Here is a 57,671-nt window from a genome sequence, read left to right as displayed (position 1 = left end):
ATAGGCTCCACTCTTTTCAAACACTCGCCTATCCGCCATGGGCGCACTTGCAGCCCTTGCTTGAGCACGCTTCACCGTGTTCGTGGTGCTTGGCGCACGCGTCGCAACAGTAGTGCTTGCCGTGACGGGCAATCGGATGCTCTCCCAGCTTGCAGTTGCATTTTGGGCAGTCGCAGGTACTTTCGCTATCGATCATGAGTCTGACTCCAGTGGTGTGGTCGTCCGGTCTCGCGAGTACGATCCGTCTTCCTAATGTAGGAGTCGTCTCCCCCAGCGGAGTTCAAGCGCCTCGCGTGCTGCTGCGATACATGAACACCAGCGCCAGGGCGAGCAACACCATCGCCAGGATCCGGCTGCCGGACAACTCGATCGCCGGGTTGCCCAGCCATCCGAAGTTATCGATCAACATGCCCATGCCCAGTTGCCCGACGATCACGGCAACCGTTGCCACGGCTGTACCAACCCTGGGCACCGCGCCCACCATGACCATCATGTAGATCACGCCGAACAGCGCGCCGCAGAGTTGCCATTTCGGCACATTCAGCAGACTCACGGCATGGGCAGGTTCGAAAAACAGGATCAACAATCCTGTAACCACCGCGCCCACCACGAAGGTCAGCAGGCTGCTGCGCAATACGCCGACCGTCTCGCCCAGGCGCCCATTGATGGCTGCCTGCACGCTCAACACCGCACCGGCGGCCACCACCACTCCCAACAGCACAATCAGATTCATCTTCAACCCCGAGCGATCAGAACGAGTGCAGCGACAATCAACAGCAAGGCCAGCCAGCGCTCGCCATTGACCTTCTTGCGGGTGGTGCCGAACCAGCCGAAATGGTCGATCAGCACGCTTTTGCCGACCTGCCCGGAGAGGATCGCGATCATGGTCATGGCGATGCCGATATGCGGCGTGGCCAGGGTGAGAACCACCACATACATCGGCCCGAGAAAGCCACCGATCAATTGCCAGCGTGGCAGTTCGCTGAGCGCCGGGCCTCGTTGTGGACCACTGAACAGCAAAAGCAGGAACAGAACCGCCGAGCCGACGCCAAAGATGCTCAAGGTCGCCCACAGATGCCCCACCTGCCCGCCCAACGGCCCGAGCAACCCGGCTTCAACGGACAGGCCCATGCCGGCGAGGATGACCAGGGGGAGCAGTAACAGGCGCAAGCCGGGTTGGAGTGCCGGCGTGGCGACTTCGCCGGTTTGTTCGATGGATTGCATTTACAAGGTACCTTCACAAATAAGCGGCAGATCCCCTGTAGGAGCGAGCTTGCTCGCGATGGCACAGTGTCAGTCGACATTATTGTCAACTGATACACCGCCATCGCGAGCAAGCTCGCTCCTACAGGTCATCATTGAGTAGTGAATTATCCAGTGGCCAAGCTGTGCAATAAACGGGATCATCCTGACAACACTTTTGCGTATTACGCACAGCAAGGTCCACTATGCACGGCCTCAATGAACTCGGCTTCAAGGCACTCCGGCTATTTGTCGCGGTGCTGGACCATGGCAGTTTTTCCGAAGTCGCCCGTCGAGAGGGCTTGGCTCCGTCGTCGATTTCCCGGCAGATCCAGTTGATGGAACAGGCCCTGAACCAGCAATTGCTCTACCGTCACACCCGCGCGGTCACCCCTACCGAAGCCGGGCGCCTGCTCGGGCACCACGCGCGGCTGGTGCTGGTGCAATTGGAGGAAGCCGAGCAAGCGTTGCACGAACAGCGCAGCGAGCCCACTGGGCTGGTCCGTATCAACGCTCCGGTGGTGTTCGGACAACGGCACCTGACACCCTGGCTCGGGCAGTTGTGCGAGCGGTATCCGAAGCTGCAACTGGACATCCAGCAGACCGACAGCTACGTCGACCCGTTGCAGGAAGGCGCCGATCTGTTGTTTCGCATTGGCCCGTTGCACGACTCGAGCATGCAGGCACGCATCATCGCGCCCCACCGCTTCCAGGTTGCCGCCAGCCCCGCCTACCTCGCACGCCACGGCACGCCGCAGCGCCCTGCCGACCTGGCGGCGCACCAATGCCTGGCCTACAAGGGCGTGGCCGGCCAACAGCGCTGGTTTTTCCGCCAGGGCCACGAGGATTGGACGCCGTATCCGGTGAGAGGGCCAATCACCGGCAACCACGCTGACACGCTCACCCAGGCCGCCATACAAGGCCTGGGGCTGGTGATGTTTCCGTCATGGCTGATTGGCGAAGCGGTGCGAGACGGCACGTTGGTGCCGGTCCTTGTGGACTATCAGGTATCCAACAGCCTCCAACCGCAGCAGATCGCGGTGCTTTGGCCGGGAAGCCGACGGCTGTCGGTGAAGGTGCGCACGGTCATCGACTTTTTTGTCGAGTGTTTTGGCGAAGTGCCGTATTGGGACAGGGTTTAGCTGAAACCCACTGCTCCCACAGTGTGAGTGTCTCTACTCAGTGATTGCAGCCATCAAATCCTGAACTGCCCCACCAGACTACCCAACCGCTGCCCCAGGTCCGCCAGGCTACGGGAGGTTTGGGCGCCGAGCTGGGTTTCGCCGGCCACGTTGTCCACGGCTTCGGCGATCTGATGCACGCTGCGGTTGATCTCTTCGGCCACCGCTGTCTGCTCTTCGGCGGCGCTGGCGATCTGCGCGTTCATCGAGTTAATGGTGGCGATCAATTGCGCCATGGTGTCCAGCGACGCCCCCGCCTCGTTGGCTTGCGCGGAGGTGCCGTCGCCAGCCTCGCTGGAGCGACGCATCGCTTCCACCGCTGACTGGGTGCCGGCCTGCAAGCGGTCGATCATGCCCTGGATTTCCTGGGTGCTGATCTGCGTACGACTGGCCAGCGCCCGCACTTCATCGGCCACCACTGCAAAACCACGCCCTGCCTCACCGGCCCGGGCCGCTTCGATGGCGGCGTTGAGCGCCAGCAAATTGGTCTGCTCGGCAATCGAACGAATCACCCCCAGCACGCTGACAATCGACGCCACGTCTTTCTGCAAGCTGTCGAGGGACACGCCGCTGCTGCGGATATCGTCGACCAGTGCGTGGATTTTTTCGATGCTGCCGGCCACCACCCGCTTGGCGGTCTGGCCCTCTTCGTCGGTCTGCTGGGCAGCCACGGCGGCGTTCTGCGCACTCTTGGCCACTTCCTGGGCCGCGGCAGACATTTCATTGATGGCGGTGGCGACCTGATCGGTCTCGTGACGCTGACGCTCCATCGCCTGATCCGAGCGATGGGCCTGGTCCGATACCTGGTGCACCAGCCCGGTCAATTGCGAGGTCATTTCGGTGATCTGGCGCACCAGGCCGTGGATCTTGTCGACAAACCGGTTGAACGAACCGGCCAGTTCACCCAGCTCATCCTGGCTGGAGATAGTGAGGCGGCGGGTCAGGTCGCCCTCGCCCGCCGCGATGTCATCGAGATTGGCTTTCATCAGGTGCAGCGGACGCAGGATGGTGTTGGCCAGCACCATGCCGGCAGCGGCGATCACCAGCAGCACGACGGCGGCGATACCGGCGATGCTCAGCAATACGCCTTCCATGCGCTCCTTGACCTTGGCTTCGACAACAGCCACCTGCGCCTCGATGCCATCGAGGTTGACCGAGGTGCCGACCGCCATGTCCCACTTGGCCAGGTATTCGGTGTAGCCGAGTTTCGGCACCAGCACTTGGGTGTTGCTGGGCAAAGGCGAGCTGTATTGCAGGTAGTGGGTGCCGTCCTTGGCGACTTGAACCAGGTCGCGGTTGACGTAGACGCCGTTCGGGTCGCGGTTGTCCTTGAAGCTCTTGCCCACGCCGTCGGGGCTGTTGGCCTTGAACAGACGCACGGTGTTGGAGTCGTAGCCGAAGAAGTAGCCTTCCTTGTCGTAGCTGATGTTCGATAGCAACTTGATCACTTGCGCGCGCGCCGCGTCATCGCCAGGTGCGGCGGCGTCGTAAAGCGGCTTGATCGCGGTCATCGCCACGGCCACGTAGCTTTTGAGCGTGTCCTTGGCGTTAGTGAGCAGGCGCTCGCGGGTCTCTTCGACTTCCTTGCGCGCCTGTTCCTGCAGCACGAAAAACGTGGTCAGACTGATCACCAGCGCGAAGATCAGCACCGGGAGAACGGCGAGGGACAGGACTTTGGCCTTCAGGCTCATGCGCATGACGGTTCACTCTTTTGATTTTATTAACGTGGTCAAAGGCTATAACGGCACGTCAAGGCAAAAGTTGAGACAGGTCACTACAGTGAAACGTATGAAGGCCCTGTGGGAGCGGGCTTGCTCGCGATGGCGGAGTGTCAGTCGACACTTTCATCGACTGATGCATTGCAATCGCGAGCAAGCTCGCTCCTACAGAGGGGGGCATGGCAAAATCTAAAGCACCATCGCCGCCACCCAGCCGAACGCCAGCAGCGGCAGGTTGTAGTGCAGGAAGGTGGGCACCACGGTGTCCCAGATGTGGTGGTGCTGGCCATCGATGTTCAGGCCGGACGTCGGGCCCAGTGTCGAGTCCGAGGCCGGTGAACCGGCATCGCCCAGGGCACCTGCGGTGCCGACGATGCAGACGATGGCGATCGGGCTGAAGCCCAATTGCACGCACAGCGGCACGAAAATCGCCGCGAGGATCGGCACCGTGGAAAACGACGAGCCGATGCCCATGGTCACCAGCAGGCCCACCAGCAACATCAGCAGCGCGCCGATGCCCTGACTGTGACCGATCCACGCCGCCGACGCCTCGACCAGCGTCTGCACCTCGCCGGTGGCCTTCATCACTTCGGCAAACCCCGAGGCGGCGATCATGATGAAGCCGATCATCGCCATCATCTTCATCCCTTCGGTGAAGAGGTCGTCGGTGTCGCGCCACTTGACGATGCCCGATACCGAGAAGATCAAAAAGCCCACCAGTGCGCCGATGATCATCGAATCCAGCAGCAACTGAATGATGAACGCCGCTGCAATGGCCACGCCGGCCACCATCAGGCTCAGCGGGTTGTACTGCACCGCCACCTGCTCGACTTGTTCGATCTTCGCCAGGTCGTAGATACGTTTCTTGCGATAGCTGATGAACGCCACGGCCAGCCCCACCAACATACCCAGCGCCGGAATGCCCATGGCATGGGTCACGTTGATGCCGCTGATGTCGACGCCGCTGCGCGCCACGTTGGCCAGCAGGATCTCATTGAGGAAGATGTTGCCGAAACCCACCGGCAGGAACATGTAGGGCGTGATCAGGCCGAACGTCATGACGCAGGCGATCAGACGACGGTCAAGCTGCAGCTTGGTTAGCACATATAACAGGGGTGGCACCAGCAACGGAATAAAGGCGATATGTATCGGCAGAATATTCTGTGAAGCGATGGCCACGACCCACAGCAAACCGATCAACAACCACTTGACCTGTCGGCCACCCGTAGCGTGCTGCCGGTCGACCATGGCCAGCGCCTTGTCCGCCAGTGCATGGGCCAGGCCGGACTTGGCAATCGCCACCGCGAACGCGCCGAGCAACGCGTAGGACAATGCCACCGTGGCTCCGCCGCCCAGTCCGTTGTTGAACGCCTTGAGCGTGGCGTCGATGCCCAGGCCACCGCTCAGGCCACCCACCAACGCACCGACAATCAGCGCGATCACAACGTGCACGCGGGACAGGCTGAGTATCAGCATGACGCCGACCGCGGCAATTACAGCATTAATCATCATTACCTCAGGGCAAGCGAAAACGGTCCGGCCGGCAGTCTGCACAGGCCGCCAGCGGATTCGGGAATGGGTTTTATTAGAGGGCGGGCACTGTGCCGCAGCACCGCCACCTTGTCAAAGTGAACGCGACCACCTGAGCGGCAGCCCCCCGGGAAATTTGTTTCGCGGTATTGACGTTCGACATAAAGAAAGCGCATTCGCCGCCGTTAACCTGCGAAGACGCAGATTTTTATCGAACAAGGACATCTCCATGCTGCTCCGACACCTTTCCATTCAGTGGAAGATCACCCTCCTCGCCGGCCTGTGCCTGGCGAGCATCGTGACTTTGCTGGTCGGCCTTTCGCTGTATCGCATGGAGCACAGTTCAGCGCTGGTGAAAGCGTCGAGCATGGAAATGCTGACCGAATCGGCCCAGGCGCGCATCGAATCCCAGGGTGAAATCCAGGCGCTGCGCATTCGCCGGCAATTCATGGATGCTTATCAATATGGCCACGGTTTCTCGCGTCAGGTGCTGTTCCTGCGCGATCAAGCGGAAAAACGCTTTCTCGATGCCTTCGACCTGCGAGAGGACCTGACCCGTCAGGTCAAGTCGGCGCTGCAAGCCAACCCGGAGCTGCTGGGCCTCTCGCTGGTGTTTGAACCCAATGCCCTGGACGGCAAGGACGAGCTGTTCGCCGAGCAGGCAGAGCTGGGCAGTAACGACAAAGGCCGTTTCGCGCTGTACTGGTCGCAACCGACGCCCGGCAAGCTGACCTCGATGGCTCTACCGGAAAGCGACATCGCCGACACCCGCACCGGCCCCAGCGGCGAACCCGCCAACACCTGGTTCACCTGCCCTCGCACGTCGCTCAAGCCCTGTGTGATCGAACCCTACTTCTATGTGATCGACGGCCAGAGCGTGCTGATGACCAGCATTGTGTTCCCGCTGATGGTCAACGGAAAAGTCATCGCTTCGCTGTCCGTGGACCTCAACCTTAACAGCCTGCAGGCGGTCAGCCAGGACGTCAGTAAAAACCTGTACGACGGCCAGACCAGCGTCAGTATCATCAGCCCCGCCGGTTTGCTCGCCGGGTACAGCGCGGACGCCAGCAAACTCAGCCAGCGCCTGGACGCCGTGGACAAAAGCACCGGCGCCGAACTGACCCGCCTGCTGACGGGCAGCAGCAAAACCGCGAGCCTGCACCGCTCCGATCAGTTGAAAGTGCTGTCGCCGTTCCAGCCTATCCCGGATGGAAAGCCATGGGGCGTGCTGCTCGACGTGCCGGAAAAGGTCCTGGTCGGCCCTGCCGAGGCGCTGAAAAAGCAACTCGACGAAACCAACACCACCGGCAGCTTGATCGAACTGGGTCTGGGTATCCTGGCGGCGCTGATCGGCCTGCTCCTGGTGTGGCTGATGGCGCGCAGCGTGACCCGTCCGATCCTGGGCGTGGCACGCATGCTCGAAGACATCGCCAGCGGCGAAGGCGACCTCACCCGCCGGCTGGCCTACGACAAGCAGGACGAACTCGGCCAGTTGGCCGGCTGGTTCAACCGCTTCCTCGACAAACTGCAACCGGTGATCGCCGAGGTCAAACGCTCGGTGCAGGACGCGCGCAGCACTGCCGACCAATCCTCCGCCATCGCCACGCAAACCAGTGCCGGCATGGAGCAGCAGTACCGCCAGGTCGATCAGGTGGCCACGGCCTCCCACGAAATGAGCGCCACCGCCCAGGACGTCGCCCGCAGCGCGGCGCAAGCGGCACAGGCCGCCCGGGACGCGGATCAGGCAACCCGCCGTGGCTTGACGGTGATCGATCAGACCACCAGCAGCATTGATCATCTGGCCGCCGACATGAGCGCTGCCATGGTCCAGGTCGAAGGCCTGGCGGCCAATAGCGGCAAGATCGGTTCGGTGCTGGAAGTGATCCGCGCCATCGCCGAACAGACCAACCTGCTCGCCCTCAACGCCGCCATCGAAGCCGCCCGCGCCGGAGAGGCCGGACGTGGTTTTGCCGTGGTCGCCGACGAAGTGCGCAACCTCGCGCAGCGCACCCAGGAATCGGTGGAAGAGACGCGCCTGGTGATCGAGCAGTTGCAGAGCGGCACCCAGGAAGTGGTGGGCTCGATGAGCAACAGCCATCGCCAGGCCCAGGACAGCGTCGGGCAAGTCAGCCAGGCCGTCACAGCGTTGCGCCAGATTGGCGACGCGGTGACAGTGATCAGCGATATGAACCTGCAGATCGCCAGCGCCGCCGAAGAGCAAAGCGCGGTGGCGGAAGAGATCACCAGTAACGTGGCGACGATTCGCGACGTGACCGAATCGCTGTCGGGGCAAGCCAATGAATCGGCGCGGGTCAGCCAGGCGCTCAATAGCCTGGCGAATCAGCAGCAGGGGTTGATGGATCAGTTCAGGGTTTAGGACTGGACACTGATCACTGTAGGAGCGAGCTTGCTCGCGATGAGGGTGTGTCTGTCACATCGATGTCGCGTGACACAACCTCATCGCGAGCAAGCTCGCTCCTACAGTACGGACCCTTAGCCATCAAGTTCAGCGCTTGGGCAGTTCAATCACCACCTTCAACCCACCCCACTCGCTCGTCTCCAGCTGCAACACCCCGCCCCAGGTATCGACGATGTCGCGCACGATCCCCAGGCCCAGGCCATGCCCATCCGTCTGTTCGTCCAGCCGTGCGCCCCGGCTCAAGACCTGCTCACGCTGGTCCTCGGGGATCCCAGGGCCGTCGTCTTCCACGGCAAGCTCGAACCCCGCGAGCGTTTCGACCACGCTCAAGCGCACCTCGGCATCCGCCCATTTGCAGGCGTTGTCCAGCAGGTTGCCCAGCAGCTCCAGCAAATCCTCACGATCCCACGGCAAGTGCAAACCCGCAGGCGCGCTATAGCTCAGGGCGAGGTGTTCGCCGTGAATCATGTTCAGCGTGGCAAGCAAGCCAGGCAGTTCGGCATCGCAATCGAACAGCGCACCGGGCAGCGCATCGCCGGACAGCCGCGCCCGGTTAAGCTCACGATTGAGGCGTTGCTGCACCTGTTCCAGTTGCTCGGTGAGCACTTTGCGCAACTGCGGGTGCCCCTCGAGTTTTTCGCTGGAGGCCACGCTGAGCAGCACCGCCAGCGGGGTTTTCAAGGCGTGACCGAGGTTGCCCAGGGCATTGCGCGAGCGCTTGAGGCTGTCTTCGGTGTGGGCGAGCAAATGGTTGATTTGCGCCACCAGCGGCTCAAGTTCCACCGGCACCTGCTCATCCAGTTGCGAGCGCTGCCCCTGTTGCAACTGGGCAATCTGCTCACGTGCCCGCTCCAGGGGCCGCAAGGCCCGGCGCACGGTGACGCGTTGCAAGATCAGAATCAGCAACAGTGCCAAAAGGCCAAGGCCCAGCCCGACCCGTTGCATCAGTCTGAAACTGTCGCGCACCGGCGTGTAATCCTGGGCGACGCTGATGGAGATCGACTGGCCAAGACGGCGGTAGTCCGAGCGCAGCACCAACAGTTGCTGGCCTTCCGGCCCCAATTGCAGATTGCTGTGCAGGCCCGGGTTGTCCAGGCGCGGCAGTTCCTGATCCCACAACGAGCGGGAGCGCCAATGGCTGTCGGCAAAATCGATGCGAAAGTAATGCCCGGAAAACGGTCGCTGGTAAGCCGGCGACAACCGCCGTTCATCCAGTTGCAAGCCTTGCGGCCCACGCACCAGGGCGACCAGCAGGTCTTCGCTGTCGTTACGCAGCCCGGCTTCGAGGTAGCGCTGCAAACCGACTTCGAACAGCCACAGGCTGGTTTGCGCCAACACCAGGCCGACAATCACCAGCACGCTGACCAGGCCCAGGCTCAAGCGGCGCTGGATCGACCTCACTGCGCTTGACCGCCAAACAGATAGCCCTGGCCGCGTCGGGTTTCGATGACGCTGCGTCCCAACTTGCGCCGCAGGTGATTGACGTGCACTTCGAGCACGTTGGAATCGCGCTCCGTTTCGCCGTCGTAGAGATGTTCGGCGAGATGGCTCTTGGACAGGATCTGTTCGGGGTGCAGCATGAAGTAACGCAGCAGGCGGAACTCAGCGGCAGTCAGTTGAATGTCGGCACCGTCGCGGGTCACGCACTGGCGGCCTTCATCCAGATGCAGACCTGCGGACTGCAAGGTCGGCTGATTGACCTGGCCATGGGATCGGCGCAACAACGCCTGGATGCGCAGGTGCAGCTCTTCCGGATGAAAGGGTTTGCTCATGTAATCGTCGGCACCGGCCTTGAGACCTTCGATCCGCTCGGCCCAGGAACCGCGAGCAGTCAGGATCAACACAGGCGTGGCCAGCCCACCCGCGCGCCATTGCGCCAACACCTCGAGTCCCGGTACGCCGGGCAAACCGAGGTCGAGGATGATCAGGTCATAGGGTTCGCTGCTGCCCTGATACACCGCATCCCGACCATCGGCCAGCCAGTCAACGGCGTAACCCTGCCGGTTGAGGCCGGCCAGCAACTCGTCGGCGAGCGGCACATGGTCTTCCACCAAAAGCAAACGCATCGGTCAATCTTCCTCGTCTTTGAGCAACTCGCCCGTGCTGGCATTCACGTCCAGTTCACGCACGACGCCTTCGGTGGTCAACAGCTCGACTTCATAAATGTAGACGTCGTGTTTCTCTTCAAGCTCGGCCTCGAGCAGCTTCGACCCCGGATACCGGTCCATGGCCTGTTGCAACAAGTGCTCGAGCGGCAAAATCACGCCTTGTTGACGCAGGCGCAAGGCCTCGTCCTGATCGAGGTCACGGGCCAGCACCACTGAACAGAACGTCAGCAGCACCAGCGCCATGCGTGAAACCGAACACACCTTCATTACGTATCCTGATGATCCTTGAGCACCTGGCCGCTCACCGCGTCTAATTCCAGGTCCCATTCAATGCCCTGTGGATCGCGCAGCTCCACCTGATAGATGTACTTGCCGTACTCTTCTTCCAGCTCGGTTTCGGTGATGGTCGAGCCGGGGTGCTTGGCCAATGCCGTGGCGTTGAGCTTCTCGAAAGATACGATAGTACCAGCGTCGCGCAGTCGCAGGGCTTCGTCCGGGCCAAGGTCGCGGGCGTGGGCGGTGCTCGCGCCCAGGCCGATGAGTGTGGCGGTGAACAGGGCAGTCAGGATTTTCATGGGTGTCTCCGTATTCTTTTAATGGTGCGTACCCGGTTACCTTAACGAGGCGAACTTAATTGAAACTGAATGGCCATCATTGCCGGTCCCTGCATTCTCTCCTGTGGGAGCGGCGGTACTCCCCCAGAACCCCATCAAGCCTATAATCCTCCGCCAGCCCAACCCCGAGCCGCCCATGACCGCCATCCACATCAAGTTTCCCTCCCTCACCCTCAAGGCCGGCCCTCGCGCATTGGCGCGCATCCGTGAAAATGGCTTGAGCGCGGCTGACGTCGGCACCTTGCCGGGGGCGGCCGGAGGGCCGAAGGCGCTGGGAATCCAGGGCCTGGACCTGGCATTGTTCGGTGAATGGCTGCCCGCCGCGCCGCGCGAACGCTCGCTGATCGGTGCTTCCGTCGGCTCCTGGCGCTTCGCCAGCGCCTGCTTGCCGGACGCCGCCGAAGGCATCCGTCGCCTGGGCCGGTTGTACACCGAGCAGAATTTCAACAAGGGCGTGACCATGGCGCAGATCAGCCAGAGCTCGCGACAAATGCTCGATGACCTGCTGGACGGGCGCGACGCGACGATCCTGGACAACGCCCATTACCGCCTGAATATCATGGTCGTCAAAAGCCACGGCCTGCTCGCCGACGATCATCGCGGGCGCCTGGGCCTGGGGCTCTCCTCGGTCATCGCTGACAACCTGCGCGGGCGCGCACGGTTGTCGCGGCACTTCGAACGGCTGATCCTCCACGACCCGCGCCTGGCACCGCCGGTGAACGCGCTGACCGATTTCCCTTCGCGCTTCGTCGCGCTGAACACCGCCAACCTGCGCCAGGCCCTGCTGGCCTCCGGCTCCATCCCGATGGTCATGCAGGGCGTGCGCGATTTGCCTGGCGCAGGTGCCGGAACCTTCCGCGATGGCGGCCTGCTGGATTATCACCTGGACCTGCCCTACAGCGGCGACGACATCGTGCTCTACCCGCATTTCACCGACCGGATCATCCCCGGCTGGTTCGACAAAACCCTGCCCTGGCGTCGCGCCTGCCCGGCCCGCCTGCAAAACGCGCTGCTACTCGCGCCGTCCAGGGAATACCTGGCACGCCTGCCCTTCGGCAAACTGCCGGACCGCAACGACTTCAAGCGCTTCATGGGTGATGCGCCGAGCCGACAGAAATACTGGCGTGCGGCAATGGACGAAAGCCGGCGCATGGGCGACGAATTCCTTGAACTGGCCGCCAACGGTCGCTTGGGCGAACGCTTGCTGACCCTTTAGTCAGGACAAGCTGGTAAACTCGCCGCCTGCCCAAATCGCCCCGGCGATCGCCACCTGACAGAGCTGAAAACACTGTGGAAATCTTCAAGGAATTTACGTTCGAATCCGCCCACCGCCTGCCCCACGTACCGGAAGGCCACAAGTGCGGCCGCCTGCACGGCCACTCGTTCAAAGTGGCGATCCACCTGAGCGGCGACCTCGATCCCCACACCGGCTGGATTCGCGACTTCTCCGAGATCAAGGCGATCTTCAAGCCGCTGTACGAGCGCCTGGACCACAACTATTTGAACGACATCCCGGGGTTGGAAAATCCGACTAGTGAAGTGTTGGCCAAGTGGATCTGGGGTGAGTTGAAGCCGCTATTGCCGGAGTTGAGTGCGATTCGGATTCATGAGACGTGTACGAGTGGGTGTATCTATCGCGGGGAGTGAGGGATCGTGGAATAGCCATCCGGGGGATGGCTATTTTGTTGCTGTGGCTTAACAGTCAATCGGGACTGTAAAACACTTCCAACAACGCCGCCAATAAATCAACTCACTTATGGTACTTACCAAAATGTCGAGTGAAATTAGATTTTCGAGTAAAACCAATATCACATTGGGTGCATTTAAAGATCTTATCTTTACCCCGTGTATGGTTTGGGCGGTCTTTAAACGTGCGTAGATGCACTCTCAAAGCAGTATGAGCGGCAAATGTTTGCTTACAGTCAGGACACTCAAAAGGCTTTTCTCCAGTGTGAATTCGCATGTGTTCATTTAAATGTCCCCTATGACGGAACTGCTTGGAGCAATCACTAAAAGGACAGGCGTGACCTTTTCCAGCATGAATTTTCATATGCTGATTAAGAATATTTTTGCTCTTATAGACTTTCTTGCAAACTGTGCAGGTATTAGGAGCCGAAGGTTCTGTAATATTCACCCTCGAAGGGCCGGGGACTGGAGATGCCTCACGTTGAGGTGTTGCTTGTGGATCAGGAGATGCAGGACCATCATTCGTCGGGGTGCCGATGGGGGGCAAAGGTTCCACCTCTATTTCGTCAACGTCTATTGGTGACGACTGATCACCTGCCAAATCCAGGAAATCCATCTCCGACGTGGGATCAGCTGTGTTTAATTCAGATTCTCGCGTATCACCTGATTGCGCATTTTCCGGGCCAGGCAGATAAAGTAATTCATCCGGCAAATCCCAATCCTCATCGTCACTATCCAATCCTTCCCTATCTATCCTGACCATGGGTGAGTTGCGTACAAAACGATATAGATTCAGCCCGTCCACTGTTCCTGCCGGGTCCGGGTTGATCCAGCGACTCAACCATGGCGCGTAGTAGCGGAACCCGTAGTAATACAACCCTGTCGCATCGCGCTCCTTGCCTGAATATCGAATGGTCTTGTAAGCGCCCGCCTGATCGCTGTGGTCTTCCCACGCCGTGCCGCCAAAGGGGTAATAGGCTTCGCGGCTTTGTACGTTGCCCTGTTCATCCACTTCCAAAGTGCCAGACCCCAGGTGATCGGTCAGGTGATAACGCAGGGGATGGTCCGGCGCCTCGCCCCCAAGAAACCAGGTTACCCGGTTACGCCCGGCCTCAAGGTCGAGCACTTGGTAGTGTTCGCCAGTCGGGCGGCGATGCAATTCCAGCCCTGGCAGGTAACGAACCTCGGCAATTACGGTGGTCGCATTGGTCAGTGTCGTGCGGACCTTGCGCAGGCGTTTGCCGCCACCACCGTAGATGTAGCGTTCGGTATCGTCGGCTTCGTTCGCCCGCACCACTGGCGACACGCTAGCGAGTTGGTTGCGCAGATCCCAGGTCATGACCTGGCCGCGCTGCAGGTATTGCAGGTTGCCGTTGGCGTCGAAATGGCTGGGGAAATCCACCGGCAGGTCGTCATCGATCAGGCTGCGATTGCTGTTCGGGGCTATCAACCAGCAGCGGGTAAAGGATTGGGCACCAACGTGCCGCAGCTCGGCCATGTTGCTGCCTGCGTCGTAGGCATATTCTTCGGTGTAGTTGAGCACAGCGCCGGGACCGGCAGTCTCCCAGCCCGTGGCGCTGATGAGCTGGCCCAAGGTGTCGTAGGCGTAAACCCGTTTTGGGTCGATGCGCTGGTTCTTGAAGTAACGAATCGGCAACGCGTGATCGTCGATTTGCACAACGTTGCCAACGGGATCGACCGTGTAACGCAAGTCCTGCAACGGCTCGGCGTTGGGCAACCCGGCAGACAGGCGCTCCAGCCGGCCATCGCTGAGGGCGTACTCGGCCAGGGTGACCACACCATTTCCGGCGGTCTCACTTTCAACCTTTCCCGCCGGGTTATAGCGGATGTCCCGCACCAGACATTGGCCGGGCGCCGGAGTGTTAGCGGGTTGCAGCCAGCCTTGGCCAAGTTGCCCAGCCACCGAGTAACCGAAAGCGCGGCGGTGGCCATGGGCATCGGTCAAGCTCAACAAATCCCCCAACGGTGAATACGCCCAGCGACTGGCCAACCCCGGCTCGCCCTCCAGCAAAGCATCTCGCGCAGGCACCTCCAGCGGCCAGTCGGGTGAATCGAGCGTTTGCAGAAAATGGCTGACCTCACACTGCGACCGCCCCACCAGATCGTATTCCGTCATGTGCCGGGTGCCGGCCGGGTCGTCGTGACGAACCACCCGCCCGCATTGATTGGCACCACTCGACTCAACGTCGCCGTATTCAAAGCGCTCCACCACCCGCCCTTGTTCGGTCACCGCCACCGTACGCATCAACGTGTCGTATTCAATATCCCCGCGACTGCCCCGGCCGTCCCAGCCGGCCAGCACCTGATCCGCTTCGCCATACAGCGATACCCGCCAGCCGGCATCGACGCTGTCACTGGCCAGGACCTTGCCAGACAAACTGGCGCACTGCCCCAACGCCGGCACACTCAACCGCGCATCCCATTGCTCCGCCAGCCGTCCTGCCCCATCGAACACCTGCCGCGTCGCCCGCGTCGCCGCAGCCTGTCCGACTTCCTCCCGCCAGTACGCCACGCCACGCACACCCAGCCCCCGCGGATCGATGACCGCCAGGCTGGGTGTGTGCTGATGCAACTCGACCGTGTTCATCGAGTCTCAATACCACCCTGTGCCGAATAGCGTCTACTGACACAAATGATAGGTATGCAGGGGAAGTGGAACCGTCGCTGCCAGAATTGGTGCTAGTTCGAGTTATTGATGTGAAAGCATGGTGGCGTCTGCCGTTGTGAGTGGCCACCGGAGAGCAGAAACCATCTTACGAGCAGGTGTAATGCTCTCGCGTTACGTCTGAAACGCAAAAAATCACTATACCAGTCAAGAGTGAAATTTTTTGACGTGTACCTCCAGGTTAACTTCAGTACTAAATGATTTATGACAATTGCCCATGGTGCACCAGATGGGTACTCCATGAGTGTAGGCATGCCTATCTCGTTCGGGCTTTCTTAAAAATATTTTTGGGCATTTTGGGCATTTATACGGTTTTTCTCCGGAGTGAGTCTTCAAATGTTGACGTAATCGGGAATTCAATTTGAACGAAAGTTCACACATGCCACACTTGTACGGTCTCTCATCTGAATGCACCGATTTGTGAGCATTGAGGTTTCCACGAACTGAAAACGCCCAGCCACATATCTCGCACTTATATGGCTTCTCACCGGTATGAGTTTTCAAATGAACATCAAGACTTTGTCTAAACGCATAACGCTTGTCACACGAACCGCATTTAAAAGGTTTCTCTCCGGTATGCGTGCGTACATGAGCCGTCAGGTTTTCACGCCGCTTGAATACTCTTTGACATGTCTCACACTTCAAGATCGATGCCGATCGACGTGAAGCATTCGATGTCCCTGGCTCCGGAGGAACGTCAGACGGCTGCGGTGTGGAATCAGGTGTGTTTAATTCAGATTCTCGCGAGTTGCCGGACGCCATATTTGCCGGAGGTGGGTCAGACGGCTGCGGTGTGGGATCAGGTGTGCTTAATTCAGATTCTCGCGTATCACCTGATTGCGCATTTTCCGGGCCAGGCAGATAAAGTAATTCATCCGGCAAATCCCAATCCTCATCGTCACTATCCAATCCTTCCCTATCTATCCTGACCATGGGTGAGTTGCGTACAAAACGATATAGATTCAGCCCATCCACTGTCCCTGCCGGGTCCGGGTTGATCCAGCGACTCAACCAAGGCGCGTAGTAGCGAAACCCGTAGTAATACAACCCTGTCGCATCACGCTCCTTGCCTGAATATCGAATGGTCTTGTAAGCGCCCGCCTGATCGCTGTGGTCTTCCCACGCCGTGCCACCGAACGGGTAATAAGCTTCCCGGCTTTGCACGTTGCCCAGTCCGTCCACTTCCACAGTGCCAGACCCCAGGTGATCGGTCAGGTGATAACGCAGGGGATGGGCCGGTGCATCGGCCCCGTGAATCCACGTGACCCTATTACGTCCTGCGTCGAGGTCGAGCACTTGGTATTGTTCACCAGTCGGACGCCGATGCAGTTCCAGCCCGGGCAGGTAACGAACTTCGGCAAACACGGCGGTCGCGTTGGTCAGCGCGGTACGCACCTTGCGCAACCGCTTGCCGCCCCCACCGTAGATGTAGCGCTCGGTGTCGTCCGCGTCGTTTTCACGGACCACCGGCGACACGCTGGCCAATTGGTTGCGCAAGTCCCAGCTCATGGCCTGACCCCGCTGCAGGTATTGCAGGTTGCCGTTGGCGTCGAAATGGCTGGGGAAATCCACTGGCTGGTCGTCATCAATCAGGCTGCGGTTGCTGTCCGGGGCCACTAGCCAACGCCGAGTAAAATCCTGTGCACCCACATGCCGCAATTCGGTCATGTTGCCGCCCGCGTCGTAGTCATACGCTTCACGATAATTGAGAATCGCACCGGGACTGGCAGCTTCCCAACCGGTGGCGCTGATGAGCTGGCTTAACGTGTCGTAGGTATAAACGCGCTGCGGGTCGATGCGTTGATTTTTGAAGTACCGAATCGGCAAGGCGTGATCATCGATCTGTACGATGTTGCCCACCGGGTCTACGGAGTAACGCAGGTCCTGCAACGGCTCGGCGTTGGGCAACCCGGCAGACAGACGCTCCAGCCGACCGTCACTGAGGGCGTACTCGGCGACGGTGACTACACCATTTCCGGCGGTCTCACTTTCAACCTTTCCCGCCGGGTTATAGCGGATGTCCTGCACCAGGCATTGGCCGGGCGCTGGCGTGTCAGCCGGTTGCAGCCAGCCCTGGCTAAGTTGCCCGCCTACCGAGTAGAGGAAATGGCGAGAGTGGCCGTGGGCATCGGTCAGGCTCAACAAATCCCCCAACGGTGAATACGCCCAGCGACTGGCAAACCCCGGCTCGCCCTCCAGCAAAGCATCACGAGCAGCAACGTCCAGTGGCCAGTCGGGTGAATCAAGCGTTTGTAAAAAATGGCTGACCTCGCACTGCGACCGCCCCAGCAGATCGTATTCACTCATGTGTCGCGTACCGGCCGGGTCATCGTGACGCACCACACGCCCGCATTGATTGGCCGCGCTGGCATCGACGCCGCCATACTCGAAACGCTCCACCACCCGCCCTTGCTCGGTCACCACCGCCGCACGCATCAAGGTGTCGTATTCAATATCGCCCTGGCTACCGCGACCGTCCCAGCCTGCCAGCACCTGATCCGCTTCGCCATACAGCGATACCCGCCAGCCGGCATCGACGCTGTCACTGGCCAAGACCTTGCCAGACAAACTGGCGCACTGCCCCAACGCCGGCACAGTCAACCGCGCATCCCATTGCTCCGCCAGCCGTCCTGCCCCATCGAACACCTGCCGCGTCGCCCGCGTCGCCGCAGCCTGTCCGACTTCCTCCCGCCAGTACGCCACGCCGCGCACACCCAGCTCCCGCGGATCGATGACCGACAGGCTGGGTGTGTGCTGATGCAACTCGACTGTGTTCATCGAGTCTCAATACCACTCTGTGCCGAACAGCGTCTACTGACACAAATGACAGGTGTGCTTATGCTCTTCGGCTTTCACCCCGCCATAAGGATGCGATCATGAGTGACTGGCCGCTGGCTCAAACCTATCGTTTCAACGGGCATAACGTTCGCTATGCGGTGCGGGGTGACGGCCCGCCGCTGGTGTTCGTGCATGGCACGCCGTTCTCGTCGTTCGTGTGGCACCGCATCGTGCCGCATTTCATCTGCTCGCACCGGGTGTATTACTTCGACCTGCTGGGGTACGGGCAGTCCGAGAAGATTGGCGGCGATGTGTCGCTGGGCGTGCAGAACCACCTGTTGGCGCAGTTGCTGGATCACTGGGGCCTGGATAGCCCGGACGTGGTGGCCCACGATTTCGGTGGCGCCACGGTACTGCGCACGCATTTGCTCAACGGCAAGGACTACCGCAGCCTGACGCTGATCGACCCGGTGGCCCTGACGCCCTGGGGTTCACCGTTCGTGCGGCATGTGCGCCAGCATGAGGCCGCGTTCACTGGCCTGCCGGACTACATTCAGCGCGCCATTGTGCCCGCGTACATTCGCGGTGCGATCAAGCGTGCCATCAGCGACGCCGAGCTCGCCCCCTACGTTCAACCCTGGTTGGGCGAGTCGGGCCAGGCGGGTTTCTACCGGCAGATCGCACAGATGGACGAGCGGTACACCCGCGAAGTCGAGCCCCTGTACCCGACCATCCGCTGCCCGGTGCAGATTCTCTGGGGCGAAGATGACCAATGGATCCCCCTCGAGCGTGGGCGCGCCTTGCAGCAGTTGATTGCCGGCTCGCAGTTTCATCCGGTGCCCAACGCCGGGCACCTGGTCCAGGAGGATGCCCCGGAAGCCATCGTTGCCGCCCTGCTGCGCTTCCTGCCGCTGGCCGGCAATGGCTCTACCGCGCTACCGTAGAACAAACCCGCCCGATGAAAAAGGACACGCCCGATGCATATCGTCAACGCCCGTCTGCGTAACCAGGAAGGCCTGCATGAACTGCACCTGGAAAACGGTCTGATCAGTCACATTTCCCGTCAGACCGAAGCGCACACCCTGGGCCCTGAAGATCTGGACGCCGGGGGCAACCTGGTGGTGCCGCCTTTCGTCGAGCCCCACATTCACCTCGACGCCACACTGACAGCCGGCGAGCCGCGCTGGAACATGAGCGGCACGCTGTTCGAAGGCATCGAGTGCTGGGGTGAGCGCAAGGTGACGATCACCGCGCAAGACACCAAGGCTCGCGCCAAGAAAACCCTCCAGGCGCTGGCCGCCCACGGCATACAACATGTACGCACCCACGTGGATGTCACCGATCCGCAGCTCACTGCGCTGAAAGCCCTGCTCGAGGTGCGCGAGGAAAGCCGGCACCTGGTCGACATGCAGATCGTCGCCTTTCCCCAGGAAGGCATCGAGTCGTACCGCAATGGCCGCGAGCTGATGGAAGAAGCGATTCGCCTGGGCGCCGATGTGGTCGGCGGGATCCCGCATTTCGAGTACACCCGCGACCAGGGTGTGAGTTCGGTGAAGTTCCTGATGGACCTGGCCGAACGCACCGGTTGCCTGGTGGACGTGCATTGCGATGAAACCGACGACCCGCATTCACGCTTTCTCGAAGTGCTGGCCGAAGAAGCGCGCAGCCGCGACATGGGGTCCCGGGTCACGGCCAGCCATACCACGGCCATGGGCTCCTACGACAATGCCTATTGCGCCAAGCTGTTCCGCCTGCTCGGGCACTCAGGCATCAGCTTTGTCTCCTGCCCCACCGAAAGCATCCACCTGCAAGGACGGTTCGATACCTTCCCGAAACGTCGCGGCGTGACGCGGGTGAACGAGTTGCTCGAAGCGGGGATGAACGTGTGCTTCGGCCAGGACTCGATCGTCGATCCCTGGTACCCGCTGGGCAACGGCAACATCCTGCGTGTGCTCGAGGCCGGCCTGCATATCTGCCACATGCTCGGTTACCGCAATTTGCAGAGTGCCCTGGACCTGGTCACCGATAACAGCGCCCGGGCGATGAACCTGGGCGAGCGTTATGGGCTGGAGCCTGGGCGGCCGGCGAACCTGTTGATCCTGTCGGCAGACAGCGATTACGAGGTGATCCGCAGCCAAGGGTTGCCGTTGTATTCGGTGCGTGGGGGGAAGGTGTTGATGAAGCGGGAGATGGCGGTAGCGGAGTTTTTGGGGTGATCCGGGATTTAGGGTGACTGTACTGGCCTCATCGCGGGCAAGCCCGCTCCCACAGGGGATTTGCGGTGTACACAACACCACTGTAGGAGCGAGCTTGCTCGCGATGGCGCCACAACAGTCACTCCGTCAACCGCGCCGTCCCAAACAGACTCACCCGCCCCAACTCGCCATCCACCTCCTCCAGCAAAATCGGCGCCGTGCCACCGGGCATCACCACCTTCACCTCCCCGGCCGCCACCCAGCCCACCCGCCATGCCGCGCAGGCAACCGCCGTGGCGCTGGTGCCGGACGACGCCGTCGGCCCTTCGCCGCGCTCAAACACCCGGGCGGCAATTCGGCCCTCTGCCTCGCGCATCGCCCATTGCAGGTTGATGCCCGCCGGGCACGGCCGCCCTGCCCCCGTCGGCATGGCGAAGGCGATTTGCATCAGGCCTCCGTTCAGGTCCGCCTGGCGCATCTGCTCATTGGCCGGCAAGGCGCTCGCCTGCTCCACCAGCGTCACGCAGTGGGGGTTGCCGACGCGGACGAACTGGCTGCGTTGCCAGGCGGGGTTCAACGCCGCCAGCGGTTGCACATGGCTGACATCACGAGCATTGAACATCACCTCGCCGGTGTCCTGTGCACTGACCGCCGCCGGGCCGAAGCCGGGTTTGCCCAGGTCCAGCCAGAACCCCGACACGCCCTCGACCTGCGCCGCCTTCACCGAGGTCTCCCCGGGCGACGGCGTATCGGCCTTGTCATGATGAACCCGCAGCAAACAGGCTTCGTCCTGTGGCAGCAGTCCCTGGTCGGTGAGGGCCTGGGAGAAAATCGTCAGGCCATTGCCGCTACGCTCGGCCAGGGTGCCGTCGGTGTTGACGATCAACAGGTCGAACGGCGGCGCCGCTTGAAACGGGCCGACCAGCAGCCCGTCACTGCGGTGCGCCTTGCCGCCTGCCGGTTGCGTGCCCGGTGCCCAGGCACAGAACGCCTCGATGGCCAGTGGAGCCCAGGCCGCACGGGTCTGCGCCGCCTGGCTGGCCAGCACCGGCACATCAATACCGGCAGCGCGCACTGCGTCCGGTGCCACCACCGCATAAATATTGCCGCGCGCATCGTAAAACGGCGTCATCTCGCCTCCTGTCCACCGATCAAAACCGACAACATATCGCGAAATGTCACCTGGCTGTGCAAGGATGTCGACCTGCCTCTGAGGCGCATCACAAGGACGCGGGTCGAACCTCACTGCTCGGCTATTGTCCCTTGCCGACGAGGATATATTTTTACCAGGGATCGATATGACCAGCCTCAACACCCAGACCACCTTCGTGCCTGGACGTCTGCAACAGATGGCCACGCGCGTGGCTTTTTTTATTGCCGGTTTCGGCATCGCCGCCTGGGCGCCGCTGGTGCCCTATGCCAAGGCCCGGGCCGCACTGGATGAAGGTACGCTCGGTTTGCTGTTGTTGTGCCTGGGTGTCGGCTCGATTTTGGCGATGCCGGTCGCTGGCGCGTTGTCGGCGCGCTTGGGTTGTCGGCGCGTGATGATCGGCGGCACGCTGCTGATATGCACCGCCCTGCCCCTGCTGGCAACGGTGTCGGCGATGCCGGCACTGATCGCGGCGCTGTTCATGTTCGGCGCGGGCCTGGGCACGGTGGACTCTACGGTGAACCTGCAAGCCGTGGTCGTTGAACGGGCCAGCGGCAAAACCATGATGTCGGGCTTCCACGGGATGTTCAGCCTCGGCGGGATCGTCGGCGCGGCGGGTGTCAGCGGTTTGCTCGGTTTTGGCCTGTCGCCGTTGGCCGCCATGCTGGTGGTCGTGGTGGTACTGATCGCTGCGCTGGTCAAGGCCGCGCCGCACATGTTGCCCTACGGCAGCGAAAGCTCGGGACCGGCGTTTGCGGTGCCCAAGGGCATTGTGCTGTTTATCGGCGGCATGTGTTGCATCGTGTTCCTCGCCGAAGGCGCGGCCCTGGATTGGAGCGCGGTATTCCTGGTGCAGGAGCGCGGTATCGACACCGCCTACGCCGGCCTCGGTTATGCCGCGTTTGCCTTGACCATGACCGTCGGCCGCCTGACCGGCGACGCCATCGTGCGCCGCCTCGGCGCGACGCGGGTGATCGTGTGCGGCGGGCTGCTGGCGGCCGCCGGGTTGCTGCTGGCGACCTTTGCCCCCGACTGGGAGTTGGCGCTGGTGGGCTACGCCATGCTCGGCGCCGGATGCTCGAACATCGTGCCGGTGTTGTACACAGCCGTAGGCAAGCAGACCGTCATGCCCGAAAGCATCGCCGTACCGGCCATTACCACCCTCGGTTATGCGGGCATTCTGGCCGGGCCGGCCGTGATCGGTTTCATCGCCCACGGCAGCAGCCTGAGTTTTGCCTTTGGGTTGATGGCCGTGTTGCTGGTAGCGGTGGCCGTTGGGGGGCGGGTGTTGAAGGTCTGATGTCCCGTGGTGTCTGGATGTCCATCGTCGGAACGCCGCCCGGAGCAAGCCCGCTCCTACAGGGGCGCTGGTGCCTTTGTGGGAGCGTGCGTGTCGAGGCGTCGAACCGTCGCGACAGGGTCAACGCGATCAGTCAGAACCCCACGCTGGCCTGCACGAAGAACGTTCGCGGCGTACCCACGTACATCCCCGCATTGTTGTCGCTGGAACGGGTGAAGTACTGCTTGTCGAACACGTTCTTCACGCCGGCGCCCAGTTTCAGGTTCGACAGTTGCGGACCAAAGTCATAACCGCCGCGCACGTTCCAGGTGACGTAGCCCGGAATGTCCCCGTACCGGCCATCGGCGGTCCCTTCGGTGATGTAGTTGTTGGTGAAGCTGCCGTTGCCGTTCACCGAAACACCCGGTGAGCGCTGCTTGGACTGGGCGAAGGCATCGACGTTGTAGGTCCAGCGATCGATGTCGTAACGCAGGCCGGCGGTGGCCACCTGGCGCGAGTAGAACGGCAGGTCGCGGCCCTTGAAGGCAGGAATCTCGCCTTCATACACAGCGCGGGTGTAGGTGAAACCGGCGTTGGCCGTCAGGCCATCGAGGCGCGGATCGAGGGCCGCCATGTCGTAATGCACCGAGGCCTCGATGCCTTGGTGCGTGGTCGCGCCCAGGTTGGTCCAACCGGCATCGTTGCTGATGTATTGCAGTTCCTTGTCGAAGTCGATGTAGAACAACGTCACTTCACCGCCCCACACGTCATCGTTGTAACGCGTGCCCACCTCGTAGGTCTTGGCCTTTTCCGGCTCCAGGCCATTGGCCGTGCTGTCACCCGAACCGCCCTGGCCGAGCTGAAAATATTGCAGGCTGCCGAACGACGTCTCGTAGTTGGCGAACAGCTTCCACGCGTCGGAGAGGTGATACATCACGCTCAACGCCGGCAGCGGCTCGTTGCTTTCGATGCTGCGATTCTTTTCCGGCACGCGTTTGCCCGCCGCATCAAGCACCGGACGATCGTGCCAGTCGGTGCTGATGTGTTCAAAACGAATGCCCGGCGTGATGGTCCAGTTGCCAACGTCGATCTTGTTATCGACATACACCGAGTTGGCCTCGGTGCCGCCAGTACGGTCCTGATAGACATGACCGTCCGACGTCGGGGTCGCCACCGGAGTGTTGTTGACCAGTGCCAGTCGAGTGGCCTGCTCATGCATCGCTTCCTTGAGGTAGCGATAACCAACGCTCACCTCCTGGGTGGTCGGGCCGACGTCGAACACATGGGACACCCGCGGCTCGATGCCGAAGGTGTAATACGTCCGCGGGAACGAGCCAATGGTCTTCTGATCGAGGGCGGCGATGTTGCTGCCGCGGAAGCTGTCGGTGTAGTACGTCAGCACTTCGGCCTGGGTGCGATCGTCGATCTGGCGAATCCACTTGAACGAAATGTCCTTGCGGCGCCCGCTGAAATTGTCGTTGTTGCGATCGGACTGGAACGGATTGGCATCGTACTGCGCCTGGGTCAAGCCGCCGGGCATGTCTGCACTGGCATCGTAGTAATGCAGGTTGAGGCTGAAATCGTCGACGTCAGTCGGCGCCCAGTGGGTCTTGAGCAATACGTCGTCGATGTCGTTGCCATTGTTGCGTTCACGGTAACCGTTGCCGTTGACGCCCGAGTACAGCAGCGCCACACCGATGCCGTTGTCAGCGGTGCCACCGACGAACGCTGTGTCGATGTGCTTCCAGCCGCCGTGCCGGGAGGTTTCCAGGGTGGTGCCGATCTCAGCCGAGGCTTTTTCCGGAATGGCGCGGGTCACGAAGTTGATCACACCACCGACGTTCTGCGGTCCGTAGCGTACCGAACCGGCACCGCGTACCACGTCGATGCTGTCGAGGTTGCCGGAGGAAATCGGCGCCATGGACAACTGCGGCTGGCCGTACGGGGCGAACGCCGCCGGCACACCGTCGATCAATACGGTGGAGCGTGGCGACAGCCGCGACGTCAGGCCGCGCACACCGACGTTCAGGGAAATATCACTCCCGCCCGTACCGTTGGCTTCCTGCACCTGCACGCCGGGTACGCGCTTGAGCACATCGCCGACGTTCATCGCGCCCTGCTCGACCATGGCTTCACGGCGAATCACCGTACGGGCGCCGGGGTGATTCTGCACCACGGCGGCGTCGGCATCGCCGAGCCAGTCACCGACCACCTTGATGTCCGTCACGCCCAGTTCCAGCGGACCATTGGCGGCGGAAGTCGGCGCCGGTGTCAGGGTCACCGAACCTTCGTCGATCTGGTATTCAAGGCCACTGCCTTGCAACAACTGGCGCAGGGCCTGTTCCGGCGAAAGATTGCCGTCCACCGCCGGGGCCTGTTTGCCGGCCACCAGTTCCGGGCTGAAGAACACTTGCAGCGAGGTCTGCTGACCCAGCTCGCTCAAGGCCTGGCCCAGGGGTTGCGCCGGAATGTGGATGGCATCGGCGGCAGACGCCTGGGGCAACGCAAGGTTGACCGCCAGCGCGAGCGCCAGCGGCAGCCAAGGGGATTTGTTGTTTTTGGCAGTGGAGTTTTTCACGTCGAACAGTGTCCTGTGAGCGCAAGAGAGTGCGTCTGTTAATGCAAACCAGTTGCAGTTGGACAAGAAGACGATGTACTCGAAAAAAACCTGAATCTATTTTGAAATTATTTCCTGGCTGCCATCAGGGCGCGTACGCACGGCCACCGGCAGGATGTTCGGCAGGGCCTTGAGCAAGGCTTCGGTATTGTCGGACTTGAACACGCTGGTCAGGCGCAACTGCCCGACTTTGTCGTCGCTGATGGTCAGCGGCGTCTCTCGATAACGCGACACCTCCTCGACGACTTCGCGGAGGCTGGCGTTGTTGAACACCAGTTTGCCGCTGCGCCAGGCGGTCAGCTCCGCCGGGTTGACGGCATAGGCCGGGGCGACGTTTCCATGGGCATCCACCCGCGTCCCCAGGCCGGCGGAAAGCGAGACGAAAGCATCGCCTGGCGCTTCACGCCCCTGGACCCTGACCGTACCCTGCTCGACGACGACCCGCGTATCACGGGGACCGCGCCGCACATCGAAGCGCGTGCCGGTGACTGTGACCTTGCCTGCGCCCGACTCGACCACGAACGGACGATCACTGTCATGGGCGACGTTGAACATGGCCTCGCCTTCGGTCAGCTCGATACCGCGCCGGCCTTTCTCAAACCGCACCTGAAGACGGCTGCGGCTGTTGAGGTCGATCACCGAACCGTCCGGCAATGCCACCTGGCGGCGCTCGCCCAGCGCCGTGGCAAACTCGGCGGAGTACGTTGCGGATTGATTCAGACCACTAAAAAGGCCCAGCCCGAGCGCCACTGCCAGCACACTGGCCGCCACCGCATACCGCAAGATTGGACGACGCTTGCTGCGTTGCGGCGGTGCTTCGCACAAGGCGTGCAGGCGCGCAGGCGGCAGCAAGTCTGCCGCCGACCACAGACCCTGGAGCAATTGAAATTCGTCCCGGTGCTGCGGGTGTTCATGCAGCCATCGCTCGAACTCCAGATGTTCCTCGATGCTCACGGCCGGTTCCCGAAGACGCACAAACCACCGCGCCGCCTCATCGCGAACCGTTGTTTGCCCGCACGCGCAGTTATCCATCATGGAAGTTCCTGTGTGGCTGGGGATGAAAATGCGTTGCCGCTCATGATTGCAGTCCGTCGAGGCGGTCGCGCAGATGCCGCAGGGTGCGGATCATATACTTTTCCACCATGTTCCTGGACAGTCCCAGGCGTTCGGCGATTTCCGCCTGGGTCAGGCCTTCGATCTTCTGCCAGACGAACACCTTGCGGCAATTGATCGGCAGCTCGGCAAGGGCACGCTCGATGGAATCAGCCAACTGGACCGCATGCATGAAATGCTCCGGGTCGCCTGACGACGACACACTTTCATCGATTGCCTCGGACTCCCTGGCGCCCCGCCGATCCTCACGCCGATAACCATCTACCGCGATGTTGCGCGCGGTCTGGTGCAGATAGGCCCGGGGCTGCTGCACCGCACCCGAATCGGACTCGAGCACGCGCACAAAGGTGTCGTGGGCCAGATCCTCGGCCTGCTGACGATTTCTCAGGCGACGGGTCCAGGTGCCAACCAACTCTTCGTAATGCTCGAAAAAGCCGTGTCTGCGGGGCAGCTTGGGGATCATTGCGATGTGCTGTGAAGACGGGGCGTGAATAGTAATGCGTCCTATTAACTGGAATCAATGGCCACCCGGCAGGCGCCACACAACCCGTTTGCGCGGCAGATCAGCGGGAACAGTTGATTTAGGCACGCAGGCAAAGGATTCTGGCAGGCATACAACAAGAGCCCGCTACAGCCTGTAGCAAAGTGCGGTAATGCCAGTCATCGGTTTTTGCCCGGGAATACAGTCATGTTCACCTCCATCGCCGCACTTAAAAAACAACCCCTCGCCCGCCTCGCGCTGGCCATTGCCCTGGGCTTGCCCGCCTGGGCCGACAACGCCCTCGCCCACGGCGGCCATGCCGAAATGGTGCCGCTGCAAGCAGGCCTCGAAGCATTCGGCGCCTCGGTCAAGTGGGACGATTACGCCGACCTGTTCGTGATTGCCAAAGATGGCGTGTACCTCAAGGTCAAACCAGACAGCAAGGTGGCGATGCTCAACGGCAAGCGCATGGAGCTGACGGTCCCGGTGGTGTTCAAGGGCAAGACCGCCTACATGTCCAAGGACTTCATCAACCAGGTGTTCCAGTCCGGCCTGGACAATACCTTTGTCGTCGAAACCCGGCCGAACCCGCTCAACCCGTTGAGCGCGGACGAGATCAACAGCGCGGTCAACATCGTCAAGCAATCGGCCCATTACCAGCCGGGGTTCCGTTTCACGGAAGTGTCGGTCAAGGAGCCGCCAAAGGAACAGGTTTGGAATTTCGCCCTGAGCGGGCAGAAAGTCACGCAGCCACGTCAGGCCAACATTGTGGTGCTGGACGGCAAACACGTGATCGAAGCCCTGGTCGACCTCGACAGCAAGACCCTCAGGTCATGGACGCCGATCGAAGGCGCCCATGGCATGGTCCTGCTCGACGACTTCGCCACCGTGCAAGCGGCCATCGAGGCCAGTCCCGATTATGCCCAGGCATTGGCCAAGCGTGGCATCAACGATGTGAAGCAGGTGGTAGCCACTCCCCTGACCGTAGGCTACTTCGACGGCAAGGACGGGCTGACGCAAGACAAGCGCCTGCTGAAAATCGTCAGCTACCTCAATACCGGGGACGGCAACTACTGGGCGCACCCGATCGAGGGCCTGGTGGCGGTGGTCGACCTGGAGCAGAAGAAGCTGATCAAGATCGAAGACCACGGCGTGATTCCGGTACCAATGAAACCCACGCCGTATGATGGGCGCGGCCGCAAGGGCGTGGCGGTCAAACCGCTGGAGATCACCGAGCCGGAAGGGAAAAACTACACCATCACCGGCAACAGCATTCACTGGCAGAACTGGGACTTCCACGTACGCCTCGACTCCCGGGTCGGGCCGATCCTGTCCACTGTCACCTATGACGACAAGGGCAAGAAACGCAAGATCATGTACGAAGGCTCGCTGGGCGGCATGATCGTGCCTTACGGCGATCCGGATGGCGGCTGGTACTTCAAGGCCTACCTGGACTCGGGCGAATACGGCATGGGCACGCTCACCTCACCGATTGCCCGGGGCAAGGACGCGCCGCAAAACGCCGTGCTGCTGGATGCGACCATCGCCGACTACACCGGCGCGCCGACCTCGATCCCGCGTGCCATGGCCGTGTTCGAACGCTACGCCGGACCGGAATATAAACACCAGGAAATGGGCCAGCCCAACCTCAGCACCGAGCGACGCGAGTTGGTGGTGCGCTGGATCAGCACCGTGGGCAACTACGACTACATCTTCGACTGGGTCTTCCAGCAGAACGGCACCATCGGCATAGACGCCGGGGCCACGGGTATCGAGGCGGTCAAGGGTGTGAAGTCCAAAACCATGCACGAAGCCACCGCCGAGGAAGACACACGCTACGGCACCCTGCTGGACCACAACATCGTCGGCACCACCCACCAGCACATCTACAATTTCCGCCTCGACATGGACGTCGATGGCGAGAACAACTCGCTGGTGGAAGTGAACCCGGTGATTGCGCCCAACGATCGTGACGGGCCGCGCACCAGTACCATGCAGACCGAAACACGCGTGGTCGGCACCGAGCAACAGGCGGCGCAGAAGTTCGACCCCTCGACCATTCGCCTGCTGAGCAACCCGGCCAAGGAAAACAAGGTCGGCAACCCGGTGTCCTACCAGTTGATACCGTACGCTGGCGGCACGCACCCGGTGGCCAAGGGTGCCAACTTCGGCAAGGATGAATGGCTCTACCACCGCCTGAGCTTCATGGACAAGCAACTGTGGGTGACGCGCTACAACCCCGAGGAAAAATACCCGGAAGGCAAATACCCGAATCGCTCGGACAAGGACTCGGGCCTGGGCCAGTTCACCCATGACAACCAGTCCATCGAGAACAGCGACGACGTGGTCTGGCTGACCACCGGCACCACCCACGTCGCCCGTGCCGAGGAATGGCCGATCATGCCGACCGAGTGGGTGCATGTATTGCTCAAGCCGTGGAACTTCTTCGACGAAACCCCGACGCTGAACCTAAACGCCCCGGACTGACACACCAACCCCCCTGTAGGAGCGAGCATGCTCGCGATGGTAGTCCAGACACCGCGGGGCGTCAGACAGCCAGTGTCATCGTTGACGACCATCGCGAGCATGCTCGCTCCTACAGGCGTTCGGGCAAGGGATCAGGCATGCCGCTTGCGGTATTCACCCGGCGCAACGCCGAAGCGGGTCTTGAACGCGGTGGAGAAGTAGCTCGAATCCGAGAACCCCCAGGAATACCCCAGCACTGACAGCTTCTGTTCCTTGCCCGATTGGCGCAGGGATTCAGCGCACAGGTCCAGGCGGCGGTTCTTGATGTAGCGGGCCACCACCAGGCCCTTTTTGGCGAACATCCGGTACAGGCCACGGGTGGACATGCCGACTTCCCGGGCCAACCATTCCGGGCACAGCTCCTCGGAGCGGATGTGCTGATCGATGAAACTCAGGGTCTTGCGAAAGGCGCGCTCGTGAGGGTCCGCGCTCTCTTCAGCCTGGCTGATCGCCGGGCGCAGCAGGCTGACAATCGCTTCCAGCGTCGCTTCGCTTTCGGTCTGGCTGAGGCTTCGCTGATGCGTGGCATCCAGAATCAACCGATGCGAGAGCATGGCAATTGGCGAGCTCGCGGCAATCCGGTGACCGCACCTGACCTGGTTGAAACGCAGGGTCTGCTCCACCAGTTGCGATGGCAGGATCAACGACAACTGCCGCGAGTTTTCGCTGTAGGTGAAGTCACTGGGGCGCGAGGCGTCGATCAGGGTGATGTCGCCTGCCGTCAACAGCACCTTGTCGTTGCCCTGGGCCATGCCGGCGCTGCCGTCGAGCTGGAACACGGCGAAGTACTTGCCACCCTCGCCCGCCGCGACTTCCTGAGGCGTGCGATACAGCCGCGCCTGGCGGGCGTCGACAAAGCTGAGCTTCAGCGCGCCATCCCGGTGTTCGCGGATCTGCCCGGCGAAGGCATCGCCCAGCGGTTGCGCATTAAAAGCGCCACAAATCTGGTTGATCTGATGAATCCACTGATCGAAACCATCACGGCGCTGTGCAATTGAAGAAATCATGTCGGGCCTCACGCAGGCTTGTTTTTATTATCTACGCCAATCCACGGGTTCTCCTGAACAGTGTTTCTTCCTGACAGCACACGGGTTTACTTGAGCCCGCCAAAACGTCTGTAGAAGCTCTCGCCGACATCCGGCAACGGCCCATCGGCGGTTTCCAGCGCACTGTTCAACCATTCTTCGGCCTTGGCGTAGATCAGCCGATAGATATTGCGACACAACTGCCGGGCGGCCCGTCCTTCCCAATCGCCGGGCAACAACTCATCCGGCAGTTGTGGGTCACGCAACAGCAATTTGCGGTACTCGTGAATAAGCAGGACACGTGCCAGGAAGCAGTCCGACGGTTGCAGGTTTTCCTGCTCGCGAAGCGCTTGCCAGAGCGGTCGGAACAACTGGATGAACTCGCTGTAATGGGCCGCCAGCTCCTCGATGTTCCAACTCTCGCGCACCTGCAGACGCAGGGCCTTGGAGGCCAGTACATCCTGCGCCGTGGTTTCGAAAACGATGGTGTCTTCCTGTGCGCCAAGGTCGAGCAACGTCGCATTGAGGTCTGAACGATCACTGCGCGGGCAAGCCAGCACCGCCGGCGAGATCGCACCAAAACCTTGCCACTCCAGTTCTTCACGCACCTGTTTGCGCTTGTCCTGGGTCAACTGGGTCAGCATCACCAGGCACCAGGAACCGTCCCAGGCCGGGACGCTGGAGCTGTAGACCCGCTTGAACGCCTTGTCGAAACGCCGCCGACCAGTGCCGGTCAGGCTGTAGTAGCTGCGTCGACCGACCTTTTCGGCGGTCAGCCAACCTTCCTTGGTCAGGCGGAAGATCGAGGTGCGGATCAGGCGTTCATTGATGCCGATCGGTTCGAGCAATTGAATCAGGCTGCCCAGCCACACCGTACCGCCATGGGGTTCGATGGCATCCCCGTATAGCGTGATGATCAGGGAACTGGCGCGGATCGGCGTCTGTTCCTGGAAGCGGGTAATCAGTTGGTTCAGGGGTGTCAGGGACGACATGGGCGTACCGAGCGAAAAAAGAAATGGAATATACCGAAAGTTTGCCTGTTGATCTCACCGACCCTGTAGGAGCGAGCTTGCTCGCGATGAGGGACTGCCAGCCAACCTCTCTGGCACTGACCCACCGCAATCGCGGGCAAGCCCGCTCCTACAGTGTCATTTGGCGCTGCCTTTGGGCCGCAACCCCCGATCGGCGATCCGCGGCCGATCCACTTCCGGCTCAGCCAGCGGTTCGCACACCTGCATCTGCTCCAGGCAGCGCTTCGCCAACTGCTGATATTCGCGAGTGCCCGCCTGTTTCCACGCCACTTCCTGATCGCTGAGCGCGCGCTTGACGCTCGCCGGTGCGCCCATGATCAACGACTGCTCCGGGCCTTCGAACCCGGCCTTGACGAACGCCGCCGCCGAAACGAACGAACGTGCACCGATGCGCGCGTTGTCCATCACCACCGCATTCATGCCCACCAGCGCGTCGGCGCCAATCCGGCAGCCGTGCAGCACAGCGCCATGGCCGATGTGGCCGTTGCGCTCGACCACTGTGTCGCTGTCCGGAAAGCCATGCATCACGCAGGTGTCCTGCACATTGGCGCCCTCCTCCAGGACGATCCGCCCGAAGTCTCCACGCAGGCTGGCCAGCGGCCCGACATAACAGTGGGGACCGACGATCACGTCACCGATCAGGACGGCCGAGGGGTGGACATAGGCGGTCGGATCAACCACCGGGGTCAAGCCATCGAGGCTGTAGCAGGTCATGGGCGATTCCCTTTCGAGGCATTCACAAAGCGATGCCGATATATGAACATTTTGTATCACATCACTTTTGATAGAACAAATAACAAAAGCGGTATCGCTTAGGAAATCACGCCAAACGACCGCTGGTCGGCCTCGCAAAAACCCATAAAACACCCGTAAATTAGGCTTAAACGGCTTGATCTAAAGCGGCCTTTGGCCCTTCATGAAAAGCCAACGAACAACTAATAGGACACATTAAATCAATTCTTATGTTGATTTTACGTATCATATTGACGATATACTCCGACCAAACCGGCACACCTTGCCGATCCAATAATGAGCCGGCCGTTCAGCCGAGCGTGCACCGTGAGGGCATCCGCCATGCCTCTAACCCTTGCTGTCGACTTCATCGAGCCGGGCGTCCGCCTGATCACCCTGCAACGCCCACAAGCGTTGAACGCCCTTAACACCGAACTGCTCGGTGAACTGGCTGATGAACTGAACGCGGCCCAGGCCGATCCCGACACCCGTGCGGTGGTCCTGACTGGCAGCCGCAAGGCCTTTGCCGCCGGCGCCGACATCAAGGAAATGGCGGAACGCAACCTGGTGGGCATCCTCGATGACCCGCGCCAAGCGTCCTGGCAAACCATCACCCGTTTCAACAAACCACTGATCGCCGCCGTCAATGGCTTCGCCCTGGGCGGTGGCTGTGAATTGGCAATGCACGCCGACATCATCGTGGCCGGCGAAGACGCCCGCTTCGGCCAGCCGGAAATCAACCTGGGAATCATGCCCGGCGCCGGTGGCACCCAACGTCTGCTGCGCGCCGTGGGTAAATCCCTGGCCATGCAAATGGTCCTCACCGGCGAGCCGATCGACGCCCGCCAGGCCCAGCGCGCCGGACTGGTCAGCGAAGTGACACAGCCGGAATTCACTGTTGATCGCGCCGTACAGATCGCCGCCAGCATCGCCAACAAAGCGCCGCTGGCGGTGCGACTGGCCAAGGAAGCGCTGCTCAAGGCCATGGACACAGACCTCGCCAGCGGCCTGCGCTTCGAGCGCCACGCTTTCACCGTGCTGGCCGGCACCCGCGATCGCGACGAAGGCATCGCCGCGTTCCAGGAAAAACGCATGCCGACCTTCACCGGCCAGTAACCCCTTACAAAAAAGCGACCGACCTCCAAGAGAGCGCCAAGACCATGAACTTCGAACACATCCTGTTTTCCATCGAGGCCGGCGTCGCCCTGCTCAGCCTCAATCGCCCGGACCAGCTCAACAGTTTCAACGCGCAGATGCATGGCGAAGTCAAGGAGGCGCTGAAGCAGGTTCGACAGAGTCCAGACGTTCGCGTGCTCCTGCTGACGGGTGAAGGCCGAGGCTTCTGCGCCGGCCAGGACTTGAGCGACCGCAACGTCGCCCCGGGCGCTGCTGTGCCGGATCTGGGCGAGTCCATCGGGAAGTTCTACAACCCGCTGATCCGCCAACTCCGCGACCTGCCGCTGCCGGTGATCTGCGCGGTCAACGGCGTGGCGGCCGGTGCCGGTGCCAACATCCCGCTGGCCTGCGACCTGGTGCTGGCAGCGCGTTCGGCCAGCTTCATCCAGGCGTTCTGCAAGATCGGCCTGATCCCCGATTCCGGCGGCACCTGGACCTTGCCGCGCCTGGTCGGCATGGCTCGCGCCAAGGCCCTGGCCCTGCTCGGCAACCGTTTGAGCGCCGAACAGGCCGAGCAATGGGGCCTGATTTACCGCGTGGTGGACGATACCGACCTGCGCGAGGAAGCCCTGACCCTCGCCCGTCACCTGGCCACGCAACCGACCTATGGCCTGGCCCTGATCAAGCGCAGCCTCAACGCCGGCCTGAGCAACACGTTCGATGAACAGCTTGAGCTGGAGAAAGACCTGCAACGCCTGGCCGGACGCAGCGAGGACTACCGCGAAGGCGTCAGCGCCTTCATGGAAAAACGCAGCCCAAGTTTCAAGGGGCGCTGAATCATGACCGCTCTGAATATCAACGCACGCATCGCGGTCATCGGCGCCGGCGCCATGGGCGCCGGTATCGCCCAGGTCGCGGCACAGGCCGGTCACTCGGTGCTGTTGCTGGACAACCGCCCAGGCGCCGCCGCGCAAGCCATCGAAGGCATTGACCGACAACTGGGCAAGCGCGTCGACAGCGGCAAGCTGCCGGCCGAATCACGCAGCGCAACCCTCGGTCGCCTGCACGCCGTGGAAAGCATCGAAGCACTGGCCGATTGCGACCTGATCATCGAGGCCATCGTCGAGAACCTCGAGGTCAAGCGTGCATTGTTCCGCCAACTCGAAGAGCTCTGCGACGAACACTGCATCCTCGCCAGTAACACCTCGTCGCTGTCGATCACCAGTATTGCCGCGCAACTGCGTCACCCACAGCGCCTGCTGGGCCTGCACTTCTTCAACCCGGCGCCGGTCATGGCGCTGGTGGAGATCGTCTCGGGCCTGGCCAGCGATCCGGCCCTCGCCGAATGCTTGTACGACACGGCCAAAGCCTGGGGGAAAAAACCGGTGCACACCCGCTCGACCCCAGGTTTCATCGTCAACCGCGTGGCTCGGCCGTTCTATGCCGAAAGCCTGCGCCTGTTGCAGGAAGGCGCGGCAGACTGCGCGACCCTGGATGCCTTGATGCGCGAGGCCGGCGGTTTTGCCATGGGCGCGTTCGAGCTGACCGACCTGATCGGCCACGACGTCAACTACGCCGTGACCCGCTCGGTGTTCGACGCCTATTACCAGGACACGCGCTTTTTGCCGTCACTGATCCAGAAGGAACTGGTAGATGCCGGCCGCCTAGGCCGCAAGAGCGGACAAGGTTTTTACAGCTATGCCGAAGGCGCGGTTCGCCCGCAGCCGGCATCAATCCGTAGTGGCCAGAATGTTGCCACCTGCACGGTCGAAGGTGACCTCGGCATCGCGGGCGGCCTGGTCCCGCGCCTGCGCGATCACGGTATCGAGGTCATCCAGCGCGATGGCCGCGGCCTGCTGCGGGTGGGCGATGCGGTGCTGGCCCTGAGTGACGGGCGCATGGCCTGCCAACGCAGCCGCCAAGACGGCCTGCGCAACCTGATCCTGCTGGATTTGGCCGGCGACTACGCCAGGGCCAGCCGACTGGCGATCAGTTGCGCCACCGACATCGACCCGAGCGCCCTCGAACAGGGCGTGGCCCTGCTGCAACAGGCCGGGCTCACCGTCAGCCAGCTCAGCGACAGCCCGGCCCTGGCCGTGTTGCGCACCGTGGCCATGCTCGCCAACGAAGGTGCCGACGCGCTGCTGCAAGGCGTGGCCTCGGCCGCCGATATCGATCTGGCCATGCGCGCCGGGGTCAACTACCCGCAAGGCCCGCTCGCCTGGGCGGACAGCATTGGCCTGGCGCACATCCTCAAGGTGCTGGAAAACCTGCAAGCCAGTTATGGCGAAGAACGCTACCGACCGTCGCTGCTGTTGCGTCGCCGCGTGGCCGAAGGGAGAGCCTTGCATGACTAATCATGAAGCGATGAACCTGGCCAGCGCCTGCGCACAAGCGCTGTTCAGCCGCGACAACGCCAGCCAGGCCATGGGCATGCGCCTGTTGTCCGCCGGCCCAGGCTGCGCCCGCGTCGGCATGACGGTACGCGACGATATGGTCCAGGGCCATGGCACCTGCCACGGCGGCTACCTGTTCGCCCTCGCCGACTCGGCGTTCGCGTTTGCCTGCAATAGCTACAACGAGGCCACGGTGGCCATCGGTTGCAGCATCGACTACATCGCCCCGGCGCGCCTGGGCGACACCCTGACCGCCGATTGTATCGAGCAAAGCCGTTCCGGCCGGACCGGCAACTACGACGTACGCATTGAAAACCAACAGGGCCAGCTGATCGCGCTGTTCCACGGCAAATCCTACAAAGTGCGCGGCGCTGTGCTGACGCAGGAGACTCCCAATGAATGATGCCTTGATCATCGATGCGGTGCGCACCCCCATCGGCCGCTACGCTGGCGCCTTGAGCAGCGTGCGTGCCGACGACCTCGGCGCGGTGCCGCTGCGCGAGCTCGTGCGTCGTCACCCGCAGGTGGACTGGGCGCGCGTCGACGACGTGGTCTACGGCTGCGCCAACCAGGCCGGCGAAGACAACCGCAACGTGGCACGCATGTCGGCACTGCTGGCCGGGCTGCCAGTCAGCGTGCCAGGCACCACCCTCAACCGTCTGTGCGGTTCGGGCCTGGACGCCATCGGCAGCGCGGCGCGGGCGATCCGTTGCGGCGAGGCCGGGTTGATGCTGGTGGGCGGCGTCGAGTCGATGTCCCGTGCGCCGCTGGTCATGGGCAAGGCGGAGCAGGCGTTTTCCCGCGACGCACAGGTTTACGACACCACCATCGGCTGGCGTTTCGTCAACCCGTTGATGAGCAAGACCTGGGGCATCGACTCCATGCCGGAAACCGCCGAGAACGTTGCCGAGCAGTTCAACGTGTCCCGCGCCGACCAGGACGCCTTCGCCCTGCGCAGCCAGCAACGCGCCGCAGCCGCCCAGGCCAGCGGGCGACTGGCCAAAGAGATCGTTGCGGTCGAAATCCCCCAGCGCAAGGGCCCGGCCAAAGTCGTCGAGCACGACGAGCACCCGCGTGGCGACACCACCCTTGAGCAATTGCAGAAACTCGGCACGCCCTTCCGCGAAGGCGGCAGCGTCACCGCCGGCAACGCCTCCGGGGTCAACGACGGCGCCTGCGCGCTGCTGCTGGCCAGCCCGCAAGTGGCACGACGGCACGGCCTGAAGGCCCGCGGGCGGGTGGTCGCCATGGCCACCGCCGGCGTCGAACCGCGAATCATGGGCATCGGCCCGGTGCCCGCGACCCGCAAGGTGCTGGAACTGGCCAACCTGAGCCTGGCCGACATGGACGTGATCGAGCTCAACGAAGCCTTCGCCGCGCAAGGCCTGGCGGTGTTGCGCGAGCTGGGCTTAAGCGACACCGACCCACGGGTAAACCCGAACGGCGGCGCGATTGCCCTTGGCCATCCACTGGGCATGAGCGGCGCGCGACTGGTGACCACCGCCCTGCACGAGCTTGAGGAACGGAAGGGGCGCTACGCCCTGTGCACCATGTGCATCGGCGTCGGCCAGGGCATCGCGCTGATCATCGAGCGACTGTCCGACTAAAGAACCGCGATTCCCGAGGAGCCGAGAGGTATCCTTGGCACATGCACTCAAAGCCCCGCTGCGGTGGGGCCGAAACACAAAAATAATTCGAGTGAAGATATGAACATGCCAATTGCCAACGCCGTGCTTGATCCTGTGCTGGACCCGCTGGAAACCGCCAGCATCGACGAACTGCGCAGCCACCAGCTCGATCGCCTGCGCTGGAGCCTGAACCACGCCTACAACAACGTGCCGCTGTACCGCCAGCGCTTCGACGCCCTGGGCGTGCACCCCAATGACATCCGCTCCCTGGAAGACCTGGCGAAGTTTCCCTTCACCACCAAGTCCGATCTGCGCGACAACTACCCATATGGCATGTTTGCCGTGCCGATGCCGGAAGTGGTGCGCCTGCACGCCTCCAGCGGCACCACCGGCAAACCCACCGTCGTCGGCTATACCCAGAACGACATCGATACCTGGGCCAACGTGGTCGCCCGCTCGATCCGTGCGGCGGGTGGCCGACGCGGTGACAAAGTGCATATTTCCTACGGCTACGGCCTGTTCACCGGCGGCCTTGGCGCGCACTACGGCGCCGAACGCCTGGGCTGCACGGTGATCCCGATGTCTGGCGGGCAAACCGAGAAACAGGTGCAACTGATCAAGGATTTCCAGCCGGACATCATCATGGTCACGCCGTCTTACATGCTCAACATCGCCGATGAGCTCGAGCGCCAGGGCGTCGACCCGCACAAACTCGCCTTGCGCCTGGGCATCTTCGGCGCCGAACCGTGGACCGGCGAGCTGCGCAGCGCCATTGAACAGCGCCTGGGCATCACCGCGCTGGATATCTACGGCCTGTCGGAAATCATGGGCCCGGGGGTCGCCATGGAATGTGCCGAGACCAAGGATGGCCCGACCATCTGGGAAGACCACTTCTACCCGGAAATCATCGACCCGGTCACAGGCGAAGTACTGCCGGACGGGCAAATGGGCGAGCTGGTGTTCACGTCGCTGAGCAAGGAAGCCCTGCCGATGATCCGCTACCGCACCCGCGACCTGACTCGCCTGCTGCCGGGTACGGCCCGACCGATGCGACGCATCGACAAGATCACCGGACGCAGCGACGACATGCTGATCATCCGTGGCGTCAACGTGTTCCCGACGCAGATCGAAGAGCAGGTGCTGAAAGTCAAACAACTTGCCGAGTGCTACGAGATTCATTTGTATCGCAAGGGCAACCTGGACAGTGTCGACGTGCACGTCGAGCTCAGGGCCGACCAGCAGCACCTGGGCGACGAGGCACAGAAAGCGGTTTGCGCCGAACTGAGCCGGCACATCAAGACCTACATCGGCATCAGCTCGCGGATCGTTCTGCAGCCGTTCCACTCCATCAAGCGCTCCGAAGGCAAGGCCTGCCACGTCATCGACAACCGCCCCAAAGCATGACTGCTGCACCTTTTTAGCCCCGCGATGCGGGGCTTTTTTTTGCCCCTTCATTGCTAGACCCGCACCCCTCTGTAGGAGCGAGCATGCTCGCGATGGAGCTAGGAGCACCGCGGGGTATCAGGCTTCCCGCGTCATCGTTGACGACCATCGCGAGCATGCTCGCTCCTACAGTAAAGGGGGACGGGATGGCGCAAAACCAACCACTCATCCCAAAGCGATACAAAAACATATACGACACGATATTTTCTGTTTGATATTAAATTCTGTATCGCTTATAAAGTTCTCCATGCCCTCGATCAGATTCAAGGCGGGAGAACCCCCATGTACGCACAGCTTGTAGAAACCGGCGTCAAGCGCATCAAGGACCTGTCGGAGATGTCCGAACAGGAACGCGCCTTCCAGGAAAAAATCGATTCGGAAATCAAGATCGAAGCCAAGAACTGGATGCCGGATGCCTATCGCCAGACGTTGATCCGGCAGATATCCCAGCACGCTCATTCTGAAATCGTCGGCATGCTGCCTGAAGGCAACTGGGTGACCCGCGCGCCCACGCTCAAACGCAAGCTGCAATTGATGGCGAAGATCCAGGACGAAGCCGGCCACGGCCTGTACCTGTACAGCGCCATGGAGACCCTGGGCGCAGACCGCGACGAAGAGATCGCCAAGCTGCACAGCGGCAAGGCCAAGTATTCGAGCATCTTCAACTACCCGACCCTGAACTGGGCCGACATGGGCGCCGTGGGCTGGCTGGTGGATGGCGCGGCCATCGTCAACCAGGTGGTGCTGCAGCGCACCTCCTACGGGCCCTATTCCCGGGCGATGATCCGCATCTGCAAGGAAGAGAGCTTCCACCAGCGCCAGGGCTACGAAATTCTCCTGACCATGATGCGTCACGGCACCCAGGCGCAAAAAGACATGGTCCAGGATGCGATCAACCGTCTTTGGTGGCCGTCACTGATGATGTTCGGCCCGAGCGACGAACACTCGCCGAACAGCGCGCAATCCATGGCCTGGAAGATCAAGCGCCAGAGCAACGACGAACTGCGCCAGCGTTTTATCGACCAGACCATCCCCCAACTGGAGCTGCTGGGCTGCACCTGCCCCGACCCGGACCTCAAGTGGAACGCCGAGCGCGGCCACTACGACTTCGGCGAAATCCAGTGGAGCGAATTCTACGAAGTGCTCAAGGGCAACGGCCCGTGCAACACCGAGCGCGTCGCCACCCGGCGCAAGGCCATTGAAGGCGGCGCCTGGGTACGCGAAGCCGCCGTCGCCCACGCCCGCAAAAAACAAAACAAGAACGCCGCCTGAGCCGGCCCGAACCCCTCTGTAAGAGCTGGCTTGCCAGCGAGGCGGCTTAAAGGGCAGCAGTGATCTCACTGAGGTCATCGCGGGCAAGCCCGCTCCTACACAGAGCAACCGATTTGTAGGAGCTGGCTTGCCAGCGAGCGGCCTCAAGGGCAGCGGTGATTTCACTGACGCCTCGCGGGCAAGCCCGCTCCTACACAGAGCAACCGATGTGGAGAACTGAAATGTCCGAGTGGACCCTCTTCGAAGTCTTCGTGCGCAGCAAGCACGGTCTCAATCACAAGCACGTCGGCAGCGTGCATGCCGCCGATACCACCATGGCCATCGAGAACGCGCGCGAGCTCTACACCCGCCGCAGCGAAGGCGTGAGCCTGTGGGTGGTGCCGTCGGCCATGATCACCGCCTCGTCGCCGGATGAAAAAGATCCGCTGTTCGATCCCTCGGACGACAAGGTCTATCGCCACGCCAGCTTTTACGAGCTGCCGGCCGAAGTCGGGCATATGTGAGGTCGACCATGAACAACAAGACCGATCTGATCGAATACCTGCTGCGCCTCGGTGACAGCGCCCTGATCCAGGGCCAGCGCCTGTGCCAATGGTGCGGCAAGGCTCCGGCGCTGGAAGAAGAACTGGCGCTGATGAACGTCGGCCTCGACCTCGTCGGCCAGGCGCGCAACTGGCTGGAATACGCCGCCGAGCTGCTGGATGACGGCCGCGACGCCGATCACCTGGCGTTCCGCCGCGACGAGCGCGCCTACCGCAACCTGCTGCTGGTGGAACAACCCAACGGCGACTACGCGGTCACTATCCTCAAGCAGTTCCTCTACGACGCCTGGCACCTGCCGGTGCTACAGGGCCTGAGCCAGTCCAGCGATGAGCGCATCGCCGGGATCGCCGCCAAGGCCGTGAAGGAAGTCACCTATCACCTGCGCCGCTCCAGCGAATGGGTCGAGCGCCTGGGTGACGGCACCGAGGAAAGCCACCAGCGCATGCTCGCGGCGATCCCGGAAGTCTGGCGGTTCACCGTGGAACTGATCGCCGCCGATGACAGCGAACAGCGCCTGCGCGCAGCCGGCATCACGCCGGACATCGCCACTGTCGCCGCTGCATGGCAAGCCCGTGTCGAAGCGATTTTCGCCAGCGCCACCCTGCCCGTTCCGGCTGCCGCGAACTACTTCTACCTCAACGCACGCCAGGGCCTGCACACCGAGCACCTGGGCATCCTGCTGGCTGAGATGCAATTTTTGCCACGAGCGTACCCCGATGCAACCTGGTGATCTGATCGCCAGCGACCTCGGCGCCCGGCCGGCACAACCGACCGACCTGGCGGCCGCTTGGTCGATCCTGAGCGAAGTCATGGACCCGGAAGTGCCGGTGGTCAGCGTCGTCGACCTGGGGATCGTGCGCGATCTCGATTGGCAGGCGGGGCATCTGCACGTGGTGGTCACGCCGACCTACTCCGGCTGCCCGGCCACCGAAGTCATCGAAAGCGACATCCGCGATGCGCTGGAGCACGCGGGCTTTCGCGCGCCGCAACTGGAGCGCCGGCTGACCCCGGCATGGACCACCGACTGGATCAGCGCCAGCGGTCGTGAGCGCCTGCGCGCCTACGGCATCGCGCCGCCCGAAGGCAGCACCAGCAAGCGCAGCCTGCTCGGCGAAAGCCCGCGGGTGCTGTGCCCGCAATGCGGCAGCGCCCACACCGAGGTGCTCAGCGAGTTCGGTTCCACCGCCTGCAAGGCCTTGTATCGCTGCGTCGATTGCCGCGAGCCGTTCGACTATTTCAAGTGCATCTGAGCGGCCAATGACCGCCTCAGCTGGAGAACAACAATGAGCAAATTTCACAGCCTGACCATCAAGGACGTGCGTGCCGAGACCCGCGATGCGGTGTCCATTGCCTTTGAGATCCCACAGGACTTGCAGGACAGCTTCCACTTCAAGCAGGGCCAGCACCTGGTGATGCGCACGCAACTGGATGGCGAAGAAGTGCGTCGTTCTTACTCGATCTGCACCGGTATCAACGACGGTGAACTGCGCATTGCGGTCAAGCGTGTGGTCGGTGGGCGTTTTTCCGCCTTCGCCAATGAACACCTGAAAGCCGGGCACACCCTGGAAGTCATGCCGCCGGCCGGTCATTTCAGTGTCGAACTGGACCCGAGCCGCCACGGTAACTACCTGGCCGTCGCGGCCGGCAGCGGCATCACGCCGATCCTGTCGATCATCAAGACCACCCTGGAAACCGAGCCCCACAGCCGCGTCACCCTGCTGTACGGCAACCGCTCCAGCGCAGGCGCCCTGTTTCGCGAACAGCTCGAAGACCTGAAGAACCGCTACCTGCAACGCCTGAACCTGATCTTCGTATTCAGCCGCGAGCAGCAGGACGTCGACCTGTACAACGGCCGGATCAATGCCGAGAAATGTGAGCAGCTGTTCTCCCGCTGGCTTGACGTCAAGGCCCTGGACGCGGCGTTCATCTGCGGCCCTCAGGAAATGACCGAAACCGTACGCGACAGCCTCAAGGCCAAGGGCCTGGCGCCCGAGCGCATCCACTTCGAATTGTTCGCCGCCACCGACAGTCAGCAAAAACGCGAGGCCCGTGAAGCCGCCCGCCAGGTGGACGCCGCCGTCAGCCAGATCACCGTCATCAGCGACGGCCGTGCCCTGGCGTTCGATCTTGCGCGCAACACCCAGAGCATCCTCGATGCCGGCAATGCCCAGGGTGCCGAACTGCCCTACTCGTGCAAGGCCGGCGTGTGCTCGACCTGCAAGTGCAAGGTCATCGAAGGCGAAGTGGAAATGGACAGCAACCACGCCCTGGAAGACTACGAAGTCGCCGCCGGCTACGTCCTGTCCTGCCAGGCCTTCCCGATCAGCGACAAGGTGGTGCTGGATTTCGATCAGCTCTGATCCAAAACCCTGTAGGAGCGAGCATGCTCGCGATGGTCGCCAACGATAACGCTGGCAGCCTGGCAACCCGCGGTGCTTGATCCACCATCGCGAGCATGCTCGCTCCTACAGGGAACTGTGTTTCACCCACGACAAAAACAAAAAACAAGAGAGCGTGCCATGACCCCACAAGACATCGAACTCATCCAGCAGCACCCCGCCTTCAAACAACTGGTGCGGCGCAAACAGAAGCTCTACTGGTCGCTGTCGTTGATCATGCTGGTGATCTATTTCGGTTTTGTCCTGCTGGTGGCGTTCTCGCCGGCCACCCTTGGCCAGTCGCTCAATGGCGGCGTGACCTCGGTGGGCATGCTGGTGGGTGTGGTGGTGGTGATCCTGGCGTTTGCCCTCACCGGGTTTTATGTCTATCGCGCCAACCACGTGATCGACCCGCTCAACGACAAACTCAAGCAGGAGTGCGCCCAATGAGCCGGCTCCTGGCATTATTCCTGCTGCCATTGGCCATCGTCACCGACTTCGCGGTGGCCGCCGAGAGTGCGGCTCGTCCGCTGAACTGGAATGCCATCGGCATGTTCCTGGTGTTCGTACTGTTTACACTCGGCGTGACCCGTTGGGCCGCCTTGCGCACTCGTTCGGCCAGCGACTTCTACACCGCCGGCGGCGGCATGAGCGGCTTCCAGAATGGCCTGGCGATTGCCGGCGACATGATCTCCGCCGCCTCGTTCCTGGGCATCTCGGCCATGATGTTCCTCAATGGCTACGACGGCCTGCTCTACGCTTTGGGCGTATTGGCCGGCTGGCCGATCATTCTGTTCCTGATCGCCGAACGCCTGCGCAACCTGGGCAAATACACGTTTGCCGACGTGGTGTCCTACCGCCTGGAGCAGACCCCGGTGCGCCTGACCTCGGCCTTCGGCACCCTGACCGTGGCCCTGATGTACCTGGTGGCGCAGATGGTCGGCGCCGGCAAGCTGATCGAATTGCTGTTCGGCATCGACTACCTCTATGCGGTGATGCTGGTCGGCGTGCTGATGGTGTTCTACGTCACCTTCGGCGGCATGCTCGCCACCACCTGGGTGCAAATCATCAAGGCGGTGATGCTGCTGTTCGGCACCAGTTTCATGGCGTTCATGGTGCTCAAGCATTTCGGTTTCAGTACCGAAGCGATGTTTGCCGGCGCCACCGAAGTGCACGCCAAGGGCACCGCGATCATGGCGCCGGGCGGCTTGCTGTCCAATCCGATCGACGCGATCTCCCTGGGGCTGGGCATGATGTTCGGCACCGCTGGCCTGCCGCATATCCTGATGCGTTTCTTCACCGTCAGCGATGCCAAGGAAGCGCGCAAAAGCGTGTTCTACGCCACCGGTTTCATCGGTTACTTCTACCTGCTGCTGATCGTCGTCGGCTTCGGCGCCATCGTCATGGTCGGCACCGACCCGTCGTACCGAGACGCCAGCGGCTCGATCATCGGCGGCGGCAACATGGTCGCGGTACATCTGGCACAAGCGGTGGGTGGCAACCTGTTCCTGGGGTTCATCTCGGCGGTAGCGTTCGCCACCATCCTGGCGGTGGTTGCAGGCCTTGCCCTGTCCGGCGCCTCGGCCGTGTCCCACGACCTCTACGCTTGCGTGATCCGTAAGGGCCAGGCCAGCGAACAGCAGGAAATGCGCATGTCGCGCATCGCCACCCTGTGCATCGGCGTGCTGGCGATCATCCTTGGCCTGTTATTCGAATCGCAGAACATCGCCTTCCTCTCCGGCCTGGTACTGGCCATCGCCGCCTCGGTGAATTTCCCGGTGCTGTTCCTCTCGATGTACTGGAAAGGCCTGACCACTCGCGGTGCGGTGCTGGGCAGCCTGATGGGGCTGGTTTCGGCAATCGTCCTGCTGGTGCTGAGCCCGGCGGTGTGGGTCAACGTCCTGCATCACGACAGGGCACTGTTCCCGTATTCCAACCCCGCACTGTTTTCCATGAGCCTGGCTTTTTTCAGCGCCTGGCTGTTTTCCGTCACCGACCGTTCGCCACGTGCCGCCCTCGAGCGCGGCCGTTACCTGGCGCAGTTCATCCGTTCCATGACCGGCATCGGCGCCTCGGGCGCGAGCCAGCACTAACCCTCCTATTTGCCAACCCGGAGCAATCCAGATGTCTCACGTTGCCACACTGCAAAGCTTCATCGCCGGTCGCTGGATCGGCCAACACGGCGCACAGATCCTGCGCAGCGCCCTCGACGGCCACGAGATCGCCCGCACCCACGAAGAACGCCCGGACTTTGCAGAAGCCATCGAGCACGGCCGTCGCCAGGGCGTCAGCGGCCTGATGGCGCTGGACTTCCAGCAACGGGCCCAGCGCCTGAAAGCGCTGGCCCTGTACCTGAGCGAGCGCAAGGAACAGCTTTACGCGATCTCCCACCACAGCGGCGCCACCCGCGCCGACAGCTGGATCGACATCGAGGGCGGCAACAGCACGCTGTTCACCTACGCCAGCCTCGGCTCACGGGAATTGCCATCGGGCAACGTCGTGCACGAAGGCCCGGCGCTGCAACTGAGCAAACTGGGCAGCTTTGCCGGCACCCACATCCTGGTGCCGCGTGGCGGTGTCGCGGTGCACATCAACGCCTTCAACTTCCCGATCTGGGGCATGTTGGAAAAGTTTGCCCCGAGCTTTCTCGCCGGCATGCCGTGCATCGTCAAGCCGGCCAGCGCCACCAGCTACCTGACCGAAGCCGTGGTGCGCCTGATGGACGAGTCCGGCCTGTTGCCCACCGGCAGCCTGCAACTGATCATCGGCGGCACCGGTGACCTGCTCGACCGCCTGCAAGGCCAGGACGTGGTGACGTTCACCGGCTCCGCCGACACCGCCGCCAAGCTGCGGGTCAACCCGAACCTGATCCGTAACTCGGTGCCGTTCACCGCTGAAGCCGACTCACTGAACTGCGCGATCCTGGCCCCGGATGTCAGCCCGGACGACGAAGAGTTCGAGCTGTTCATCAAGGAAGTCGCCCGGGAAATGACCACCAAGGCCGGGCAGAAATGTACCGCCATCCGCCGCGCCATCGTGCCGGCCAAACACATCGATGCGGTGGCCTCGCGCCTGCGTGATCGCTTGGCCAGGGTGGTGGTCGGCGACCCGTCGGTGGAAGGCGTGCGCATGGGTGCGTTGGCCTCCCATGATCAGCAAAAAGACGTGGCCGAACGCCTGGAAGCCCTGTTGCAGAGCAGCGACATGCTGTTCGGCGCACGCGATGGTTTCGAGCCACGCGGCGACAATGTCGATAAGGGTGCGTTCTTTGCCCCGACGCTGTTGCAGGCCCGCGATCCGCATGCCGAAGGCGGCGCCCACGACATCGAGGCGTTCGGTCCGGTCAGCACCCTGATGGCCTACGACGACCTGGACGAAGCCCTGGCCCTGGCCGCCCGTGGCAAGGGCAGCCTGGTGGCCAGCCTGGTCACCAAGGACCCGTTGATTGCGGCCAAAGCCATTCCAGTCGCCGCGGCATTGCACGGCCGCCTGCTGGTACTCGACCGCCACTGCGCCGGCGAATCCACCGGCCACGGCTCGCCGTTGCCGCAACTCAAACACGGCGGCCCGGGTCGCGCGGGTGGCGGTGAAGAACTCGGCGGCCTGCGTGCCGTGAAGCATTACCTGCAACGCGCGGCGGTCCAGGGCTCGCCAACCATGCTGGCGGCGGTCACGGGCGAATACGTGCGCGGCGCCCAGGTCATCGAGACCGAGGTGCATCCATTCCGTCGTTACTTCCAGGACCTGCAGATCGGCGAATCGCTGCTGACCCACCGTCGCACCGTAACCGAAGCGGACCTGGTGAACTTCGGTTGCCTGTCAGGCGATCACTTCTACATGCACTTCGATGACATCGCGGCCAAGGAATCGCAATTCGGCAAGCGCATCGCCCACGGCTACTTCGTGCTGTCGGCCGCCGCCGGGCTGTTCGTTTCGCCAGCGCCCGGCCCGGTGCTGGCCAACTATGGCCTGGACACCCTGCGTTTCATCAACCCGGTGGGCATCGGCGACACCATCCAGGCGCGCCTGACCTGCAAACGCAAGATCGACCAGGGCAAGACGAGCCCGCAAGGCATCCCGCAAGGGGTGGTGGCGTGGGATGTGGAAGTGACCAACCAGCTGGGAGAGCTGGTGGCCAGTTATGACATTTTGACGTTGGTGGTGAAGCGCGAGGGTTGATCCTCAATTTGTGGTGAAGTTGATGGCCTCATCGCGGCGGTGCGACGATTCGACAAGCCCGCTCCTCTGTAGGAGCGGGCTTGCCCGCGATGAGGCCATCACATTCAATAAAGACCCTAATGCCTGCGCAACCACTCGATAAACAGCGCAAACAACTCCGATTGCGACCCCACTTCAAGCTTCAGGTACAGGTTCTTGCGGTGCATGCGCACCGTCTCCGGCGAGATGTTCAATTGGCTGGCCGTGGACTTCACCGAATGCCCGCGCAACACCATATGCGCCACTTCACGCTCGCGCTCGGTCAGCAAATCGCTGCCAAAATGCTCGAACGCTGACTGCACCCGCTGCTTGAGATCGTCACGGCCACTCGCCTCCTGATCGGCACGATGCTGCAAGCCACGCTGACCGAACTCAGCGATGAACTCGCGCACCAACGGCTCGACGGCGCGCAACAGGTTCAGTTGCTCAACCCGCAGGCTTTCCCCGCCAAAGCCCTGGAACAGGCTCACGGAAATTTGTGTGTCGTTGCCGGTGTCCACCAGATAAAAACTGTCTTCGGAACTGCCGGCCTTCAAGTAGTAAGTCTTGTAGTACTCGCTGTCGAAGAAGTTGTCCGGGGCGATTTCCTCCAGGTGATAGAAGCCTTCGGCCAAGCCCTGCCCCACCGCCAGGCAGAAGGGGTCCAACAGGTAGCCGCCGGAAAAATAGCGCTCCAGCAGCGACACCCGGTATTGCTCCGGGATGCCCTGCTGATACAGCAACTGGGGCGCGCGGTCCTTGTGTTCCAGGCTGATCATCACCGACTCGATTGACACCAGATGGCCGAATGCCGAGGCCAGATGGCGCAGCGCGTCGGGCTCGTCGATGTGGGCGAAAGCCTTGCGCACTTCGGCATGCCATTTGTGCAAGGCACCGAAAGGCAAGGCGATCAAGGTGTCATCGTTGGGTTTGCTCATGCCCCGCAGTCTAGCGGGTGAACCGAGCCCCCGTAAGCGGCTCGAACTCATTGGCCGGCGTACTGACCGCTTTGTTCAAGCTCGGCCGCCACCTCGAGAATGCACACCCGCAAGGTTTCGACGATTTCATCCACCTGGGCATGCGTGAGGATCAGCGGCGGCGACATCACGTTGAGGTGCATGATCGGCCGTACCAGCAAGCCCCGCGTCTGCGCCCGTGAATGAATGCGCTCACCGATGTTGATCTCGTCGGCAAACAGCGCCTTGGTGCGCTTGTCGGCGACGAACTCGACGCAGGCCATCAGCTTCTCGCAACGCACGTCGCCCACCAGCGGCAAGTCGCTGAGCGTAGCCAGACGCTGTTCCAGGTAGCTGCCAACCTCCTCGACATGCTCCAGCAGGTTTTCCCGCTCGATGATCTCGATGTTCTTCAGGGCGGCGGTGCAGCACACCGGGTGGCCGCTGTAGGTGAAGCCGTGGGTGAAACAGCGGCCCTTGCCCGGCTCGGCGATGACTTTCCAGATGCGGTCGGAAAAGATGCACGCGCCCAGCGGCAAGTAGGCAGACGTCAGGCCCTTGGCCGTGGTGATGATGTCGGGCTGCACGTCGAACACGTCCTTGGAGGCGAAGAATTTGCCCAAGCGCCCGAACGAGGTCACCACTTCATCGGCGACGAAAAGGATGTCGTAGCGCTGACAGACTTCCCACATACGCTTCAGATAACCCTTGGGCGGAATGATCACCCCACCCGAGCCCATGATCGGCTCGGCGAAGAACCCGGCGACCTTGTCCGCGCCGATGGCGAGGATCTTGTCTTCGAACTCCTTGACCAGGAACTCGAGGAACTGCCCTTCATCCATGCCGTCCGGTGCACGGTACGGGTTGGGGTTGGACACGTGGTGGATCAGGTCGTTGGCATAGTCGAACTCCGGCACCCGGTCGGCGGCCTTGTTGCCGATCGACATGGTCAGCGTGGTGGAGCCGTGATAGGCGTTGAAGCGCGCGATGATGTGCTTCTTGTCCGGCTTGCCACGGCAGTTCTGGAAGTACTGGATCAGGCGATACGCAGTGTCCACGGCGGTTGACCCGCCAGTGGTGAGGAACACGTGGTCCAGATCCCCCGGCGCCAGGCTGGCGAGTTTTTCGCACAACTGGATGGCGACGTTGTTGGTCATGTCGCAGAACGGGTTCGAATAGGCCAACTGGCGCACCTGGTCGGCGATGGCCTGGGCCATTTCCTCGCGACCCAGGCCGATGTTCGTGCACCACATGCCCCCGACGGCGTCGAGAAAACGGTTGCCCTGGGTGTCGTAGATGTAGGCACCATCGCCCGACACGATATTCAGGGCGCCCTGTTCGGCATGCTCGTCGAACATGTGGTAGCCGTGCATGTAGTGCGCTTTATCGGCTTTGGTCAGCCGCGATTCATCGGCGGCGGACATTACGTCATGCGTTGGAGTAGCCATACAAAAACCTCGAACCTGTTGATTTGACGATCAGATGCCGCTTTTCACCGTGCTCCAGACCCGCGTGATGGCACGCATGTCCTTGGGGTCCTGGGTCTTTTGCGCAAACAGGCGCTCACGGGTCTCGTCATCGGGATAAATAGCGGGGTTGTTGCGCACATCGGCATCGAGCAAAGGCGTGGCGGCGGCGTTACTGTTGGCGTAGTGGATGTAGTCGGTGACGTCGGCCATGACCTGAGGCTTCATCAGGAAGTCGAGAAACTTGTGGGCGTTGGCCACGTGCGGGGCGTCGGCCGGGATGTACATGTTGTCGAACCAGATCAGCGAGCCTTCCTTGGGAATGAAGTAGGACAGGTTGATCTTCAACTTGGCTTCTTCGGCGCGAGCCATGGCGGTGGCGTAGTCGCCGGACCAGGTCATGGCCATGCAGGTGTCACCGTTGGGCAGGCTGGTCAGGTAGTTGACGGAGTCGAACTTGCGGATGTACGGGCGCACCGACAGCAGCAGTTCCTGCGCGGCCTTGAGGTCAGCCGGCGCAGCGCTGCGCGGATCGCGGCCCAGGTATTTGAGGGCCAGGGGGATGACTTCGGTCGGCGCATCCACCAGGGTCACGCCACAGTCGGCGAAGCGCGAGACGATCTTTGGATCGAAGATCATCGCCAGCGACCCGATGGGCGCGTCTGGCATACGTTCCTTGATCTTGTCGACGTTGTAGGTGATGCCGTTGCTGCCCCAGGTGTAGGGCGCGGAATAGAGATTGCCGGCGTCGAAGCCCTGCATGTCCTCAAGGACTTTGTGATCGAGGTTGGCCCAGCCTGGCAGCAGTTTTTTGTTCAGCGGCTGGAACACCTTGGCTTTGATCAGCGGTGGCGCGAGCGAGGCGTTGAGCACCACCAGGTCGTAACCGGAGTGGCCGGTGAGCAACTTGGCCTGCACGGTTTCATAGGCGTCGAAGGTGTCGTAGATGACTTTGATGCCAGTGGCTTTCTCGAATTCGGCCAGGGTGTTTTCGCCGATGTAATCCGCCCAGTTGTAGAGCCTGAGTGTTTTACTGTCGTCCACCTCGGCGGCCTGGCTGTTGTGGGTTGTTATCAGGGAAGCGAGAAACAAGCTGGAAATCACCGTGAGGGCCTTGCGCATAGCAAATTCACCTTATCAAGCGACGTCGGCTCGGGATGAGCAGGTGGATCTACTATTGGCCGGTTTGGCGAGGGGCGCCATACCCCGAATGGGGGTGTGCGTGGGGTTGTTCTTTTTTGGCTGGCCTGTGCGCTCTGGAATGGTGATCCCCCCTGTGGAAGCGGGCTTGCCCGCGATGGGCGGTATCGTGCCCCGCTTTTGATCTTGATCTTCTGTAGGAGCGAGCACGCTCGCGATGGTCGTTAACGATGACGCGGGCTGCCTGGAAGCCCGCGGTGTCTGGGCTACCATCGCGAGCAAGCTCGCTCCTACAGGGGATCGTGCTCGGCTTTTGATCTTGATCTTCTGTAGGAGCGAGCACGCTCGCGATGGTCGTTAACGATAACGCTGGCTACCTGGATGCCCGCGGTGTCTGGGCTACCATCGCGAGCAAGCTCGCTCCTACAGGGATCGTGCTCGGCTTTTGATCTTGATCTTCTGTAGGAGCGAGCACGCTCGCGATGGTCGTTAACGATAACGCGGGCTACCTGGATGCCCGCGGTGCCTGAGCCACCATCGCGAGCATGCTCGCTCCTACAGGGATCGTGCTCGGCTTTTGATCTTGATCTTCTGTAGGAGCGAGCTTGCTCGCGATGGTCGTTAACGATAACGCGGGCTGCCTGGATGCCCGCGGTGTCTGGGCTACCATCGCGAGCAAGCTCGCTCCTACAGGGGATCGTGCTCGGCTTTTGATCTTGATCTTCTGTAGGAGCGAGCACGCTCGCGATGGTCGTTAACGATGACGCGGGCTGCCTGGATGCCCGCGGTGTCTGGGCTACCATCGCGAGCATGCTCGCTCCTACAGGGGATCATGCTCGGCTTTTGATCTTGATCTTCTGTAGGAGCGAGCACGCTCGCGATGGTCGTTAACGATAACGCTGGCTACCTGGATGCCCGCGGTGTCTGGGCTACCATCGCGAGCAAGCTCGCTCCCACAGGTTTGCGCTTCAGGCAGGCAAAAAAAGACGCGCAACGAGTTGCGGCTCGTCCACGCGTCAAAACGGGAAGCTTCAGTACAGTTCTTTGTGTACGCGATGGTTGCTCGCCAGGTCGGCGACAAAGGTCTGTGCGTCTTCCTCGCCTAGATGACCGAAGGTCATCGCGATATTGACCAGCGCCGCGTCAATGGCTCGTTCCAGGTTGCTCTTGTTGCCGCACGCGTACAGGTGCGCGCCCTGGTTGAGCAAGGCCCATAGGTAGGCGCCGTGTTCGAGCATGGCGTCCTGCACGTAGTACCGTTGCTCGCTGTCCCTCGAGAAGGCGGTGATCAGCACATCGAGCACGCCGTCAGCCTGCCATTTTTCCAGGCGCGGTTGATAAAGGAAGTCCGAATCCCGGCGGCGGTCGCCGAAAATCAGGCAACTTTGCGCCGGGCTGTCCTGTTGCTCGATCTGTTCCAGCAAGGCAATCAGCGGCGCGATGCCCGTGCCGGTGCCGATCATGATCACCGGGTGCTCGACCTGCCGAGGCAGATGGAACGCCGGATTGCTGCGCACGAACACCTGCGCCTCGGGGTGCGGCCCGACCAGATGGCCGGTCGCCGTGCCAGTACGTGCACGGCCGGCCATGTCATAGGCGACCTCACGGATGCACAGGTCAACGTAACCGGCGTGATCATGGGAGGCGATCGAGTAAGCACGCGGCAGAACGTTGGGCAGCCACTCGACCAGATCCTCCACACTCACCTGCCCCGGCTCGCAGAAATCATTAAGCACATCGAGCATGTCCCGGCCATACAGGTAGGCTTCCAGCTCCTTGCGGGCGCTGACCTTGCGCAAACCCTTGAGCGTCTCGTGCTGGCTGACCTTGGCAATGTCGCGCAGCACCGACTTGCTCAACTGGCGCAGCTCTTTGTCCCGCAGCAGCGTGCGGGCGTCTTCACGGCCGAACCATTCGCCCATCTGCTCAAGCAACGGTTCATCGTTGTGCGCCAGCACGTAAAGGTTGTCGCCAGCACGGTACTTGATGCCGCTCCCTTCGATGTCCAGGCGCACTTGCCAGGCGTAAGGCGCCGTGCCGTTGAGCCGGGTCCGCGAGATCACCCGCGCTGGCCAGGTGTCGTTTTCGCCATAGGCGGTGACCTGCAACTGCAAGGTCGTGCCGGCACGCCAGTCACCCCTGAGCACTGCCTCGAGCGTGGCGCACCAGGTGTCGAAGAAGCCCTCGAAATCAGTGTCCGCGTCGACGCGGTTGATCCAGGGTTTCGCCTGCTTTTGCGCAAGCGTGGCGTCGATGAGTTTGCTGAAGCCACAGAAAGTCGGGTAAGCCGTGTCGCCCAGGCCGAAGATGGCGTAAGGCTGATCGATCAATGAGGCGAACTCGTTCAGTTGATCCATGAAGCAATCGGCATTGCCCGGCGGCTCGCCGTCACCGAAGGAGCTGCACACGATGAGCAGCAAGTCCCGCGGGGTCAGGCTGTCGAGTTTCAGCGAGTTGAGATCCTGCACGGCCAGTTCGTACGGCTGCAAGCAAGGCAGACGCAACAGACGTTGCGTCAACCCACGGGCGTTGCCGGACTCCGAGCCATAACCGATCACGATGCGTTCGATCAGAGCTGGCATGGCCACTTACCTGTCGTAGAATTCGTCGAAAGTTTCCTTGGAGAACTCCAGGCCTTCGAAGTCGCTCATCAGGTCGTTGATCACCCGGCGAATGCTGATGTATTCAACGATATTGCCCTGCGCGTCGAACACCGGCTGCACGGTGGTATCGACCACATAGAGGCCACCGCCCTTGCCCACGTTGGGGATCACGCCGGTCCAGATTTCGCCTTTCTTGATGGTGTCCCACATCTGCTTGTACGTGCTTTTAGGCACGGCAGGATGACGCACGACGCTGTGCGGCTGGCCCAGCAGTTCTTCGCTGGTGTAGCCGGTCAGCTTGCAGAACAGATCGTTGACGTAAGTGATGTTGCCCTGCAGGTCGGTGGTGGAGATCACCATGACGTTTTCCAGTGCGCTCAAGACTTTGGCGTTGATGGCTTGCATTGTGTTACCCCTCGATTGATTAAAAATGGCGGCGATGACTGAGAAAAAAGAGGATCCGACCCATGAGCGGATCCCAAAGGAGCTCGGGGATGAAACGCGCAGGTGTCGGGTTCAACTGTCCTGCGACTGCAGGCGCGAACCTTTGCGCGTCACTTGCTGGCCAACGTCGAACTTGGCGTTGGGCGAGCGAACGGTGCTGACTTCGCCCTTGGCGTCTTTCACTTCATAAGCGGTTTCGGTCAGGCCAGCCGCTTCCTGCACCGAGCTGCCGGCGAAGAAACCGGCACCGGCACCGATCAGCGCGCCAATCGGGCCGCCCACGGCGCCGACCATCAACCCGGTTACCACACCAGCACCTTTGCCAGCGGTGGTGTCGGGGACTTCGCGAACCACTTGGTCGGCCATGCTCAACGGGGAAAACAACAGGCAGAGGGTGAAGCTGAACGGGAGAGTACGAGTCATGATCAGTTCCTGCTCGGGTGGGAGTTACTCTAAGCATTCCACTAAACGTGCCAATATTTAATTACATAATTTTCAAATAGTTAGAATAAACAGGTGTCATTGTGACAACACTGAAAACAGGTCATTAGGACTACCGCGTTGTCTTTGTGACTAATTCTCATCCCGCCATTTCTCGACCGGACGAACCCAACTGACCACCGGCAGTAAAAATCAATTGCGAGCAAATATTACATACGTCATATTATCTGCGTAATAAAGCACCGTTCTTCACAGGTATTACTTCATGACCAGCATGCCCAGCCTCGAATCCGATCTTGCTGCCCCGGTGAGTCCACCTCGCCCGCCCCTGCTCAAGCGCCTGATCCTGCTGACGCTGGCCACCGCCGCCCTGGTGTTCGCAGGTTTCTTTGCCGTGCACTGGTGGACCGCCGGCCGCTTCATCGAAGAAACCGACGACGCCTACATCGGCGGTGACGTGACGGTGATCGGGCCAAAAGTCGCGGGCTACATCGACGAAGTGCTGGTCACCGACAATCAGAATGTCAAAGCCGGTGACGTGCTCATCCGCCTCGATTCACGCGACTACCGCGCCAATCTGGCCAAGGCCGAAGGCGCGGTTGCCGCTGAAGAAGCGCTGCTGGCCAACCTCGACGCCACGCAGCAACTGCAACAGGCAGTGATTGGCCAGGCCCGTGCCGGCATTGAGGCGGCCGGCGCCGAAACCGCTCGCTCGCGGGACGACAACCAGCGCTACAGAAAACTGGTGGGCAGCAATGCCGTTTCAGTGGAAAGCGCCCAGCGCGCCGACGCGACCTTCAAGACTGCCCAGGCCTTGAGCGCCAAGGCCCAGGCCGAATTGCTCGCCGCGCAACGCCAGTTGAACGTGATCGAAACGCAGAAACAGCAAGCCCGGGCGGCGCTGGTCCAGGCCCGCGCCGAGCGGAACCTGGCACAGCTCAACGTCGGCTATACCGAGCTGCGCGCACCGATCGACGGGGTGATCGGCAATCGCCGTGCGCGGGTCGGGGCTTATGCACAGGCCGGGTCGCAGCAGTTGTCGGTGGTCCCGTCGAGCGGGCTCTGGGTTGATGCGAACTTTAAGGAAGACCAGTTGGCCCACATGGTTCCCGGCCAGCGGGTGGTCATCCGCGCCGACGTGCTCTCCGGGCAGGCCTTCCACGGTCGACTCGACAGCCTCGCCCCCGCCAGCGGCTCGCAGTTCAGCGTGCTGCCGCCGGAAAACGCCACCGGCAACTTCACCAAGATCGTCCAGCGCGTGCCTGTGCGGATCCGCCTCGATCCGGCCGACAGCGTGCTCGGCCACCTGCGCCCCGGCCTCTCGGTGACCGCCGAGGTGGACACTCGCAAGGAACCTGAAAGTGCCGCCGTGGCCAGCGCGCCATGAGCCGCACCCTCGCCGCCCCCGCACAACCGTTCAATGCCGCCGACATGGCAACGGCGACCAAGGTATTCGCGTTCGCCACCATGTGCATCGGCATGTTCATTGCGCTGCTGGACATCCAGATCGTCTCGGCGTCGCTACGCGACATCGGCGGGGGGCTCTCGGCGGGCACCGATGAAACTGCCTGGGTGCAGACCAGTTACCTGATCGCCGAGATCATTGTGATCCCGCTGTCCGGGTGGCTGTCGCGAGTGTTCTCGACCCGCTGGCTGTTTTGCGCCTCCGCCGTGGGGTTCACCCTGGCCAGCCTGCTCTGCGGCGCGGCCTGGAACATCCAGAGCATGATTGCCTTTCGGGCGTTGCAGGGTTTTCTGGGCGGCTCGATGATCCCGCTGGTGTTCACCACGGCGTTCTTTTTCTTCACCGGTAAACAACGGGTCATCGCCGCCGCGACCATCGGCGCCGTGGCGTCATTGGCACCGACCCTGGGCCCGGTCATCGGCGGCTGGATCACGGACGTATCGTCGTGGCACTGGCTCTTCTATATAAACCTCGTGCCCGGCATCTTCGTCGCGGTGGCCGTGCCGATGCTGGTGAAAATCGACCAGCCGGAGCTTTCGCTGCTCAAGGGCGCCGACTATTTGAGCATGCTGTTTCTCGCGCTGTTTCTGGGTTGTCTGGAATACACCCTGGAGGAAGGCCCGCGCTGGAACTGGTTCAGCGACCGCACGATTCTGACCACGGCCTGGATCAGTGGCCTGGCGGGCCTGGCGTTCATTGGCCGGACCCTGCACGTGGCCAATCCGATCGTCGATTTGCGCGCCCTCAAAGACCGCAACTTCGCCCTTGGCTGCTTCTTTTCGTTTGTCACGGGGATTGGTCTGTTTGCCACCATCTACCTGACACCACTGTTTCTCGGTCGGGTGCGTGGCTATGGGGCGCTGGACATTGGACTGGCGGTTTTCTCCACCGGGGTGTTCCAGATCATGGCGATTCCGCTGTATGCCTTTCTGGCCAATCGCGTAGACCTGCGCTGGATCATGATGACCGGTCTTGGGCTGTTCGCCTTGTCGATGTGGGAATTCAGTCCGATCACCCATGACTGGGGTTCTGCCGAGTTGATGTTGCCGCAAGCCCTTCGCGGGATTGCCCAGCAACTGGCGGTGCCGCCCGCCGTCACCCTGACCCTGGGCGGGTTGGCGCCGGCACGGCTCAAGCACGCCTCGGGGCTGTTCAACCTGATGCGCAACCTGGGGGGTGCCATTGGCATCGCCGCCTGCGCGACGATCCTCAATGACCGCACCAACCTGCACTTCACCCGGCTGGCGGAAAACCTCAACAGCAGCAATGAGGCGCTGAACCAATGGCTGTCCCAGGTCGGCAACAATTTCGCCAACCTGGGCCTTGTCGGCGACACGGGCGCCACGGCCAGCCTGCATCAACTCTGGCAGTTGACCTACCGAGAAGCGCAAACGCAAACCTACGGTGACACCTTCCTGCTGATTGGCGCCTGCTTCCTCATTGCCACGGCGATGGTGCCCTTGATGCGCAAGGTGCAACCACCGCCCGCGCCCAGTGCCGACGGGCATTGATGGCCAGGGCAAGCTGCAAGCTCAACGCTTGCAGCTTAGCGTCACGCCTGAGGGGTTTTACGAAAGCCCACCGCCAGGCGATTCCAGCTGTTGATGGTGGAGATCGCCACGGTCAAGTCGACCATTTCCTTGGGACTGAACTGTGCGGCGACGTACTCGTAGACATCATCCGGCGCGTGGGTCTGGCTCAGCTCGGTCAGTGACTCGGTCCACGCCAGCGCAGCGCGTTCGCGGTCGGTGTAGAACGGGGCTTCACGCCAGGCGGTGACACCGAACAAACGACGCGTGGTTTCCCCGGCCTTAAGGGCATCGCTGGTGTGCATATCGATGCAGAACGCGCAGCCATTGATTTGCGAAGCACGCAGCTTGACCAACTCAATCAGGCTCTTTTCCAGTGGCAGCTTCGAAACGGCGCCCTCCAGGGCCATCATGGCTTTGAGTGCATCAGGGGAGGCAGTGTAGAAATCGATACGAGGTTTCATGGTGGGCTCCTGGGAGGTAGTGGGTGCAGCTACGTTAATCCCGCGGGCAGGCTGCGCAAATATCCAATACTCCCGAAGT

Annotated in this window: 50 protein-coding genes and 1 pseudogene (1 of these 51 only partly in view); 26 read left to right on the top strand and 25 right to left on the bottom strand. The window is 61.8% G+C overall.

Going from position 1 to position 57,671, the window contains the following annotated elements; translation table 11 throughout:
* On the top strand, window positions 1-4 hold the 3' end of the coding sequence (locus AB4N64_RS04635) for a hypothetical protein (RefSeq protein WP_460122381.1). It extends 275 nt beyond the left edge of the window; only the last 4 of its 279 coding nucleotides appear in the window; its start codon lies beyond the left edge, outside the window; its stop codon occupies window positions 2-4.
* 24 nt (window positions 5-28) lie between these two features.
* On the opposite strand, the gene AB4N64_RS04630 is transcribed toward AB4N64_RS04635, so the two are convergent.
* From AB4N64_RS04630 to AB4N64_RS04620, 3 genes are all read right to left on the bottom strand, one after another.
* Window positions 29-196 carry a metallothionein gene (locus tag AB4N64_RS04630; RefSeq protein WP_460122379.1) on the bottom strand — a complete coding sequence of 56 codons (168 nt, stop codon included), beginning with the start codon at window positions 194-196 and terminating at the stop codon, window positions 29-31.
* 84 nt (window positions 197-280) lie between these two features.
* Complete coding sequence (locus AB4N64_RS04625) at window positions 281-733, bottom strand: DMT family transporter (protein ID WP_460122377.1); 453 nt, start codon at window positions 731-733, stop codon at window positions 281-283.
* 2 nt (window positions 734-735) lie between these two features.
* A complete protein-coding gene (locus AB4N64_RS04620; protein ID WP_460122375.1) occupies window positions 736-1,224 on the bottom strand; it encodes a DMT family transporter in 489 nt (162 codons plus the stop codon).
* Window positions 1,225-1,448: 224 nt separating this feature from the next.
* Here AB4N64_RS04620 and AB4N64_RS04615 point away from each other — a divergent pair, with 224 nt between their 5' ends.
* Complete coding sequence (locus tag AB4N64_RS04615; RefSeq protein ID WP_460122373.1) at window positions 1,449-2,384, top strand: LysR family transcriptional regulator; 936 nt, start codon at window positions 1,449-1,451, stop codon at window positions 2,382-2,384.
* Between the two features lie 53 nt (window positions 2,385-2,437).
* On the opposite strand, the gene AB4N64_RS04610 is transcribed toward AB4N64_RS04615, so the two are convergent.
* The gene (locus tag AB4N64_RS04610; protein WP_460122371.1) at window positions 2,438-4,120 is read right to left on the bottom strand and encodes a methyl-accepting chemotaxis protein; all 1,683 of its coding nucleotides are present in this window, start codon (window positions 4,118-4,120) and stop codon (window positions 2,438-2,440) included.
* Between the two features lie 210 nt (window positions 4,121-4,330).
* Window positions 4,331-5,647 carry a Na+/H+ antiporter family protein gene (locus tag AB4N64_RS04605; protein ID WP_460126599.1) on the bottom strand — a complete coding sequence of 439 codons (1,317 nt, stop codon included), beginning with the start codon at window positions 5,645-5,647 and terminating at the stop codon, window positions 4,331-4,333.
* Between AB4N64_RS04605 and AB4N64_RS04600 the strand changes: the two are divergent.
* Window positions 5,529-7,190, top strand: a pseudogene (locus tag AB4N64_RS04600) (methyl-accepting chemotaxis protein); the annotation flags it as partial. The gene AB4N64_RS04605 and the pseudogene AB4N64_RS04600 overlap by 119 nt on opposite strands.
* Window positions 7,191-7,292: 102 nt before the next feature.
* Window positions 7,293-8,048 carry a methyl-accepting chemotaxis protein gene (locus tag AB4N64_RS04595; RefSeq protein ID WP_460126597.1) on the top strand — a complete coding sequence of 252 codons (756 nt, stop codon included), beginning with the start codon at window positions 7,293-7,295 and terminating at the stop codon, window positions 8,046-8,048.
* Window positions 8,049-8,177: 129 nt separating this feature from the next.
* Here AB4N64_RS04595 and AB4N64_RS04590 read toward each other — a convergent pair whose 3' ends face one another.
* From AB4N64_RS04590 to AB4N64_RS04575, 4 genes are read right to left on the bottom strand one after another with little or no spacing between them, the layout of a single operon-like run.
* A complete protein-coding gene (locus AB4N64_RS04590; RefSeq protein ID WP_460122369.1) occupies window positions 8,178-9,491 on the bottom strand; it encodes a sensor histidine kinase in 1,314 nt (437 codons plus the stop codon).
* Window positions 9,488-10,156 carry a response regulator transcription factor gene (locus AB4N64_RS04585; protein WP_460122367.1) on the bottom strand — a complete coding sequence of 223 codons (669 nt, stop codon included), beginning with the start codon at window positions 10,154-10,156 and terminating at the stop codon, window positions 9,488-9,490. The genes AB4N64_RS04590 and AB4N64_RS04585 overlap by 4 nt, the downstream gene beginning before the upstream one ends.
* 3 nt (window positions 10,157-10,159) lie before the next feature.
* Window positions 10,160-10,465: a PepSY domain-containing protein gene (locus tag AB4N64_RS04580; protein ID WP_460122365.1), complete on the bottom strand. Its 306-nt coding sequence runs from the start codon at window positions 10,463-10,465 to the stop codon at window positions 10,160-10,162.
* Entirely contained in the window at window positions 10,465-10,773 is a 309-nt protein-coding gene (locus tag AB4N64_RS04575) for a PepSY domain-containing protein (protein ID WP_460122363.1), read from the bottom strand. Before AB4N64_RS04575 ends, AB4N64_RS04580 begins: the two co-directional genes overlap by 1 nt.
* Before the next feature lie 175 nt (window positions 10,774-10,948).
* Here AB4N64_RS04575 and AB4N64_RS04570 point away from each other — a divergent pair, with 175 nt between their 5' ends.
* Both AB4N64_RS04570 and queD read left to right on the top strand, forming a co-directional pair.
* Window positions 10,949-12,028, top strand: a complete 1,080-nt coding sequence (locus AB4N64_RS04570) for a patatin-like phospholipase family protein (protein WP_460122361.1) — start codon at window positions 10,949-10,951, stop codon at window positions 12,026-12,028.
* 74 nt (window positions 12,029-12,102) lie between these two features.
* Entirely contained in the window at window positions 12,103-12,459 is a 357-nt protein-coding gene (gene queD / locus AB4N64_RS04565; protein ID WP_017339724.1) for a 6-carboxytetrahydropterin synthase QueD, read from the top strand.
* Window positions 12,460-12,562: 103 nt separating this feature from the next.
* On the opposite strand, the gene AB4N64_RS04560 is transcribed toward queD, so the two are convergent.
* The gene (locus AB4N64_RS04560; protein ID WP_460122360.1) at window positions 12,563-15,106 is read right to left on the bottom strand and encodes an RHS repeat-associated core domain-containing protein; all 2,544 of its coding nucleotides are present in this window, start codon (window positions 15,104-15,106) and stop codon (window positions 12,563-12,565) included.
* Between the two features lie 225 nt (window positions 15,107-15,331).
* A complete protein-coding gene (locus tag AB4N64_RS04555) occupies window positions 15,332-17,962 on the bottom strand; it encodes an RHS repeat-associated core domain-containing protein (protein WP_460122358.1) in 2,631 nt (876 codons plus the stop codon).
* A 98-nt stretch (window positions 17,963-18,060) separates the two neighbouring features.
* Between AB4N64_RS04555 and AB4N64_RS04550 the strand changes: the two genes are divergently transcribed.
* Window positions 18,061-18,906 carry an alpha/beta fold hydrolase gene (locus AB4N64_RS04550; RefSeq protein WP_460122356.1) on the top strand — a complete coding sequence of 282 codons (846 nt, stop codon included), beginning with the start codon at window positions 18,061-18,063 and terminating at the stop codon, window positions 18,904-18,906.
* 33 nt (window positions 18,907-18,939) lie between these two features.
* The gene (gene codA / locus AB4N64_RS04545; protein WP_460122355.1) at window positions 18,940-20,178 is read left to right on the top strand and encodes a cytosine deaminase; all 1,239 of its coding nucleotides are present in this window, start codon (window positions 18,940-18,942) and stop codon (window positions 20,176-20,178) included.
* Between the two features lie 118 nt (window positions 20,179-20,296).
* On the opposite strand, the gene AB4N64_RS04540 is transcribed toward codA, so the two are convergent.
* Window positions 20,297-21,289 (bottom strand): diaminopimelate epimerase, encoded by a 993-nt coding sequence (locus AB4N64_RS04540; RefSeq protein ID WP_460122353.1) that lies wholly within the window; start codon window positions 21,287-21,289, stop codon window positions 20,297-20,299.
* 166 nt (window positions 21,290-21,455) lie between these two features.
* Here AB4N64_RS04540 and AB4N64_RS04535 point away from each other — a divergent pair, with 166 nt between their 5' ends.
* Complete coding sequence (locus AB4N64_RS04535) at window positions 21,456-22,607, top strand: MFS transporter (protein ID WP_460122351.1); 1,152 nt, start codon at window positions 21,456-21,458, stop codon at window positions 22,605-22,607.
* 133 nt (window positions 22,608-22,740) lie between these two features.
* On the opposite strand, the gene AB4N64_RS04530 is transcribed toward AB4N64_RS04535, so the two are convergent.
* The 3 genes from AB4N64_RS04530 to AB4N64_RS04520 form a co-directional block, all read right to left on the bottom strand.
* Window positions 22,741-25,164: a TonB-dependent siderophore receptor gene (locus tag AB4N64_RS04530; RefSeq protein ID WP_460122349.1), complete on the bottom strand. Its 2,424-nt coding sequence runs from the start codon at window positions 25,162-25,164 to the stop codon at window positions 22,741-22,743.
* 96 nt (window positions 25,165-25,260) lie between these two features.
* On the bottom strand, window positions 25,261-26,238 hold the full coding sequence (locus AB4N64_RS04525; protein ID WP_460122347.1) for a FecR family protein: 978 nt from the start codon (window positions 26,236-26,238) through the stop codon (window positions 25,261-25,263).
* A 40-nt stretch (window positions 26,239-26,278) separates the two neighbouring features.
* Window positions 26,279-26,779, bottom strand: a complete 501-nt coding sequence (locus tag AB4N64_RS04520; protein WP_460122345.1) for a sigma-70 family RNA polymerase sigma factor — start codon at window positions 26,777-26,779, stop codon at window positions 26,279-26,281.
* Window positions 26,780-27,004: 225 nt separating this feature from the next.
* Between AB4N64_RS04520 and tynA the strand changes: the two genes are divergently transcribed.
* On the top strand, window positions 27,005-29,284 hold the full coding sequence (tynA, locus tag AB4N64_RS04515; protein WP_460122343.1) for a primary-amine oxidase: 2,280 nt from the start codon (window positions 27,005-27,007) through the stop codon (window positions 29,282-29,284).
* A 131-nt stretch (window positions 29,285-29,415) separates the two neighbouring features.
* Here the strand turns inward: tynA and feaR are convergent, their stop codons facing one another.
* The 3 genes from feaR to paaY all read right to left on the bottom strand — a co-directional run bounded on the left by feaR (window position 29,416) and on the right by paaY (window position 32,093).
* Window positions 29,416-30,330 (bottom strand): transcriptional regulator FeaR, encoded by a 915-nt coding sequence (gene feaR / locus AB4N64_RS04510; RefSeq protein ID WP_460122341.1) that lies wholly within the window; start codon window positions 30,328-30,330, stop codon window positions 29,416-29,418.
* Window positions 30,331-30,416: 86 nt separating this feature from the next.
* On the bottom strand, window positions 30,417-31,340 hold the full coding sequence (gene paaX, locus AB4N64_RS04505; protein ID WP_460122339.1) for a phenylacetic acid degradation operon negative regulatory protein PaaX: 924 nt from the start codon (window positions 31,338-31,340) through the stop codon (window positions 30,417-30,419).
* A gap of 156 nt (window positions 31,341-31,496) precedes the next feature.
* A complete protein-coding gene (paaY, locus tag AB4N64_RS04500; protein ID WP_460122337.1) occupies window positions 31,497-32,093 on the bottom strand; it encodes a phenylacetic acid degradation protein PaaY in 597 nt (198 codons plus the stop codon).
* A gap of 360 nt (window positions 32,094-32,453) precedes the next feature.
* On the opposite strand from paaY, the gene paaF reads away from it, so the two are divergent.
* The 14 genes from paaF to paaZ all read left to right on the top strand — a co-directional run bounded on the left by paaF (window position 32,454) and on the right by paaZ (window position 47,066).
* On the top strand, window positions 32,454-33,227 hold the full coding sequence (paaF, locus tag AB4N64_RS04495; protein ID WP_460122335.1) for a 2,3-dehydroadipyl-CoA hydratase PaaF: 774 nt from the start codon (window positions 32,454-32,456) through the stop codon (window positions 33,225-33,227).
* A 44-nt stretch (window positions 33,228-33,271) separates the two neighbouring features.
* Complete coding sequence (gene paaG / locus AB4N64_RS04490; protein ID WP_460122334.1) at window positions 33,272-34,063, top strand: 2-(1,2-epoxy-1,2-dihydrophenyl)acetyl-CoA isomerase PaaG; 792 nt, start codon at window positions 33,272-33,274, stop codon at window positions 34,061-34,063.
* A gap of 3 nt (window positions 34,064-34,066) precedes the next feature.
* A complete protein-coding gene (paaH, locus tag AB4N64_RS04485) occupies window positions 34,067-35,584 on the top strand; it encodes a 3-hydroxyacyl-CoA dehydrogenase PaaH (protein ID WP_460122332.1) in 1,518 nt (505 codons plus the stop codon).
* The gene (paaI, locus tag AB4N64_RS04480; protein ID WP_460122330.1) at window positions 35,577-36,026 is read left to right on the top strand and encodes a hydroxyphenylacetyl-CoA thioesterase PaaI; all 450 of its coding nucleotides are present in this window, start codon (window positions 35,577-35,579) and stop codon (window positions 36,024-36,026) included. Before paaH ends, paaI begins: the two co-directional genes overlap by 8 nt.
* A complete protein-coding gene (gene pcaF, locus AB4N64_RS04475) occupies window positions 36,019-37,230 on the top strand; it encodes a 3-oxoadipyl-CoA thiolase (RefSeq protein WP_460122328.1) in 1,212 nt (403 codons plus the stop codon). The genes paaI and pcaF overlap by 8 nt, the downstream gene beginning before the upstream one ends.
* Before the next feature lie 99 nt (window positions 37,231-37,329).
* A complete protein-coding gene (paaK, locus tag AB4N64_RS04470; protein ID WP_460122327.1) occupies window positions 37,330-38,655 on the top strand; it encodes a phenylacetate--CoA ligase PaaK in 1,326 nt (441 codons plus the stop codon).
* Window positions 38,656-38,976: 321 nt separating this feature from the next.
* The gene (gene paaA, locus AB4N64_RS04465; RefSeq protein WP_460122325.1) at window positions 38,977-39,966 is read left to right on the top strand and encodes a 1,2-phenylacetyl-CoA epoxidase subunit PaaA; all 990 of its coding nucleotides are present in this window, start codon (window positions 38,977-38,979) and stop codon (window positions 39,964-39,966) included.
* A 221-nt stretch (window positions 39,967-40,187) separates the two neighbouring features.
* Window positions 40,188-40,469 (top strand): 1,2-phenylacetyl-CoA epoxidase subunit PaaB, encoded by a 282-nt coding sequence (gene paaB / locus AB4N64_RS04460; RefSeq protein ID WP_460122323.1) that lies wholly within the window; start codon window positions 40,188-40,190, stop codon window positions 40,467-40,469.
* 8 nt (window positions 40,470-40,477) lie between these two features.
* Window positions 40,478-41,239 carry a 1,2-phenylacetyl-CoA epoxidase subunit PaaC gene (gene paaC, locus AB4N64_RS04455; protein ID WP_460122321.1) on the top strand — a complete coding sequence of 254 codons (762 nt, stop codon included), beginning with the start codon at window positions 40,478-40,480 and terminating at the stop codon, window positions 41,237-41,239.
* Entirely contained in the window at window positions 41,226-41,759 is a 534-nt protein-coding gene (paaD, locus tag AB4N64_RS04450; RefSeq protein WP_460122319.1) for a 1,2-phenylacetyl-CoA epoxidase subunit PaaD, read from the top strand. The genes paaC and paaD overlap by 14 nt, the downstream gene beginning before the upstream one ends.
* Before the next feature lie 33 nt (window positions 41,760-41,792).
* On the top strand, window positions 41,793-42,869 hold the full coding sequence (gene paaE / locus AB4N64_RS04445; protein ID WP_460122317.1) for a 1,2-phenylacetyl-CoA epoxidase subunit PaaE: 1,077 nt from the start codon (window positions 41,793-41,795) through the stop codon (window positions 42,867-42,869).
* A 159-nt stretch (window positions 42,870-43,028) separates the two neighbouring features.
* Window positions 43,029-43,337, top strand: a complete 309-nt coding sequence (locus tag AB4N64_RS04440) for a DUF485 domain-containing protein (protein WP_460122315.1) — start codon at window positions 43,029-43,031, stop codon at window positions 43,335-43,337.
* The gene (locus tag AB4N64_RS04435; RefSeq protein ID WP_460122313.1) at window positions 43,334-44,980 is read left to right on the top strand and encodes a cation acetate symporter; all 1,647 of its coding nucleotides are present in this window, start codon (window positions 43,334-43,336) and stop codon (window positions 44,978-44,980) included. The genes AB4N64_RS04440 and AB4N64_RS04435 overlap by 4 nt, the downstream gene beginning before the upstream one ends.
* Window positions 44,981-45,011: 31 nt before the next feature.
* Complete coding sequence (gene paaZ / locus AB4N64_RS04430; protein WP_460122311.1) at window positions 45,012-47,066, top strand: phenylacetic acid degradation bifunctional protein PaaZ; 2,055 nt, start codon at window positions 45,012-45,014, stop codon at window positions 47,064-47,066.
* A 116-nt stretch (window positions 47,067-47,182) separates the two neighbouring features.
* Here paaZ and AB4N64_RS04425 read toward each other — a convergent pair whose 3' ends face one another.
* The 6 genes from AB4N64_RS04425 to AB4N64_RS04400 all read right to left on the bottom strand — a co-directional run bounded on the left by AB4N64_RS04425 (window position 47,183) and on the right by AB4N64_RS04400 (window position 54,116).
* Window positions 47,183-48,022 carry a helix-turn-helix transcriptional regulator gene (locus AB4N64_RS04425; RefSeq protein WP_460122309.1) on the bottom strand — a complete coding sequence of 280 codons (840 nt, stop codon included), beginning with the start codon at window positions 48,020-48,022 and terminating at the stop codon, window positions 47,183-47,185.
* Between the two features lie 47 nt (window positions 48,023-48,069).
* Complete coding sequence (locus AB4N64_RS04420) at window positions 48,070-49,488, bottom strand: aminotransferase (protein ID WP_460122307.1); 1,419 nt, start codon at window positions 49,486-49,488, stop codon at window positions 48,070-48,072.
* Window positions 49,489-49,518: 30 nt separating this feature from the next.
* Window positions 49,519-50,628 carry a polyamine ABC transporter substrate-binding protein gene (locus tag AB4N64_RS04415; protein ID WP_460122306.1) on the bottom strand — a complete coding sequence of 370 codons (1,110 nt, stop codon included), beginning with the start codon at window positions 50,626-50,628 and terminating at the stop codon, window positions 49,519-49,521.
* A 1,049-nt stretch (window positions 50,629-51,677) separates the two neighbouring features.
* Window positions 51,678-53,228 (bottom strand): diflavin oxidoreductase, encoded by a 1,551-nt coding sequence (locus AB4N64_RS04410; protein WP_460122304.1) that lies wholly within the window; start codon window positions 53,226-53,228, stop codon window positions 51,678-51,680.
* A 6-nt stretch (window positions 53,229-53,234) separates the two neighbouring features.
* Window positions 53,235-53,654, bottom strand: coding sequence for a PAS domain-containing protein (locus tag AB4N64_RS04405; RefSeq protein WP_460122302.1), 420 nt, complete (start codon window positions 53,652-53,654; stop codon window positions 53,235-53,237).
* A gap of 111 nt (window positions 53,655-53,765) precedes the next feature.
* The gene (locus AB4N64_RS04400; protein ID WP_460122300.1) at window positions 53,766-54,116 is read right to left on the bottom strand and encodes a hypothetical protein; all 351 of its coding nucleotides are present in this window, start codon (window positions 54,114-54,116) and stop codon (window positions 53,766-53,768) included.
* Window positions 54,117-54,399: 283 nt separating this feature from the next.
* Here AB4N64_RS04400 and AB4N64_RS04395 point away from each other — a divergent pair, with 283 nt between their 5' ends.
* Entirely contained in the window at window positions 54,400-55,521 is a 1,122-nt protein-coding gene (locus AB4N64_RS04395) for an HlyD family secretion protein (RefSeq protein ID WP_460122298.1), read from the top strand.
* Window positions 55,518-57,110, top strand: coding sequence for a DHA2 family efflux MFS transporter permease subunit (locus AB4N64_RS04390; protein ID WP_460122296.1), 1,593 nt, complete (start codon window positions 55,518-55,520; stop codon window positions 57,108-57,110). The genes AB4N64_RS04395 and AB4N64_RS04390 overlap by 4 nt, the downstream gene beginning before the upstream one ends.
* Window positions 57,111-57,151: 41 nt before the next feature.
* Here the strand turns inward: AB4N64_RS04390 and AB4N64_RS04385 are convergent, their stop codons facing one another.
* Entirely contained in the window at window positions 57,152-57,592 is a 441-nt protein-coding gene (locus AB4N64_RS04385; protein ID WP_460122294.1) for a carboxymuconolactone decarboxylase family protein, read from the bottom strand.
* Window positions 57,593-57,671 lie beyond the last annotated feature (79 nt).

Source organism: Pseudomonas sp. S2_C03, from assembly GCF_054668405.1.
This window is presented reverse-complemented; position numbering and strand designations above follow the sequence as displayed.

Coding starts and splice junctions, on each gene's coding strand:
- AB4N64_RS04630 (WP_460122379.1), bottom strand. CDS start 196: ATGATCGATAGCGAAAGTACCTGCGACTGCCCAAAATGCAACTGCAAG.
- paaX (WP_460122339.1), bottom strand. CDS start 31,340: ATGTCGTCCCTGACACCCCTGAACCAACTGATTACCCGCTTCCAGGAA.
- AB4N64_RS04570 (WP_460122361.1), top strand. CDS start 10,949: ATGACCGCCATCCACATCAAGTTTCCCTCCCTCACCCTCAAGGCCGGC.
- AB4N64_RS04400 (WP_460122300.1), bottom strand. CDS start 54,116: ATGACTCGTACTCTCCCGTTCAGCTTCACCCTCTGCCTGTTGTTTTCC.
- paaB (WP_460122323.1), top strand. CDS start 40,188: ATGTCCGAGTGGACCCTCTTCGAAGTCTTCGTGCGCAGCAAGCACGGT.
- paaE (WP_460122317.1), top strand. CDS start 41,793: ATGAGCAAATTTCACAGCCTGACCATCAAGGACGTGCGTGCCGAGACC.
- AB4N64_RS04610 (WP_460122371.1), bottom strand. CDS start 4,120: ATGCGCATGAGCCTGAAGGCCAAAGTCCTGTCCCTCGCCGTTCTCCCG.
- AB4N64_RS04390 (WP_460122296.1), top strand. CDS start 55,518: ATGAGCCGCACCCTCGCCGCCCCCGCACAACCGTTCAATGCCGCCGAC.
- paaI (WP_460122330.1), top strand. CDS start 35,577: ATGACTAATCATGAAGCGATGAACCTGGCCAGCGCCTGCGCACAAGCG.
- AB4N64_RS04415 (WP_460122306.1), bottom strand. CDS start 50,628: ATGCGCAAGGCCCTCACGGTGATTTCCAGCTTGTTTCTCGCTTCCCTG.
- paaG (WP_460122334.1), top strand. CDS start 33,272: ATGAACTTCGAACACATCCTGTTTTCCATCGAGGCCGGCGTCGCCCTG.
- feaR (WP_460122341.1), bottom strand. CDS start 30,330: ATGATTTCTTCAATTGCACAGCGCCGTGATGGTTTCGATCAGTGGATT.
- AB4N64_RS04575 (WP_460122363.1), bottom strand. CDS start 10,773: ATGAAAATCCTGACTGCCCTGTTCACCGCCACACTCATCGGCCTGGGC.
- paaA (WP_460122325.1), top strand. CDS start 38,977: ATGTACGCACAGCTTGTAGAAACCGGCGTCAAGCGCATCAAGGACCTG.
- pcaF (WP_460122328.1), top strand. CDS start 36,019: ATGAATGATGCCTTGATCATCGATGCGGTGCGCACCCCCATCGGCCGC.
- AB4N64_RS04585 (WP_460122367.1), bottom strand. CDS start 10,156: ATGCGTTTGCTTTTGGTGGAAGACCATGTGCCGCTCGCCGACGAGTTG.
- AB4N64_RS04420 (WP_460122307.1), bottom strand. CDS start 49,488: ATGGCTACTCCAACGCATGACGTAATGTCCGCCGCCGATGAATCGCGG.
- AB4N64_RS04435 (WP_460122313.1), top strand. CDS start 43,334: ATGAGCCGGCTCCTGGCATTATTCCTGCTGCCATTGGCCATCGTCACC.
- AB4N64_RS04520 (WP_460122345.1), bottom strand. CDS start 26,779: ATGATCCCCAAGCTGCCCCGCAGACACGGCTTTTTCGAGCATTACGAA.
- AB4N64_RS04560 (WP_460122360.1), bottom strand. CDS start 15,106: ATGAACACGGTCGAGTTGCATCAGCACACACCCAGCCTGGCGGTCATC.
- AB4N64_RS04555 (WP_460122358.1), bottom strand. CDS start 17,962: ATGAACACAGTCGAGTTGCATCAGCACACACCCAGCCTGTCGGTCATC.
- AB4N64_RS04620 (WP_460122375.1), bottom strand. CDS start 1,224: ATGCAATCCATCGAACAAACCGGCGAAGTCGCCACGCCGGCACTCCAA.
- AB4N64_RS04595 (WP_460126597.1), top strand. CDS start 7,293: ATGGAGCAGCAGTACCGCCAGGTCGATCAGGTGGCCACGGCCTCCCAC.
- paaF (WP_460122335.1), top strand. CDS start 32,454: ATGCCTCTAACCCTTGCTGTCGACTTCATCGAGCCGGGCGTCCGCCTG.
- AB4N64_RS04550 (WP_460122356.1), top strand. CDS start 18,061: ATGAGTGACTGGCCGCTGGCTCAAACCTATCGTTTCAACGGGCATAAC.
- AB4N64_RS04580 (WP_460122365.1), bottom strand. CDS start 10,465: ATGAAGGTGTGTTCGGTTTCACGCATGGCGCTGGTGCTGCTGACGTTC.
- AB4N64_RS04540 (WP_460122353.1), bottom strand. CDS start 21,289: ATGACGCCGTTTTACGATGCGCGCGGCAATATTTATGCGGTGGTGGCA.
- paaH (WP_460122332.1), top strand. CDS start 34,067: ATGACCGCTCTGAATATCAACGCACGCATCGCGGTCATCGGCGCCGGC.
- AB4N64_RS04440 (WP_460122315.1), top strand. CDS start 43,029: ATGACCCCACAAGACATCGAACTCATCCAGCAGCACCCCGCCTTCAAA.
- paaY (WP_460122337.1), bottom strand. CDS start 32,093: ATGACCTGCTACAGCCTCGATGGCTTGACCCCGGTGGTTGATCCGACC.
- paaZ (WP_460122311.1), top strand. CDS start 45,012: ATGTCTCACGTTGCCACACTGCAAAGCTTCATCGCCGGTCGCTGGATC.
- paaK (WP_460122327.1), top strand. CDS start 37,330: ATGAACATGCCAATTGCCAACGCCGTGCTTGATCCTGTGCTGGACCCG.
- AB4N64_RS04385 (WP_460122294.1), bottom strand. CDS start 57,592: ATGAAACCTCGTATCGATTTCTACACTGCCTCCCCTGATGCACTCAAA.
- paaD (WP_460122319.1), top strand. CDS start 41,226: ATGCAACCTGGTGATCTGATCGCCAGCGACCTCGGCGCCCGGCCGGCA.
- AB4N64_RS04625 (WP_460122377.1), bottom strand. CDS start 733: ATGAATCTGATTGTGCTGTTGGGAGTGGTGGTGGCCGCCGGTGCGGTG.
- AB4N64_RS04410 (WP_460122304.1), bottom strand. CDS start 53,228: ATGCCAGCTCTGATCGAACGCATCGTGATCGGTTATGGCTCGGAGTCC.
- AB4N64_RS04615 (WP_460122373.1), top strand. CDS start 1,449: ATGCACGGCCTCAATGAACTCGGCTTCAAGGCACTCCGGCTATTTGTC.
- AB4N64_RS04535 (WP_460122351.1), top strand. CDS start 21,456: ATGACCAGCCTCAACACCCAGACCACCTTCGTGCCTGGACGTCTGCAA.
- paaC (WP_460122321.1), top strand. CDS start 40,478: ATGAACAACAAGACCGATCTGATCGAATACCTGCTGCGCCTCGGTGAC.
- tynA (WP_460122343.1), top strand. CDS start 27,005: ATGTTCACCTCCATCGCCGCACTTAAAAAACAACCCCTCGCCCGCCTC.
- AB4N64_RS04525 (WP_460122347.1), bottom strand. CDS start 26,238: ATGATGGATAACTGCGCGTGCGGGCAAACAACGGTTCGCGATGAGGCG.
- AB4N64_RS04395 (WP_460122298.1), top strand. CDS start 54,400: ATGACCAGCATGCCCAGCCTCGAATCCGATCTTGCTGCCCCGGTGAGT.
- AB4N64_RS04425 (WP_460122309.1), bottom strand. CDS start 48,022: ATGAGCAAACCCAACGATGACACCTTGATCGCCTTGCCTTTCGGTGCC.
- codA (WP_460122355.1), top strand. CDS start 18,940: ATGCATATCGTCAACGCCCGTCTGCGTAACCAGGAAGGCCTGCATGAA.
- AB4N64_RS04405 (WP_460122302.1), bottom strand. CDS start 53,654: ATGCAAGCCATCAACGCCAAAGTCTTGAGCGCACTGGAAAACGTCATG.